A 57,671-nucleotide genomic window follows, 5' to 3' on the forward strand; every position below is an offset into this window, starting at 1 on the left:
GCACCGGCAACCCGATCGCCACGGGCACGTTCACCAACGAGACCGCGAGCGGCTGGCAGACGCTGGTCTTCGCGATGCCCGTGCCGGTGACCGCGGGCGCCACGTACGTCGTGTCGTACTTCGCCCCCAACGGCCACTACTCGTACGACCTGGAGTACTTCCTCCAGCAGAACCGCTACCTCGAACCGGTCACCGGCCTGAAGAACGGCGAGGACGGCACGAACGGCCTGTTCCGGTTCGGCGGACCCGGCTTCCCGACCCAGTCCCACTGGGGCAGCAACTACTGGGTGGACGTGGTGTGGGCGCCGGACCCCGGCCCCGACCAGCGCGCGCCGCTGCTCGCGTCCACCACGCCGGTCGGCGGCGAGGGCACGGTCGCGCTCAGCCCCGTCGTCTCCGCCACCTACGACGAGGCCGTCCTGCCCGGCTCCGCCCAGTTCACCGTGACCGGGCCGAGCGGCGCGGTGTCCGGGTCGCTGGCCCTGTCCAACGGGAACAAGACCGTCACCTTCACCCCGGGCCAGGCGCTCGCCCCGAACACCGGCTACGCGGTGGCGGTGCGGGTGTCGGACGTGGCGGGCAACCAGGCGTCGCAGTCGACGTGGTCGTTCACCACCGGCGCGGTCCGGCCCGCGACGTGCCCGTGCACGGTCTGGGACGACTTCGCCCGGCCGGCCGAGTACTCCTCGACGGACAGCGCGCCGATCGAGGTCGGCACCAAGGTCCGCTTCAACGGCAAGGGCGAGGTGCTCGGCGTCCGGTTCTTCAAGGGCACCGGCAACACCGGCACGCACACCGGCTCGCTGTGGTCGTCCACCGGTCTGCTCCTGGCCACCGGGACGTTCGCCAACGAGAGCGCGAGCGGCTGGCAGAAGCTGACGTTCTCCTCGCCGGTGATCGTGCAGGCGAACACCACCTACATCGTGTCCTACCACGCGCCCAACGGCCGTTACGCGGTCAGCGGCGGCTTCTTCAGCGGCAAGGGCGCGAGCTACGCGGGCCTGCGGGCGCTCGCCGACGGCGTCGACGGGCACAACGGCGTGTACCGCTACGGCACCGGCGGCTTCGCGCCGACGGCGTCGTACAACGCGACGAACTACTGGGTCGACGTCGTCTTCCGCAACGGCCTCAACGGCGACACCACGCCGCCGGTGCTGACCAACCGCTCGCCGGGCGTGAACGCCACGAACGTCGTCGCCACCACCCCGGTGACCGCGACGTTCAGCGAGGCCGTCGACCCGGCCAGCGCGCAGATCTGGCTGACCGACCCGCGCGGCACGCAGCTGTCCGGTTCGGTGTCGCTGTCCGGCGACCAGCGGACGGCCACCTGGACGCCGACCGGCAAGCTCATGCCCGACACCCGCTACACCGCCAGCGTGCTGATCGCCGACGCCAACGGCAACCCGATGCCGGACCCGGTGACGTGGTCGTTCACCACCTCCGCGACCGTCATCTGCCCGTGCACGCTGTTCAGCTCGGCGACCCTGCCCACGATCACCGCCAGCGACGACGGCGGCGCCTACGAGCTGGGCGTCCGGTTCACCCCCACGGCGGGCGGGCGGATCGCCGCGGTGAAGTTCTACAAGGGCGAGGGCAACACCGGCACGCACACCGGCTCGCTGTGGTCGCCGAGCGGCCAGCGGTTGGCCACCGGCACGTTCACCGGTGAGAGCGCGATCGGCTGGCAGACGTTGACCTTCACCACGCCGGTGTTCGTCACGGCGGGCCAGACCTACACCGCGTCCTACAGCACGACCACCGGCCACTACGCCGTCGACGCCGGGTACTTCGACGGCTACTCGGTGACCAGCGGCCCGCTGAGCGCGCCGTCGGGCCTGGACGGCGGCAACGGCGTCTACCGCGCCGGCGCGGGCCACCCGACGAACTCCTACGCGGGCGGCAACTACTGGGTCGACGTCGTCTTCGTGCCCAACGACGACAACACGCCGCCGGTCGTCAACGGGCGCACGCCGCTCAACGGGGCCGGCGAGGTGTCCCGCACCTCGCCGCTGACCACGACGTTCGACGAGCCGGTCGACCTCACCACGGCCCAGTTCACGCTCGCTGACTCCGGCGGCGCGAAGATCGCGGGCACGTTGTCGCTGTCGGCCAACCAGCAGCAGGTGACCTGGACGCCGGCCGCGCCGCTGGGCGGCGGCATGACCTACACCGCGAGCCTGCGGATCGCCGACGTCTACGGCAACGTGATGGCCGCGCCGACGACGTGGTCGTTCACCACGACCACGGCCGGGAACTGCCCGTGCTCGCTGTTCAGCGCGGCGACCGTGCCCACCGTGGCGGCGGCCGACGACACCGGCCCCTACGAGCTCGGCGTCCGGTTCGTGCCGTCGGTGACCGGCTCGGTCACCGGGGTGCGGTTCTACAAGGGGCCGGGCAACACCGGCACGCACACCGGCACGCTGTGGGACGCGGCGGGCAACCCGCTGGCCACCGGCACGTTCTCGAACGAGACGGCCGGCGGCTGGCAGACGCTCACGTTCGCCGCTCCGGTGACCGTCATCGCGGGCACGAGCTACGTGGCGTCCTACAGCGCGCCGAACGGCCGCTACTCCGTGGACGCCGGGTACTTCGTCGGCAACGCCGTGACCAGCCCGCCGCTGAGCGCGCCCGCCACGGCCGAAGGCGCCCGCAACGGCGTCTACCGGTCCGGTCCCGGCTTCCCGGAGTCGTCCTACGCGGGCAGCAACTACTGGGTCGACGTCGTCTTCACCACCGGCTGACCCCCGTCGGGGCGGACGGCCACCCCTCCCGTCCGCCCCACCCCCGCGCGAGTCCTACGCTCGGAACCACCGTGTCCTACGTTCGGAACCACCGTGTCCTACGCTCAGGACACCCGAGTTGAACGCTCAGAACACGCGACCTGCGGGTCCGAGCCTTTGCGCCGTCAAGATCCCCACGTGAGGCAAGCAGTGGACCCGTGGTCGACGGAGGCCGAGCAAGCTCTGCGCGCGGACGTCAGCGGCCTGGAGGAGTTGCTCCTCGGCGTCATGGGCCAACGCCTCGACCACTGACCAGCGCGGTCACGCTTCCCGACCCACGCGGTCACGCGTCCTGGGGTACGGGCTCCGCCGTCGCACGCCGCCGTTGCGCCTTGGCCACCCGCAGCAACGCGCCCGACGCGCCGAGCATGGTGAACACCAGCCCGGTCGCCACGCCGAAGCCCAGCAGGTCGAACGTCACCGACGCGATCCCACCCGACACCACGGCCGCCACCAGCGCGCTCGCCAGGCTCCGCAGCTGCTCGTCCTCGCTGATCATCCGCACTCGGATCGCCGCGAACGCCGCCGCCAGGAACATCCCGATCAACGCGAACAGCCCCAGGTAGCCGTTCTCGATCAACGTCAGCAGGAACTGGTTGTCCAGGATCGTGTACTTCGTCGGCAGGTACGTGCCGAACCCGCGCCCCAGCAACGGGTTCAGGTCGATCTGCTCCCACGCCGCCTCGTAGTCCGCCGTGCGGGCCTTGACGCTCGGGTCGTCCTCGATGTTGGAGAACATCCCGCGCAACGTCCCGAACAGCCCCGGGACCACCAGCGTCGCGCCCAGGAACGACCCGCCGCCCACCACCGCCGTGGCGATCTTGCGCGGCCGCGGCAACGCGATGATCATGATCACCGCGCCGACCGCCATGCACAGCAGCGCCGTCCGCGACAACGACAGCAACGCGCCCAGCCCCACCAGCGCCAGGCACGCGAACCAGCGCAGCTGCGGCGTGCCGTCGTCCTGTGCCTTGAACACGTAGTGCACGCCCAGCGGCACGGCCATCGCGCACACCAGGCCGAACTCGATCGGGTGGTTCGTGGTGCCCGTCGGCCGGCGGAAGATCGACCGGGCCTCCATCGCCGAGTACCCGTTGTCCTGCACGCGCAGCCCGGGCAGCGACACGTACGACGCCAGGTCCACCCCGAGCCCGAACTGCACCAGCCCCACGAACGCGATCACCGCCGAGCACCCCAGCAGCAGCTTGAGCACCCGGTCCAGCCGCTCCTTGGTGCGCACGGCGTCGCACACGAACACCGCGACCGCGATCATCGACGTGATCCGGATGATGCTGCTGTCGGCCACGGTCAGCTCGTCGGTCGGCAGCCAGCGCCGGGTGGCCACGCCGTAGGTCGCCAGCTGCGACGCCAGGTACAGCGCCACGGCCGTGCGCACGACGTTGCGCCCCTTGCCCATGCCGACGTTGTCGACCATCTGCCCGGACACCCAGAACACGCCCAGCAGCAACGCCACCACCAACGCGGGCGGCAACGTCATCGGCACGAACGACAGCACCAGCCGGGCCGGGATGATCAGCAGCGCCAGCAGGAACAGGCTCACGAGCGTGGCGCCGTCCGCCCGCTGCCGCACGGGCTGGTCCGGCAGGAACCGCTCGGCCACGGTCAGGGTTTGTCGTCGTTGGTCGGCCACGCCGGAGCCCCCGGGTTGCCGGGGTTGCGCGGACCCGGCGCGGCGATCTTCACCGTCTGCTCGCTGGCGGTCGGCGGTCGGCGGACCGGCGGGCCGGGTGGGCGGCGCGGGCCGCTGTTGGGAGGCGGCACGGCCTGCTTCGCCACCGGAGCCGCCGGAACCCCTGGAGCGCCCGCAGCCGCCTGGGCGGGCTGGGGCTGGGGCGGCTGAGCGGCCTGCGGCGCATTGCGGGCGGGAGCGGCCGGCGGCACGGCGTCGTCCTCTTCCGTCGCCTCGCCCTCACGCGCCTCGCGGCGGCGTCGCAGGTGGTTCAGCACGCTGTCCCCACCGAACGTGGCCGCCGTCGTCAGCAGCATCAGCAGCACGAACGCCGCGCCCGCGTACCGGACCTTGCCGCCGATCTGCGCCTCCGCCTCGGTCGGGTTCACGATCACCTGCGAGGTGATGAACGTCGACTCCGGCGCCTTCAACGTGGTCTGCTGCTTGTCCAGCTCCTTGGTCGCGAACTCCATCACCGTGGTGACCAGCTGCTCGGCGGCCTCCGGGGTGCTGCCGTCCGCCGTCACGAACAGGAACGGGCCACCCATGCCGCCACCGGCCGCGGTGAAGTTCTCCGTCGAGTCCTTGCCGAGGCCGAGCGACTCCTTGCGGGTCTTCGGGTCGGCCAGGATCTGCGAGATGATCTGCGCGGTGGTCGTCAGGCTGCCGTCGAACGACAGCAGCGGGTTGACCCGCACCGCGTCCTCGGGGGAGATCTTCTCCTTGAACGTGCCACCGGCCGCCGGCGACGTCAGCACCATTACCCCGGACGACTGGTAGCGCGTCGGGATGGACAGGAACACACCGGCGGCCACGGCGACAGCCGTGATCGCCGCAGGCAGGGCGATGTACCACCGCCTGCGCAGCGTTCGCACGGCGCCCCAGAAGTCCATCCGCTCCCCGATCCACGTTTACCCCGCGTGCGTGCGCGCACGGTGTTGTTACTCTGAAATCGGCCGACTCGCGCCCAGTCGTTACAGGTGGTGATGGACATGACCCACCGGCGCGTGGTTTTCGCCGTCGCGGCCATCGTACTGGTCATCGGAGCCGGGGTGGTTTACGTGACATCCGTGGTGCGCGAGACCTCACCCGCACCGGTGGCCGCGGTCGACGGCGACCTGATGTTCGTGGCGCTGGCCGACGGGCGCGGCCGGGTCGAGCAGGCGCGCCTGGCCGATCCCGCCGCCCGCAGCGCGACGCCGCTGACGTGCCGGCGGGTGTACCGGGCCGGTGGGACGACGGTGTGCCTGAAGCTGGCCGGGCCGGGCCCGACGTACGCGGCCGAGGTGACGCGGGACGGTGGCGTGGCGCGGACCGTGCTGCTGCCCGGGGCGCCGAGCCGGGCGAAGGTGTCGGCGTCGGGCCAGGTGGTCACGTGGACGTCGTTCGTGACCGGTGACTCCTACGCGGTGCCCGGCGGGTTCTCCACCCGGACCGGGTACCTGGACCTGCGCTCCGGCGAGGCGGTGGAGTCGCTGGAGGGGTTCACCGCCGTGGTCGAGGGTCAGCCGCACGGCGCGCAGGACGTGAACTACTGGGGCCTGACGGTCGCCGCCGACGACCGGACGTTCTACGCGACCCTGGCCTCGGGCGGGTACACGTGGCTGGTGAAGGGCGACCTGGTGGAGCGTCGCCTGGAGTCGCTGCGGCGTGACGCGGAGTGCCCGTCGCTGTCGCCGGACGGCACGAAGGTCGCCTACAAGAAGCGGATCGGCCGGCTGGGGCCGTGGGAGCTGGCCGTGCTGGACCTGAAGACCGGTGAGGAGCGCAGGCTGCCGGGCACCGCCGGGGTCGACGACCAGGCCACCTGGCTGGACGACGAGCGGATCGCGTTCGCCGCCGTGCCGAAGGACGCCAAGCTCGCGTCGATCCACGTGGTGCCCGCCGACGGCTCCGCCGCCGCCGTGCTCGTGATCTCCGACGCCACCTCGCCGTCCCCTTTCTGATCTTCGGCTAACGCCGCTCCGGAGTGCCGCGATCCCCTTGTGTTCAAGGGAAAATCGCGCCTTCCGGAGGCTGAAGTTGTTATTCCTGGCGAGAAGTGAATACCGCGCCGCAAGAATCGTGTTACCCGAGAGGGAGAACGCGCAGGTCGATCATCGGCGGTGCGCTGCCCGCGCCACCCCGGTAGACCACCCGGCCGCGCCGTCCCACCCCCGCACGCCACGCGCCCACCGCCCTGCCGACACCGCACCGAGCCGGTGACCCCGCCGCCCTCGCCGTCCTCGCCGATGACCCCGACCCCGCCGACCCGGATTCCGACCCCGACCGCCTCGACCCCGCCGACCCCGACCCCGACGCCGACCGCTGCGCCGGCCTCGCCGCCCGTGACCTTGCCGACCGCGACCGCGACCGCGACCGCGACCGTGCCGACTCCGACCGCGTCGGCCCCGGCCGCGCCGCCGGCCCGATTACCGTCCCTCACCGGGCTGCGCTTCCTGGCCGCGTTCGTCGTCTTCGGCTTCCACCTGCACGCCGGCGGGTTGTTCGCGGGCACCGGTGCGGAAGGTGTGCTGGAGGCGGTGTTCGGACAGGGCGCGACCGGTGTGGGGTTCTTCTTCCTGCTGTCCGGTTTCGTGCTCACCTGGTCGGCGCGGGGAGGTGTGCCGGCGGGCGTCGGCCTGCGGCGGCGGGCGGCCAGGGTGCTGCCCAACCACGTGGTGGTCTGGGTCGTCGTGTTCGCCGGCCTCGCCTGGTTGGGCGGCGTGTCCGTCCTCGCCGGCGTGCTGGGGCTGTTCCTGCTCCAAGCCTGGGTGCCGGTCCAGTCGATCTACTTCGGCGTCAACACACCGGCGTGGTCGCTGTCGTGCGAGGCGGCGTTCTACACGGCGTTCGCCTGGCTCCTGGCCCTGGTGGACCGCGTGCCGCGAACGAGGCTCTGGGCGTTGGCGATCGGCCTCATGGCCGCGGTGGTCCTGGTCCCGGTCATCGCGCTGCCCCTGCCCGCGGACCTGGAGTACTGGTTCGTCTACGTCTTCCCGGTGACCCGCGCGCTGGAGTTCGTGCTCGGCATGGCCCTGGCCCGGATCGTGCGCGCGGGCCTCTGGATCCGGCTGCCCCTGTGGGGGGCGGGCGCGCTGGCCGTCGCCGGTTACGTCGTCTCCGGCCACCTGCCCGGCACGTTCGGCTTCGTGGCCGGCACGGTCGTCCCGCTGGCGCTGCTCATCCCGGCCGCCGCGACCGCCGACCTCACCGGCTCGCGGTCACCGTGGCGAGGCCGCACGGCGGTGTTCCTCGGCGAGATCTCCTTCGCCTTCTACCTGGTGCACCAGGTGGTGATGCGGCTCGCGGAGGCGTTCGGCCCGCACGACGTCGGCCTGGGCGGGGCGACCGGGGTCGCGGTCGCCCTCCTGGCCTGCTCGCTGGTCCTGGCGTGGCTGCTGCACCGGCTCGTCGAACGGCCGGCGCAGCGACGCCTGCTCAGAGTGACAGCTCCCGCCTGAGCACCTTCTCCAACTCGTGCCCGGCCGCGTCCCACGACCGGCCGGACACGCTGGCGGACGCGGCCCGCGCCACGGCGTCGAAATCGGGCGTCGTGACCACCTCCGACAGCGCGCGGGCCAGGTCGTGCGGTGTCGCGGGCGCGTACCGGACGTGGTCGTTGTCCAGCACGACGCGGTTGTGCACGGCCTCGTTGACGACTGGCAGGCACCCCGCGGCCAACATCTCGTGCGGCACCAGCGAGACGTTCGTCATCGACAGCGTGAGGCCCGCGTAGCACCGGTTGTAGATCTCGTTGAGCCGGTCCGGCGTGACCAGCCCGTGGTCGACGTGCCGGTGACCCAGCGACCCGATCTTCTCGCCGTACGTGTGGATCACGACGTCCGGGTGCCGCTCGGCGAAGACCTCCAGCGCCAGCAACCCGATCTCGATCGCCCGCCGGGGCGCCAGCCGACGCGCGTAGAACACCACGCCGTCCCGCCGCGCGCCCTCGTCCAGGCGGTAGCGGTCCGCGTCGCAGCCGAAGTCGAAGAAGTCCGCCGCCATCCCCATCTCGGCGTGCACCTTCTCGGCCAGGAACCGGCCGGCGGTGAAGCCGTGGAACCCCATCCGGTAGGTGTTCTCCGCCAACGCCGACAGCCCGCCGACCGGGAAGAACCACGGCTCGTAGTCCTGCACGAGGTAGAACCGCTTGCCCGCGCACGGGTCGTTGAACACCGGGTAGGCCGTCATCCACGCGGTCGCGAACACGGCGTGCGCGTCGGCCATCCCGTCCGCCACGTCGTGCACCGACCCCCGGAAACCCGGGAACGCCGACCTGATCACCGGCTCGTGGTCCGCCGCACGGCTGCCGTACACGTCGTACAGGTAAAGCCGGCACGTGTGCCCCACCGACTCCAGGTGCTCGATCAGCCGGAACATCGTGGTGTGCCCGCCGGAGCCGGGTGACGGCGGCGTGCTGACCCAGTTGATCGTCAGCCGCCCGTCCGCCGGGAGGTCCGGCACGACCACCGGCCGCCGCACGCCGATGTCCGCCGCGCGCACGTCCTCCAGGCGCACCGGGAACACCTCGGCGTCCGCGCCGAACCTCCGCGCCGCGCGGCCGAGCGCACGGGCGCCGACCTGGCGCACACCCTGTTCACGCATGATCCGCGTGACCTGGTGCGCCCGACGCCGCAACTGCTGGACGACCTTCACGCGCCGCTCCTCCGCAACAGACCCAGCACCTCGTGGCGCAGGGGGAACACCACGGCCGCGTACGCCAGCGACGCCAGCGCGCCGCCGACCAGCAGCCGCCACAGGGCGCCGTCGACCAGCCACTGCACGCCCGTCGCCACCACGACCATCACCAGACCGCCGAGCACCGGCCGTGCGACCGCCGCGCCCAGGGCACGCGCCCGCAGCCCGTAGGGCCGGAACGCGATCAGGTAGGCGGGCACGATCACCACGAGCACGACCACGCTCTGCGCCAGCGCCACGCCCCGGATGCCGTCCAGGTGCGCGCCCAGCGCCAGCAGCGGCACGAGCGCGACCAGCCACACCAGGTGGATGACCAGGATCGCGCGCGACCGCCCGGCGCTGGCCAGGTAGTCGTACCCCAGCTCCAACGCCACCCGCAGCGCGCCCAGCAGCACCAGCAGCGCCAACGCCTGCGCGGCCGGCGCCCACCGCTCGCCGTACACGGTGCGCACGAGCGGATCGGCCAGCACCGCCAGCAGCACGCACGCGGGCACCGTCACCAGCGCGAGCAGCCGCAAGGCACGCGAGAACGTCCGCGCGAACAGCTCCGGATCGTCCCTCACCTGCGAGAACGCCGCCAGCGACACGCTGCGCACCGGCTGCGAGAACGCGCCGACCGGCCAGTTCGCCAGGTTGAACGCGAGCAGGTAGAACCCCAGCGGCACCGTGCCCAGCACGCTGCCGACGATGATGTAGTCGACGTTGAGCACCCCGAACACCAGCAGGCTCGCCCCCGCCAGCGGCAGCCCGAACGCCAGCAGCCCGCGTGCCTGGACCCTGTCGAACCCCGGCCGGTAGCGCTTCGGCGTGTAGGCGAACATCACCACCGCGGCGACGAGGTTCGTGGCGATCCGCGACCACGCCAGGCTCCACGCGCCGAAGCCCAGCAGCGCCATCACGACCACCACGGCCGTGCCGACGACGAACGCCGAGGTGTCCGCGACGAACTTGTGGTCCTGCCGGAACTCGCGCTGCAACAACGCGCCCGGCACCGCCGACGCGCCCGCGATCACCAGCGACAGCGACATGAGCTGGATCACACCGGTCGCCTGCGGCGTGTCCATCGCCCCGGCGAACCACGGCGCGCCGAGCACGCACAGCAGCGCCAGCAGCGCGCCGGACGCGATGGACAGCGTCGTCACCGTGGGCGCGAGCTCCTCGACCGGCCGCTCGGTCCGCACCAGGGCGACGCTCACGCCCATCTCGCTGACGCTCATCACGATGTTGAGCACCACCAGCGCGACCGCGAACACGCCGAACTGCTCGGGCGCGATGAGCCGGGCCAGCAGGACGCCCACACCGACCTGGCTGAACCGCTGCACCAGGCTGTTGATCGCGCTCCACCGGATCGCCGAACCGACCTTGCGCCGCAGCTCGGGGCGTTCGGTCCCGGTCGGCTCCACGCCGGTGGTCACTGCCCCCGCCACTTCCGGACCTGACCGCCGACGACGCCGGCGCCGCGCTTGGCCAGGTGGCTGCCGACGAACAGCTGCGTGCGGCTGCACACCTTCGGCCCCAGCGCCCGCCGCCGTCGCAGCGCCCGGTACTCGGGCAGCCGCGCCGCGTCGGGGTACACCCGTCGGGCGAACGCCACCAGCTCGTCCACCGGCACCTCGGCCAGCTTGTCCCGGTCGTAGGCGCGCACCGCCCGCCACAACGCGTCCTTGGCGATCGACCGGTCGGCCAGCGACCGCAGCCGCGCCGGCAGGTCGGGGTGCTCGGCGAAGAACCGCTCGAACACCGCCTGCCGCTGCTCCAGGTCGGTGAACGGCGACGAGAACCGCGTGCGCATCATGCTCTGCTGGTGCACCCGGTAGTACGCGGCGGGCTCGCCGCGCACGTAGCCGATGTCGGACACCGCGGCGATGCGCATCCACATCTCCAGGTCGCCCGCGTGCGGCAGGTCCGGCCGGTAGCCGCCCACCTCCTGCTGCACCGACGTGCGCACCACGGCCTCGGGGGAGGCCAGCACGTTCTGCCCGGTGCGGCAGCGCGCCTCGATCCAGTCCACACCGGACCAGACCGTGCGACCCGCCGGGGCGGTGACCACGGACGGCAGGTCGTCCTGGTCGGTGTAATCAACGACACGTCCGTACACCATGCCGACGTTCGGGTGCGCCTCGAAGACCTCGGCGGCACGGGCCAGCGCACCCGGCGCGAGCAGGTCGTCGGCGGACAGCAGCACGGTGTAGTCGGCCTTGGCCCACTCCAGCAGGCCCTCGTTGTAGGTCGCGATGTGGCCCTGGTTGACCTCGTGCCTGCGGGCCTCGACCCGGGGGTCGCGGGTCAGCTCGGCCACGACCTGGGGCGTCTCGTCGCTCGACGTGTCGTCGATGATCAGCACCCGCACGTCGACACCGGGCTGGTCGAGCACGCTCGTCACGCAAGCGCGCAGGAACCGGGCGTAGTTGTAGCAGGGGATGACGACGTCGACCGTTGGTCGTGCCGGGGGCTCAGTCACGCCCTACTCATCGTGTTCGAACGCGGATCGTTAACGGCGCGGCCCCGATCCCGATGTACGGGACATACGGGAAGGGGTTTCATGGACCACGTCGTGCTGACGCGTTTCAACCTGCCGTCCGTGGGCGCGGAGAGCGTCGTGCGGGCGCGGGAGGGGTGGTTGACCGAACGCGTCGGGTTGTTCGAGCGGTACTGCCTGCCCTCGGTGGCGGCGCAGACGTCCTCGGACTTCCGGTGGCTCATCTACTTCGACCCGGAGAGCCCGCGGTGGCTCAAGGACCGCATCGAGGCGCACGGCGACGCGTACACGCCGGTGTTCCGCACGCAGGTCGGCCGGGAGGAGCTGGTCGAGGACATCTCGGCGCTCTTCCCGGTCAAGGGCGACGAGCTGATCACCACCAACCTCGACAACGACGACGGCCTCGCCGCGGACTTCGTCGCCCGGCTCCAGGCCGAGCGGTCCACCGGCCGCCGCACCGCGCTCTACCTGGCGAACGGGCTGGTCAAGAGCCCGACCGGGCTGTTCGCGCACCACGACCGCGACAACGCGTTCGCGTCGATGCGGGAGAGCTGGGACGCGCCGGTGACGTGCTGGGCCGACTGGCACAACCGGCTGCACCGGCACGCCGAGGTGGTGTCGCTGGGCGGACCGCCCGGCTGGCTCCAGGTCGTGCACGGCGGGAACGTGAGCAATCGCACCCGGGGCAGGCTGGTCGCGCCCGCGCCGTACCGGCCGCTGTTCGGCGACGCGCTGGACGACGTGCCGCAACCCGCCGGCGGCGTGCTGGCCCGCGACCGGTTCGTCGGCCACCCGCTGCGGTCGGCGCGTGACGGGGCCAGGTACCTGGCCAAGACCACGGCGTTGCGGCTGCTCGGCCCCGGTGGCTTCGAGAAGGCGAAGCAAGTGCTGGCCGCGCGGGCGCCGAGGTGAGGCTGACCCGCGTGGTGCTGGTCGCGGCCTTGGCGGTGAGCGCTTGCACGGCGCAGGCGCGGCGGCCGGCCGACCCGGCACCCGCGCCCGTGCCCGCCGGCCCGTCCGTCGACTACTACGAGAAGTGGGTCAACGGGCCCAACCCGACCGGCGACCCGGCCGTGTTCCCGATCAACGTCTGGATGCAGGACCCGTCCGGCGTCGAGAACGGCGAGAAGCTCGGCCGGGCGTTCCCGGCGATCGGCGTCGACTTCGGCATCGGGCTCTGGGAGGACGAGTGGTGGTACCTCCGCCAGGAGGGGCTCCACGAGACCGACTGGCGCGTCTACGTGGACGGCACGCGCGTCGACGCGGTCCTGGCCGACACCGCGCACGCCCGCAACTACGTCGGCTACCTGATCGCGGACGAGCCGGACATGACCAAGGTCTACGGCGACGTGTTCCACCCCGACATGCAGCCGTCGGCGATCGTGGCGGCGGCCGACGCGGTGCGCGCCAAGGACCCGTCCCGGCCGACGTACCTCAACTTCAGCCCGTGGATGGGCACGCCGACCGGCGAGATCGGCTACGGCTACATCGAGGAGTCCTACGAAGAGGACATGCGGACCTACTGCTCGGCCGCGGACATCGCCTCGGCCGACTACTACGGCTGGACGCACCCGGACCGCAACCACACCGTCGGCGCGTACAGCTACGGGCAGGTCGTCGACACCATGCGCAAGTGGTGCGGCCCGGACAAGCCGCTCTACGGGTTCGTGGAGACCGGGCACCCGCACGACCGGGGCGAGACCATCGAACCCGACCAGCTCGAATCGGCGGTGTGGAACACGGTCCTGCACGGCGCCACCGGCATCAACTACTTCGCGCACAGCTTCCACACCGACGGGACCGGCGAGTACTCCAGCATCCTGACCCGCCCGGCGATCACCGCCCGCGTCGCCGCCGTGAACGCGCGGCTGAAGTCGTTGGCGCCGGTGCTCAACGCGCCGAACCTGCCGGGCGCGACCGCGTCGAGCGACAACGGCATCCCGGTCCCCGTGCTGCACAAGCAGATCGGGGACACCCGGTGGGTCCTGGCCCAGACCGACGGCACCAAGGACCACCCGCGCAGCCGCGCCGCCCGCGTCACGCTCACCGTGCCGGTGTCGTCGGGCACCGCCACCGTGGTGGACGAGGACCGGACCGTGCCGATCGTGGACGGCCGGATCGTGGACGACTTCGGTCCGTACCAAGTCCACGTGTACCGGTTCTGACCGGCTAACGGCGCAGACCCGGCCGGCGATTGGGGCAGTGCGGGACCGAACCCACGGAGGCCGATCGTGCTGCTCAGGAAGATCCGCAAGACGCCGGTGGTGTGCGGCGCGGTCGCGTTGGGCGCGGCGTTGCTGCTCGCGCCGCCCGGGACGGCCGCCGCGGACCCCGTGCGCGTGCTCGGCTACGTCGCGAACAACGGCGGCGGCGTCTCGGTGCTGGACACGGCCACGAACGCGGTGACCACCACGCTCATCGACTCGACCGGCGACTCGCCCTACGGCGTCGGCGTCGCGTTCGACGGCACGCGCGGTTACGTGACGAACGTCCGTGACGACACGCTCACGGTCATCGACACGCCGACCAACACCGTGGACGCGTCCGTGCCGGTCGGCGACGGACCCGCCGGCGTCGTGGTGTCGCCGTCCGGTGGGCACGTGTACGTGTCGAACTACCTGGCGGGCACGGTGTCCGTCGTGGACGCGGCCACGCTGGCGACCACCGAGACGATCCCGGTCGGCCCGAACGCGGACGGCATCGCGATCACCCCGGACGGCAAGCGGCTCTACGTCGCCCACGACGTCGCCGGCCCGGGCACGGTGTCCGTGGTCGACACCACGACGAACACCGAGATCACCGAGATCCCGACCGGCCACACCCCGACCGCCGTGGCCGTGACCCCGGACGGCGCGAAGCTCGTCGTGGTCAACAAGCTGTCCAACAACGTCTCCGTGGTCGACACCGCGTCCAACGCCGTGCTCGGCGCGGTCCCGGTCAGCTTCATCCCGCACGGTGTCGCCATCTCCCCGGACGGCGCGCGCGCCTACGTGACCAACAGCGAAGGCCACAGCCTGTCGGTGGTCGACCTGGGCACGCTCGCGCCGGTGGCCCAGATCCCGGTGGGCAGCAGGCCGATCAGCGTTTCCCTGACCCCCGACGGCGCCAGGGCCTACGTGACGAACTTCACCAGCGGCACGGTGTCCATCGTCGACACCACCACCCTGTCCGTGGTCACCACCGTCCCCGTCGGGGTCAACCCGGTGGGCATCGCGATCCACGCCGTCCCGCCGGCCGCCACCAAGCTGGCCGCCGGCTACGCCCAGCTGCAACTGCGCCTCCTGGGCTTCACCGCGCGGAGCCTGGACGCCACCCTCACCGAGACCCACACGGGCAAGCCGGTGGCGGGCAAGCTGATCTCGTTCCGCACGGTCAAGGGCCACCCCCTCTGCACCGCCACCACGAACGCGTACGGCAAGGCGCAGTGCGACGCCAACGTCCCCCTGTTGGTGGGCCTGGCCACCCTGCTCCAGGGCTACACCGCGAGCCACGCGGGCGACCTGACCCACGGCCGTTCCGCGTCCCACGGCTCGATCGGTCTGCTCTAGGACACCCGGTCGTCACACACCCTCATCAGCGCGATGCGGGAGTGACGGGCCGCGTCAAGGGGCGACGTACGCGTACACGCACACTTCGGGATGTGCCACGTTGACGAACGTCCTCGCGCCGACGTTGTCGGTGACATCCCGCCACAGCTGAGGCGTAGTACTGCTCCTGCACGGTGCCCGGAAAAGATCGTCGCCGTTCGTCGTCAGGCAGTCATTGGTGCCTTTCCGCTTCAGCAGGTACACCCCGTCGTGGACCTCGACGAATTCCCAGTCGAAGACGCTGCCGATGTTGGTGCAGTCGTCGGCGGCACGTGTGCTGATGCCTGCTCCGCTGCTCTCCGAGCAGGTCGCGGAGGTGGCGGCTGGTGACGATGGTTGGTCGGTCGCCGCCGACGCGGTGACGGGAGCGGTGAAGAACAAGGCGGCGGCGAGGGCGATCATGCCGACTGCTGAACCCTTGAGTCGCACGAGGCAACTCCTTCCTGAGAAGAACGGTGAATCCTGATCTCGGTCAAGCGCGCCTCGGGCCAGCCTGCTCCGGTGGACAGGGGCGAGCAATTCCCTGGCAGGGTGACGCGCGGGCCTGATCCCGATCACGGCCGACGCCGCGGAAATCACCTGCGGTGTCAGCGGAAACCATCGAAAGATGAGTTTGCCGGCACCGATCCCCACCGACGGGAGTCACCGCCACCACCGGTGGTGGACGGTGCGGCGTCGTGGCGAACCGATCGGGCGGGTGTCCACGTCGGAAACGTCAGGTCGCTCGCCCGTCGGTGTGCGCCGCCCGCACCGTGACGCGGTTGAGCCGCCACGCCACCACCACGGCGACGAGGAGTGAGCCGACGGCCGCGTGGACGGCGGTGCCGAAGGCGGCGAACTGGAGCAGGAAGCCGAACGCCACGGACGACACCAGCCGCGCCAGCGCCTGGCCCGTCTGCACCACCGCCAAGCCCGACGCGCGCAACGACTCCGGCACGAGCGCGCTCACCCGGGCCGACAGGACGCCGTCCGTCGCGGCGTAGAAGAGCCCGTGCAGCAACAGGGCCGCGCCGACCCCGGCGTAACCGGTGCCGGCGACCAGCAGCAGCACGTACACGCCCAGCAGCAGCACGTGCCCGCCCAGGAACACCGGCCACCGCCCGACCCGGTCCGCCAGGCGTCCCACCGGGGCGGCGGCCACGAGGAACACCAACGCCGTGCCCAACGGCAACAAGGGCAGCAGGTGCAGCGGCGCGCCGGTGGCCTTCTGCACCAGGATGAACACGAACGCGTCCGACAACGTCGCCAGGCCCAGCACCGCCGACGCGACCGCCAGGCGCCGGTACCCCGCCTCCCGCAGCAACGCCACGCCGGCCCGCACCGACGGGCGCGGCCCGGTCAGCGCGGGGCGCGGGCTCTCCCGCACGAACGCCACCAGCACGATCAGCCCGATCACCGCGAAGCACGCGCTCACCACGAACACGGGGCCCGCCACCGTGCCGACCCAGTACATCAGCAGGAACGTCACCAACGGCCCGAGCAGCGCGCCCACCGTGTCCATGCTGCGGTGCAGCCCGAACGCCGCGCCCAACCGGTCCGGCGGCGTGGCCAACGAGATCAGCGCGTCACGCGGCGCGGTGCGCAGGCCCTTGCCCGCGCGGTCCGCCGCCATGGTCGCGCCGATCCCGAACGCCGACGCGCCCACGAGCGGGAAGATGAGCTTCGTCACCGCCGACAGCCCGTAGCCGGCCGCGGCGACGGCCTTGTGCCGGTGCGTCCGGTCCGAGAGGTGGCCGCCGACGAGCCTCAGCACCGCCGTCGCGCCGGTGTACAGGCCGTCCAGCACACCGAACTGCGCGTAGCCCATGTTGAGCGTGAACAGCAGGTACACCGGCATGAACGCGGTGACCATCTCGGCCGAGACGTCGGTCAGCAGGCTCACCGCGCCCAGTGCGACCACGGTGCCGGGGACCCTGCCCTTGACCCGCGCGCTGGGCCGGACGGACGCAACGTACATGTTCCCGTTATCGGTCACGTGCGGTAGCCGTTACCCGGCCGGGCCACGTCGTAACGGGGACCGCCCGGAACCCGATGACGCGGGTATGCCGGACATAGCGCAGCCCCGCGTCCGCGTGGGCGCCATCGACGTGTGGTCCGTCCGGGAGTCCGGTGTCGCCGATCACGTCGCCGAAGCCTGGCGACGGGCCGAGGGCGGCGCGATCGTCACGGCCAACGTGGACATCGTGCGCGCCGCGACCCGCCGTCCCGAGCTCGCGGCGCTGATCGCCGAGTCGGAGCTCGTCGTCGCCGACGGGATGCCGGTGGTGTGGGCGGGCAGGCTCGCGGGCGTCCCGGTGCCCGAACGGGTCACCGGGTCGTCGCTGGTGTTCACCCTCGCCGAAGCCGCCGCCCGCGAAGGCCGTTCCCTCTACCTGCTCGGCGGTGAGCCGGGCGTGCCGGAGAAGGCCGCCGAAGCCCTGTGCGCCCGGTACCCGGGGCTGCGCGTCGTGGGCACGGACTCGCCGCCGTTCGGGTTCGAGAACTCCGCCGACACCACCGCCGACACCGTCGCCAGGGTGGTGCGGGCCGCGCCGGACCTGGTGTTCGTCGGCCTCGGCTTCCCCAAGCAGGAACGTCTGATCCGACTGCTGCGCGCGGAGTTGCCGACGACCTGGTTCCTCGGCTGCGGCGCGGGCATCCCGATGGCCGCGGGGGAGTTCCGCCGCGCCTCGGGCGTGGTGCAGAAGCTGGGCGCGGAGTGGCTGCACCGCCTCGCGCTCGAACCGCGCCGCCTGGCCAAGCGCTACCTGCGCGACGACCTGCCGTTCGCGTTCCGCCTGCTCGGGGGCGCGCTGCGCACCCGGTTCCGCCCGACCTCCGGCCGCGCCGGCGATCAGCCGACCGCCGAGGTCGTCGGCAACCAGTCCGGGGAGTAGAAGTGCCGCTTGCCGTCGTCGTCGTGACCTACCACAGCGCCGAGGTCGTCGAAGACTGCCTGAAGTCCGTCGCCGTCGCACTGGAGTCCATTCCGGACAGCCGGGTCGTGGTGGTGGACAACGCGTCCGCCGACGACACCCTGGCGATCGTCGCACGGGTCGCGCCGCACGCCCAGGTCGTCGCCCGCGCGTCCAACGACGGCTTCGCGGCGGGCGTCAACGCCGGGTTCGCCGCCGCGCCGGACTGCGACGTGCTGGTGCTCAACCCGGATGTCCGGTTGCACCGCGACGCCGTCGCGCTGCTGCGCGCCGCGCTCGCGCTGCCCGGCACCGGCATCGCGGTGCCCCGGCTGGCCGGTCCGGACGGCGCGCCGCAGCTGTCGTTGCGCCGCACGCCGAACCCGGTGCGCGCTCTCGGCGAGGCGATCCTCGGCGGCACGCGGGCCGGCCGTTCCGAGGCGCTCGGCGAGCTGGTGGTCGACCCCCTCCGGTACGAGACGGCGGGGGCCGCGGACTGGGCGACCGGCGCGGCGTGGCTGATCTCCCGCGAGGCGCGCGAGGCGACCGGCGTGCTGGAGGAGCGGTACTTCCTGTACTCGGAGGAGACCGAGTACATGCTGCGCGCGGGCAAGCGCGGGTACGCCATCCGCTACGAACCCCGGGCACGTGCCGTGCACCTGGGCGGCGAGCAGTCGACGTCGCCGGTGCTGTGGTCGATGGCCACCACGAACCGGGTCCGGATGGTCCGCGAGCGCCACGGCCGGGCGGTCGCGTTCGCGATGTGGTGCGCCGTGCTGCTGAACGAGCTGCTGCGTGCGCCGCGTGGCGTCAAGCACCGCACGGCCGTCAGGGACCTGCTGCGCTGGCGGCGGTGGCCGGCCCGACCAGGCGCCGGCGGTTCCGGCGGCGGTGCCGAACCCGGCTGGGTGTGCTTCTCCGCTCAGGACTGGTGGTACCACAACCGGGCGCACTCGGACTTCCAGCTGATGCGGTCGATGGCCGCGCACCGCAGGGTGCTCGTGGTCAACAGCATCGGCATGCGGATGCCGACCCGCGGCAACAGCACGCACGTGTCCCGGCGCATCCTGCGCAAGCTGCGCAGCGTGGCCAAGTTCGTGCGCCGGCCCATGCCGGACTTCTACGTGATGTCCCCGTTGCCGCTGCCGTTCTACGGCTCGCCGTTCCTGCGCAAGGTCAACGCCGTCCTGGTCCGCTCCCAGGTGCGCCTGGTCGCCCTCGCGCTGGGCCTGCGCACACCGGTGATCATGGTGACGATCCCCACCGCCTGGGACGTGGTCGCCCCGATGCGCCGGCGCAGCCTGGTGTTCAACCGCTCGGACCGGCACTCGGACTTCCCCGAGGCCGACCGCGCGTCCATCGAGGCGTTGGAGAACCAGCTCCTGGCCAACGCCGACCACGTCGTCTACGTCAGCCACGCGTTGATGGACGAGGAGTTGCCGCGCACCGGTTCCCGCGCCCACTTCCTCGACCACGGCGTGGACGTCGACCACTTCACCGCGCGGCCGGAGCACGAGTGGCCGGACGACGTCCGCGCGATCCCCGGTCCGCGCATCGGCTTCTTCGGGGCGCTGGACGACTTCGTGGTCGACTTCGACCTGCTGGAGCGCGTCGCCGTCGAGCTGCCGCACGCGTCCCTGGTGCTGATCGGCGACGCCACCCACCCGATGGAGCGCTTCGACAAGCACCCCAACGTGCACTGGCTCGGCTTCCGGCCCTACACCACCATCCCGGCCTACGGCTCGGCGTTCGACGTGGCGATCATGCCGTGGCAGGACAACGACTGGATCAAGCGGTCCAACCCGATCAAGCTGAAGGAGTACCTGGCCCTGGGCCTCCCGGTGGTCAGCACCGACTTCGCCGAACTGGCCGGCTACACCGACCGCGTCCGCGCCGCCCGCTCCCACGGCGAGTTCGTCGACGCCCTCCGCGCCACCCTGGCCACCGGCCCCCTCCTGCCCTCCCACCTCCTCCGGGCCTCCGTCGAACCCCACTCCTGGCACGCCCGCACCCTGACCCTCCTCACCCTCACCACCCCGTGAGTCCTACCTCCAGAACGACCGTGTCCTACGTTCGCGTACCCCGAGTTGAACGCTCAGCACACGTCGACCGGGTCCTGAGACACCCTCGACTACGCGACCGGGCGCGAGGTTGCGTCACTGTGTGTTGCGCCGCGAACCTGCCCGTCTTGCGCGGGAGAGGGGGCCGGCGCATCTAGGGTGGGTGTCGTGGAGCCACTGCCCCCGAACGCCCCGTCGCGGATCGGCGACTACACGCTGCTCGCCGCCCTCGGCCGCGGTGCGATGGGGTCGGTCTACCTGGCGCGGTCACGCGGCGGTCGGCCGATCGCGGTCAAGGTCTCGCGCCCCGAACTGGCCGACAACCCGGAGTTCCGCGAGCGCTTCCGCCGCGAGGTCGAGATGGCCCGCGCGGTCGGCGGTTTCTGGACCGCCACCGTCGTGGACGCCGACCCCGACGCCGACCGGCCGTGGATGGCCACCGAGTACATCCCCGGCCCGAGCCTCCACCAGGCCGTCCAGGACCACGGCCCGCTGCCCGAGCGCGCCGTGCGCCGCCTCGCCGGCGGCCTGGCCGAGGCGCTGGTCGCGATCCACGGCGCGGGCCTGGTGCACCGCGACTTCAAGCCGTCCAACGTGCTGCTGGCCGACGACGGCCCCCGCGTGATCGACTTCGGCATCGCCCGCGCCCTGGAGCACTCCACGCTCACCGAAGCCGGCATCGTGTTCGGCACCCCCGGCTACCTGTCGCCCGAGCAGGTCATCGGCCAGAAGATCACCACCCAGAGCGACGTGTTCGCGCTCGGTTCGGTGCTGGTCTTCGCCGCGACCGGCGGCGGGCCGTTCGGCGAGGGGGCCACGTCCGCGCTGGTCTACCGCGTGGTCCACCAGGAGCCGGACCTCTCCCGCGTGCCGCCGGGCCTGGTGCCGCTGATCGTGCCGTGCCTGGTCCGCGAACCGGCGAACCGCCCGACGCCCGCACGCCTGCTGGAGGCGATCGGCCCGCCGTCCGCCGAACCGTCCTGGCTGCCCGCGCGCGTCCGCACCATGGTCGAGCAGCGGCACACCGAGCTGGGCAAGCTGCCCGCCAAGCCGCCGACCCGCGTGATGGTGGACGAACCACCGCCCAAACCGCCGACCGTCGCCACCGCCGCGCCGCCGCGGCAGGCGCCCACCCGCGTCGAGCACAAGCCCGAGTCCGAGCACAAGGCCGAGCCGGAGCGCAAGGCCGAGCCCGAGCGCAAGGAGGTCCGCCCCACCGGCGTCCGCTTCAAGACCTCCCGCGCCGTCGGCCTGAGCTGGGCGGGCGCGCACGTGCTGGCCTCCGTCGTGACCCTCTCCATCGCCGACGAGGGCAACGGCGCGCCAGGCGCCGTCCGGCTGGCCGCGACCATCGCGTTCTTGGCGTTCGCGCTGGCCGGCGTCCGCCTCCTGGTCGGCGTCGTGCGCTCGCCGCTCACCCTCGACGTCGGCCCGGACGGCATCACGCTGTCCAACGGCGAGGAGTCCCACCGCCTCCCGTGGTACGCCATCGCCCGTGTCAAGGTGGACGCGCACCACGCCCGCCCGTGGCTCGTGGTCTGGCTGGTCGCCGCCGCCAGGACACCGGACTCGCTGGGGGGCGGCAGCTTCACCCAGCACAAGGGCGGCCTGCGCGTCTACCCGATCTCGCACGAGCGCTACCGCAAGCGCCGCGACCGCGACGTGGTCGAGCTGCGCTCCGCCCTGGCCTGGTACGGCTCCGCCGCCTACGACCCCCGGTAGGGTGCCGCATCGCCCACGCCCACGACCACGCGGTGGGGCGGATCAGCGACCGCTGAACGTCGCCTTGCCCGGGCCGTCGGCCAGGAACGACCGCACCGCGCCGCGTAGGTCCTCGCTGTCGAACAGCTCGGCCGCGATCGTGGTGACGTGCTCGTCGGCCTCGGCCACCCCGCCGTTCTCGAAGTGCGCCAGCACCCGCTTGGTCGCGGCGTGCGCCAACGTGGGACCGGCCGCCAGCGCCGCGGTGAACTCCAGCGCCGCGTCGTCGAAGCCCTCGTCCGGCAGCACCCGGTTGACCACGCCCCACCGTTCCAGCGTGGTCGCGTCGTAGCGCTCGCCGGTCATCACGAACTCCTTGGCCCGCCCGACGCCCGCCCGCGCGGCCAGCCGCTGCGTGCCGCCCATGGTCGGGGTCAGCCCGACGACCTTCTCCACCAACCCGAACGTCGCCCGCCGCGCGGCCAGGACGATGTCGCACGCCACCGCGACCTCGAACGCCCAGGTCAGGCACAGGCCGTGGGCGGCGAACACGGTCGGGAACGGCAGCGCGGCCAGCCGTTCGGGCAGCTCCAGCATCCGGTCGAGCAGGACCTTGGCCCGCGCGGACGTCTGCTGCGCGGCGAACAGCGCCACGTCGACGCCGCCGCTGACGACCTTGCCCTCGAAGCGGATCAGCAACGCCCGCGCGGGGCGCGCCTCCAGGTCCTCGACCGCCGCCTCCAGCAGGTCCTGCAACTCGGCGGTGTAGAGGTTCAGCGGGGGAGCGTCGACGGTGAGCACGGCGAGCCCCACGGCGTCCCGCTCCAGCCGGACCTGTTGCGCTGCCACGGCCGTGGATTTTACACGCGTCCGGAATGGCGAAAACCAGGTGTCCGAATGGACCAGCGCGGGTGAAAATCTGTCAATGAGTTCTTGGACCGTTCAGCCCGAACCGGTTGACAGCCCGACCGCCGTGGCGGTGATCCGCACGTACTTGACGGACATCATCACGCGCTACTACGGACGGCCGGCCACGCCCGCGGAGGTCGACCGGGCGATCGCCGACGACCCGACCGACGACCTGGCGCGGTTCTTCGTCGGCCGACGCGACGGCGCGGTGCGAGGATGCGTCGGGTTCCGCCTGGTAGACCGCGAAACGGCGGAGATGAAGCGGATGTTCGTCGATCCGGCGGCTAGGGGCTCCGGCGGCGGCGCGGCGCTGCTCGCGGCAGTCGAGGAAGCGGCTGTCTCATTTGGTGCCGCGGCCATTCGCCTCGACACCCGTACTGACCTGGTCGAAGCGCGGGCGTTGTACGCGCGGCACGGCTACCGTGAGGTATCGGCGTTCAACGACGACCGCTATGCGGAGCACTGGTTCGAAAAGCGGCTATAGGGGCCATCGGGTTCCCATATCACCGTTGTGACGTGTCTCACTTGACAGTGAATAAACGCCCCAGTTGAGTATGTGGCGAAAGTCGGCCGCGGAATGAAATGGGGATCAGTCCAGTGGCTTTCGCCGTTGAGTTGACATTTCGTGATGCGCGCCAGGTGCGGAGATCCATTCATCTCGCACACCGGGAATATTGGCGTCCGCTCGCCGAGCAGGGTGTGCTCGTCGGAACCGGCCCTTGGGCCGACGGTTCCGGCGTGCTGCTCATCGTTCAGGTGCCCGACGACGCCGCGGCCCGGGACCTGGTGCGCGGTGACCCGTACGTGCGATCGCAGTCGATCGCAGAGGTGCGCATACGGCAGTGGCACGTGCTGCTGGGTGTGCCGGAAGGTGAGCGCGTGCCGGGCATCGTCCGGCCGCGCGATGGGCAGAGCGCCGAGGCGCGCTCGCGCGAGCCGTTGACGCCGCACGAGCACCGGATCGCGCTGATGATGTTGGAGGGGATGACGAACCGGCAGATCGCCGAGCACTTCTCGGTGTCGACCCGGGCCGTCGAGCTCCACATCACCCGCATCTACCGCAAGCTCGACATCGGCCGGCGGGCGCAGCTCGCCGCGGCGATGCCGTGGGGCCAGCGCTCGTACCTCTAGGCGCACGTACCGGTCATGGACAAGGGCCGTGAGGATCGACGGGCGACCCCCCGGCGGTCCTCACGGCGCTCACCGCTCTCACTGCTCTCCGACCCCGCCGGCAGCTCTCGGACCGGCGGCTCTCCCGGACCGGCCTGGTCGTTCTCAGGTCAGCAGCTCCGCCCGCGACGCCACGCCGAGCTTGCGCAGCACCCGCGCCACGTGCTGCTCCACCGTGCGCGGCGACAGGAACAGCACGTCGGCGATCTCGCGGTTCGTGCGTCCCCCGGCCAGGAGCCGCGCCACGTCCTGCTCACGCGGCGACAACGCGTTGCCGTACCCGCGCCTGCCGCGCCGTGACGGTGTCGCCACGCCCGCGCCCCGCACCAGGTGCCGGCACCGCGCCGCGTCACGGCTCGCGCCCAACGCGTCGAACCGCGCCGCCACCTCGCCCAGCGCGGCCACCGCGTCGTCGTCACCGCGCTCCAGCGCCACCAGTGCGATCCGCTCCGACAGCATCGCCGAGTGGTACCGCAGCCCCAGGTCGTCGGCGGCCCGGCGGGCGTCCTCCAGCAGCCACGGCTCGTCCCGCCGCGCCAGCAACGCCCGGCACGCCTTCAACGCCGCGTGCGCCAACGGCGCGTCCCGGTCGACCAGCCCCGCGTCCAGCTCCTCCACCAGCTTGACCGCGTCCTCGACCCGTCCGGCGGCCCGGTAGGCGTCCACCGCGGCCGGCGCCAGCTCGCCCAGCCACGCCCACACGCCCTTGCGCCGGGCCAGCGCCAGCCCCCGGTCCGCCTCCGCGCACGCCCGCGCCAGGTCGCCCCGGTCGAACCACAGCCTGGTCAACGCGGCGAAACCGCCCAGGGCCACCGGCGTGATCGAGTTCTCCACCGACCGCACGCCGCTGTCCGCCAGGTGCCGCTCGGCCGCGTCCCAGTCGCCGCGCGCCACCGCCAGGCACCCCAGCACCAGGTTGAGCTCCCCGGCGACCGGCAGCAGCTCGCGGTACTCCTCCAGCAGCCGCGTCGCCCGGTCCTGGAGCGTGCCCCAGTCGCCGCGGTACCAGTCGAGGTGGACGCGGGTGGACTGGCCGGTGCCCTCGGTGAACGGCACGCCGGCGCCGACGGTGAGCCGCAGGCCGCGGTCGAGGAAGTCGCGGGCCAGGTCGAAGTGCCCGACCAGGGCGAACGCGTCGGCCAGGTTGCAGTGCGCCCGCGCCAGGTGCCTCCGGACCGCCACGTCCGCCGCCGTGTCCGGCAACCGGTCCAGCCGCGACATCGCGGTCTGGTCGCCGGTGCACATCCGCGAGCCGAGCTGGTTGGCCAGCAGCGCGAACCGCACCTCGTCGTCCTCGCACGAGTCGATGAACGCGTCCACCTCGCGCATCCAGCGCAGGTGCTCGGCCAGCGGCGTGGCGCCGACGAACGGCTGGGCGAGCACGGCCCGCGCGCCCATCGCCAGGTCGGGGCGCGCGGCCAGCTCCCCGATGGCTTGTTCGAAGACGGCGCGACCGTGCCGCGGCCCGTCGAACTGGCGGATCAGCAGGAAGCCCAGGTTCAGCCGCACCTCGCCGCGCGCGGCCGTGGACAGCCGGTGGTCGTCGAGGAGCCGTTCCAGCGTGGCGCGGGGGTCGCGCTGGTCCAGGCCGCCCCGGGCGACCTGGCCGAGCTTGACGGCGAGCCGGTCCACGTCGGCGGGGGACAGCGACGCTTCGTCCAGCAGCCGCTGGTAGAGGTGGGTGGCGGTGGCCGGGTCGCCGACCTCCAGCGCCCGGTCCGCCGCGGCCTCGCCGTGCCGCAGCCAGTCGTGGAGCAGCCCGGCGCGTCGGCTGTGCTCGGCCAGCTGCATGAACGGGCGCGGCGTGGCGTTGTCGAGGGCGCGCAGCGCGCGCAGGTGCAGGCGTTGGCGCTCGGGGCCGGTGAGCGTGTCGTAGACGGCCTGCTGGGCGAGGGCGTGGCGGAAGCCGTAGCGGACGTCGGCGGTCTCGTGCAGCACGCCGCTGTGCAGGGCGTGGGTGAGCGCGGCGCCGGACCGGCCGGGCGCGACGGCGCCGACCTCGGCGAGGAGCTGCTCGGTGGCGGGCACGCCCAGCACGGCGGCGGCCTCGGCGATGCGCCGGCCCGTGATCGGCAACCGGGCCAGGCGCTCGGCCATCGCGTCGCGCAGCAGCGCGGGCACCTCGACCGCGTCCAGCAGGCGCCAGTCCGGGTCGCGCAGGGCCCGCAGCATCTCCTCCACCACGAACGGGATGCCGGCCGTCCGCTCGTGCAGCCGTGCGGCGAACTCGGCGGGCACGGCGTCCACGTCGAGGATCGCGGCGGTGAGGTCGTGCACCTGCCCGACGTCCAGCGGGCCCAGCTCCACCAGCGCGGACGTCACCCCGGTTGGCGGGCGGTAGGCGCTGCCCAGCGGCATCCCGCCGGGCGCGTCCTCGCGGCGGTAGGTGACCAGGGTGGTGAGGTTCGGCGGTGGGTCGGCCATCAGGAACCGCAGCAGGTGGCGGCACCCGTCGTCGGCCCAGTGCAGGTCCTCGACCACCAGCAGGACGGGGCCGAGGGCGGCGAGCAGCTCGCGCACCGCGCGGAACAGGTGGTGCCGCTCGTGCCGGGGGTCCTCGGGGCGTTCGGGCGGCTCGGGCAGGTGGGCGGCGAGCTCCGGCAGCAGGGGGCGCAACACCCCGGTCACCGGGCTCAGCGCCACCCGGCCCAGGTAGCCGCCCACGGTGCGCACCGCGTCGAGCACCGCCCCGTACGGGAACGGCTCGCGCAGCGGCTGGCAGAACCCGGTCAGCACGCGCAGCGGCCGCAACTCGGGCCGGCCGAGCAGTTCCCGCACCAGCCTGCTCTTGCCGACACCGGCCTCGCCCGCCACCAGCACCACCGACGGCTGGGACGTCACGGCGCCCACCAGCGCGGCCAGCTCGTCGCCCCGGCCCACGAGGACGGGAGAACTGGTTCGCGGTGGCGTCATGCGCACTCCAGGCACTGCCGGGGAGACCGACCGGACCCCTGTATTAGAACCCGAATCGTTCGGCCGGAGCACCCCCTCGCGCTTCGGTGACGTTAAGGGGCTGTTCGGGTGGCATATGCGGCGAACGGGTGCGGAATCGATGCGGAAAAGCTCACCGACCGTGCGGTATGTCACATGATTAGGCGAACCGGGTGAGGTCTGTCAATACTCCTTACCCGTCGGTAACGTGAGTGGTGGGAGTCCCGTTGGTGCGCAACCTGGTTGTCGGATCGACCGTGCTCGCGGTGCTGGCCGCCGGGTGCGGCGCGGCGGAGGAAACGCCGGTCAGGACGGGACCGGGCGTCACCGACGACACCATCTCGCTCGGCGTGCTCACCGACATGACGGGACCGTTCTCGGCCACGTCGCTCATCCGGATCAAGGGCTACGAGCTGTTCCTGAACGAGCTGAACGGGCGCGGCGGCATCTGCGGGCGCAAGGTCGAGCTCAAGCAGGCCGACCACGGCTACGACGTCGACAGGGCGTTGCAGGCGTACTTCGAGCTGGAGCCGCAGGTGCTCGGGTTCATGGACGTCACCGGCACGCCGATGACCGAGGCCATCGAGCCGGACCTGATGCAGACCCGCGCCATCGCCGCGCCCGCGTCGTGGTCGGCGAGCCTGCTCGGCAACCCGCACATGGTCATCGTCGGCACGACCTACGACCTCGACGTGATCAACGGGCTGGACCACGTCAAGCGGGCGGGCCTGATCGCCGCCGGCGACACCATCGGGCACATCCACGTCGACAGCGACTACGGGCTCAACGCGCTGGAGGGCAGCGCGTTCGCCGCCGAGCAGTGGGGCATGGAGCTGGTCGCGAAGGGCGTGCCGGAGACCGCGGACGTGGCCGCGCAGGTCGGCGAGCTGCGCGCGGCGGGGGCGAAGGCGGTGTTCCTGAGCACGTCCCCGCAGCAGACCGCGACCGCCGTCGCCACCGCCGAGCGGCTGGGCTGGGACGTGCCGTTCCTGGTCAACGCGGTGGGGTACGACCCGTTGATCCTGGAGACGCCCGCGGCGGCGGCCGTGGTGAAGCGGGTGCAGGTGGTGTCGCCGATCGCGCCGTTCGCCACCGACCTGCCGGGGCCGCGCGCGGTGGCGGAGGCGTTCACGCGCGAGTTCCCGGACCTGGAGCCGACCGGGTCGGTGGACCACGGGTACGTGATCGGGGTGGCGTTCGCGGCGATCCTGGAGAAGGCGTGCGGCGAGCGCGACCTGACGCGTGACGGTGTGCTGCGGGCGTTCCAGGACACCAACAAGGTGGACACCCGGAGCCTGACCGGGCAGCTGCGGTTCTCGCTGGTGGGCCGGCCGTCGGCGACGCAGTCCTACATCGCGCGGCCCGACCCGGCGACGCCCGGCGGGCTGGCCGTCGTCGCCAACCTGTTCGAGTCGGACCTGGTGAAGCTCAAGGGCACGCGCGCCAAGTAGCCGTCGGGAGTAGTTTCCGCCGGTCCGCGCGGGGAATCCGAGGCGCATGATCGAGGTGCGCTTGGTGGTGCCCACGTCCGTGGAGCAGGTGTTCGCGGTGCTGGCCGACGGCTGGTCCTACGCGGGGTGGGTGGTGGGCGCCGCGCACATCCGCGAGGTGGAGGCGGGGTGGCCGGGCACCGGCACGCGGATCCACCACAGCGTCGGCGCGTGGCCGGTGGCGGTGCAGGACGTGACCACGGTGCTGGACGTCGACCCGCCCCGGATGCTGGAGCTGGAGGCGCGCCTGTGGCCGCTGGGCGCGGCCCGCATCCGCTTCGACCTGAAGTCCACCCCGGACGGCTGCGAGGTCACCATGAGCGAAGAGGCGGTCAAGGGCCCGCTCTCCCTCCTCCCCGCCCCGGCCCAGTCCCTCTTCCTCGTCCCCCGCAACCGCGAGACCCTGACCCGCCTCTCCGCCCAAGCCACCCGCAAACCCAACTGACCCCGCGCGAGTCCTACCTCCACGCCCCGAGAGTCCTACGTTCAGGAGCCCTGAATTCAACGCTCACGCAGCCGGCGGCACGGAGCCAGGGCGCTGAGCGTTGAACTCGGGGTCCGTGAACGTAGGACTCTCGGGCTCTGGACGTAGGACTCGCGGGTTAGTAGAGGTGGTGGTGGAGGGTGCGGAGGAGGAGGCGGTAGAAGTCGCCGGCCAGGCCGTCGCGGGTCAGGGCGGCACGGGCGGCGTTGGCGCCGGCGGCCCCGTGGACGCCGCCGCCCGGGTGGGCGGACGCCGAGGTCAGGTACAGGCGGTCGACGGGGGTGTCGGCACGGGCCAGACCCGGCACGGGGCGGAAGACCAGCTGCTGGTGGATCGCCGCCGTGCCCGAGTTGATCGAACCGCCGACCAGGCTGGGGTTGCGGCCCTCCAGGTCGGACGGCCCGTGCACCACGCGCGCGCGGATCAGGTCGCGGAACCCCGGCGCGTGCTGCTCGATCAGCTGCTCGACCCGGTCGGCACGACGCCGCAGCCGGTCGGCGGACCACCGCTCACCCCGCGGCACGTGCGTGTACGCCCAAGCGGTCTCCGTGCCGGCCGGTGAACGGGTCGGGTCCGTCGTCGTCATCTGCCCCATGATCACGAACGGCGTCCGCGGCACCCGCCCGCACGCGATCTCCGCGTTGAACATGGCCAACCCGTTGAAGTCCCCTCCCAAGTGGACGGTCCCCGCGCCACGGACCCCCGCCGCCGTCCACGGCACCGGCCCGTCCAACGCCCAGTCCACCTTGATCGTCGCGTCGTCCCACTCGAACGCCCCCAGGTCCGACACCAACCGCGCCGGCAGGTGCTCCGCCCCCACCAACCCCAGGTACAGCGCCGGCGCCGGCACGTCCGCCAGCACCGCCTTGCGGGCCCGCACGTACCCGCCGGCGGCGTCACGCACCCCCAGCGCACGCCCGCCGGACACGACCACCCGGTCCACCGCCCGACCGCACTGCACCACCCCGCCCAGCCGCCGCACCAACGCCTTCGTCAACTCACCGGCCCCACCCTCCGGCACCGGGTACCCGACGTCCTGCGCCAACATCGACAGCAACCACCCGAACGCCGCGCCGCCCGCCTGGTCCGGCCCCAGGTCGGTGTGCATCGCGTTGCCCGCCATCAACAACGGCGCGCCCTCGCCCGAGAACCGCTCGTCCCCGAACGCCCGCACCGACTGCAGGAACGACCGCGCGAACCGCAACGTCCCGCCCGCGCCCAACGCCCCGGCCAACCCGGCGCCCGCCCGCACCGGCGGGAACGGCCGCATCAACGCCTCGACCAGGTCCGACCGGACCCGCTGCCACAGCGCGAACTCCGCCCGCCAGGCGTCACCGTCACCCGCCGCGAACGCGTCCACCGACGCCGCCGTCCGGTCCACGTCCTGCGACAGCACCACGGCCCGGTCGTCCGGCAGCACGTGCGCCAGCACCTCCGGCGCGCGCCGCCACCGCAACCCGTGCCGCTCCAGGCCCAACCCGGAGATCACCGGCGACGCCGCGCCCAACGGGTAGAACGCGCTGAACAGGTCGTGCCGGAACCCCGGCTCGGTCAACTCCGCCGTCCGCACCGCCCCACCGGGCTCGTCGGCGGCCTCCAGCACCAGCACGTCCCACCCGGCGTCGGCCAACAAGTTCGCCGCCACCAGCCCGTTCGGGCCGGAACCGATGACCACCGCGTCCACGACATCGCTCAACGCACGTCTCCCTGACTCTGCTGCACCGGCCGACCGAACCCCAACCCCCGCCACCGCCCCACCCGGCGCGGCGCGAGCGGACCCCAAGTGCCACGCCCTTCCGCGATCGCCGCCACGGCCTCCGCCAACGCCTCGCGCGGCTCGTGCCCGGGCGCCCACCCCAGCGCCCCGATCCGCGTGCAGTCCACAAGGGACGCCTGGTCCGCCAACCGCAGCCAGCCCGGGTGCACCGGCTGCGCGCCCACCCGCCAGGTCGCCCACGCCGCCGCCCGCAACACCGCCAACGGCACCGGGACGAGGAACCCGCCGAACACCGCCGCCAGCTCACGCGCACCCAGCGGCGGGTCGGCCGCGACGTTGAACGCGCCCACCGCCCGGTGCGCCAGGACCACCCGGATCGCCCGCGCCACGTCCTGCGCGTGCACGACCTGCGCCCGCAGCCCGCGCCACAACGGCACCGGCAGCCACCGCCGGCCGAGCACCCGAGCCGGGAGCAACGGGCTCAGCACCCACCGGGCGAGCTCACCGCCCGCGTCCGGCTGCACGATCGCGCAAGGGCGCACCACCACCACCCCGGCCCGGCCGGCGACCAGCCGTTCCAACTCGGCCTTCTGCCTGCTGTACGCACTGCCGGGGACGCCGCCGCACGGCCACGTCTCGTCGACGGGCGTCGAAGAGGGCGTGTAGGCCGCCACCGACGACACCACCACGACATGGGGCACACCGGCACGTTCCGCCGCGCGCAGCACGTGCGCGCTCCCGGTGATGTTGGTGCGCCGCATGTCGGGCTCACCCGTCGTGGGCTGCACCGCCCACGCCAGGTGCACCACCGCGTCCGCGCCGGCGAACGCCCTGCTCAACACCGCTTCGGCGGCCGGCGCGCCGACGTCGCAGCTCACCCACCCGGGTGTACCGACGGGTATCCGCCGCGCGATGCCGACCACCTGGTCGCCCGCGTCGGCGAGCACCCGGCGCAGGGCCGTCCCCACGTTGCCGCTGGCACCCGTGACGACGACCCTCATGGCCGCCGGGTACCCCTACTTCGCGCCGCCAAGCCCCGCGCGCCGCAGCGCCTCGGCCATCGCGCCGTTCGCCGGCGGGCGCTCCTCCTGACGGGGCTTGCCGCCACCGCGCTGAGCACCACCGCGCTGCCCGCCGCCGCGCTGACCGTCACCACCGCGCTGACCGTCACGCCGGTCGTCGCGCTGCTCGCGCGGCGGCTTGCGGCCCGGCTCGTCCTCCAGCCGCAGCGTCAACCCGATCCGCTTGCGCGGGATGTCGACCTCCAGCACCTTCACCCGCACCACGTCACCGGACTTCACGACGTCACGCGGGTCCTTGACGTAGGTGTTGGACAGCGCCGAGATGTGCACCAGGCCGTCCTGGTGCACGCCGACGTCCACGAACGCGCCGAACGCGGCCACGTTCGTCACCACGCCCTCCAGCACCATGCCGGGCCGCAGGTCGGAGATCTTCTCCACGCCCTCGGCGAAGGTCGCCGTCTTGAACGCGGGCCGCGGGTCGCGCCCCGGCTTCTCCAGCTCGCGCAGGATGTCGGTGACGGTCGGCAGGCCGAACGTGTCGTCCACGAACTCCTGCGGGCGCAGCGACTTCAGCACCGCCGTGTTGCCGATCAGCTGCTCGCCGCCCGCGCGCTCCTGCATCCGCCGCACCACCGGGTACGCCTCGGGGTGCACGGAGGACGCGTCGAGCGGGTCCTCGCCGTTCGGGATGCGCAGGAAGCCCGCGCACTGCTCGAACGCCTTCGGCCCCAGCCGCGCCACGTCCTTCAACGCGCGCCGCGAGCGGAACGGGCCGTTGCTGTCGCGGTGCAGCACGATGTTCTCGGCCAGCCCGGCGGTGATGCCGGAGACGCGGGTCAGCAGCGGCGCCGACGCGGTGTTCAGGTCGACGCCGACCGCGTTCACGCAGTCCTCGACCACCGCGTCCAACGACTTCGACAGCTTCGTCTCGGACAGGTCGTGCTGGTACTGGCCGACGCCGATCGACTTCGGGTCGATCTTCACCAGCTCGGCCAGCGGGTCCTGCAACCGGCGCGCGATCGACACCGCGCCGCGCAGCGACACGTCCATGCCCGGCAGCTCGGCCGACGCGAACGCCGACGCCGAGTACACCGACGCGCCCGCCTCCGACACCACGGCCTTGGTCAGCTTCAGCTCGGGGTGCCGCTTGAGCAGGTCGACGGCCAGCTTGTCGGTCTCGCGCGACGCGGTGCCGTTGCCGATGGAGATCAGCTCGACGTCGTGCTTGCGCGCCAGCACGGCCAGCTTGGCGATCGACTCGTCCCAGCGGTTCGCGGGCACGTGCGGGTAGATCACGTCCGTGTCCACGACCTTGCCGGTCGCGTCGACCACGGCCACCTTCACGCCGGTGCGGAACCCGGGGTCCAGGCCCATCGTGGCGCGGGTGCCCGCGGGCGCGGCCAGCAGCAGGTCGCGCAGGTTCGAGGCGAACACCTTCACGGCCTCGTCCTCGGCGAACGCCCGCAGCCGCGACCGCAGGTCGATGCCGAGGTGCACCAGGATCCGGGTGCGCCACGCCCAGCGCACGGTGTCGCCGAGCCAGCGGTCGGCCGGGCGGCCCCGGTCGTCCACGCCGAAGCGGGATGCGATGCGCGCCTCGTAGCCGGTGGGCTCGTCCTCGTCGGCCGGGTCGAACTGGAGGTCGAGCACCTCTTCCTTCTCCCCGCGCAGCAGCGCCAGGATGCGGTGCGAGGGCAGCTTGGCGAACGGCTCGGAGAAGTCGAAGTAGTCGGAGAACTTCGCCCCGTCCTCCTCCTTGCCCTCCCGGACCTTGGACGCGAGCCGCCCCTGCGTCCACATGCGCTCGCGCAGCTCGCCGATGAGGTCGCCGTCCTCGCCGAACCGCTCGACCAGGATCGCCCGCGCGCCCAGCAGCGCGGCGGCGACGTCGGCGACCTCCTCGGTCACGAACGCCTTCGCCACTTCCTGCGGGTCCTGCGCCGGGTCGCCCAGCAGGCCGTCGGCGAGCGGTTCGAGGCCCTGCTCGCGCGCGATCTGCGCCTTGGTCCGCCGCTTCGGCTTGTAGGGCAGGTAGAGGTCTTCCAGCCGGGCCTTGGAGTCGGCGGCCAGGATCGAGGCCTCCAGCGCCTCGTCCAGCTTGCCCTGCGACCGGATGGACTCGAGCACAGCCGCCCGGCGTTCCTCCAGCTCCCGCAGGTAGCCCAGCCGCTCTTCGAGCGTGCGCAGCTGGGTGTCGTCCAGCATGCCGGTGGCTTCCTTGCGGTACCGGGCGATGAAGGGAACGGTGGAACCACCGTCGAGCAGGTCGACGGCGGCGCTGACCTGCCCGGCCCGCACCCCGAGCTCGTCGGCGATCCTCTGGTGAATGGCTGTGGTCACAGCGAGCCATTGTGCCCTGCCCGCCGGGCCACGTTCGGGCACCCCGACCGTGCTCGTCCTCCCCGTGTGCCGCCGAAAGGTGGAATTCGCATCGCGCCGACACCCGGTGGAACGGCCGGCGCAATTTTGCGGATTAGCGCGGGGTGCGGGAACGGGCCACCGGTGCGCGAACGGCGGGTCGCTCCGATCCGCCATTCGAGCAAACAGGCTCGGTCCGATCCGCCACCCGAGTAAATGATGAAGGTAAATCTCCGCAGAGCGGTGTGCGTCCGCAAGACTTGCGTCCTCAAGTCTGCTCCAGTGGCGGCGAATCGGGTGAGCATCTGCGGTGACTGCCGACGACAAGGGCGCTACGGCGAACTCCGTCCCCGGTGAGGCGGGGTGGGTCGTCGGAACCCGTGTCCATCCACGACCCGCACCTGCGCGCCAGGTCGCTGCTGGAGGGCGTGGTGCGGATCGACATCGCGGAGCGGTTCAGCGCCGGCTCCATCGCGCGCCTGCTGGACGAACCGTCGACCGACCCGAGGCTGCGGGTGGCCGCGAGGACGGCGGGCCCGCGCGGGGCGGTGATCCAGACCCCGGTCGGTGCGGCGTCAGGTGACCCTTGGCGACCCGCACGCGGTCGGGGGCGGCTTGCAGCTCGTCCGGCGGCGCGTCGGTGGCCGGCACCGCGCGCCCGTCGGGCAGGTAGCGGACCGGCAGGATCGCGCCCGGCCGCACGGGTGAGCCCGAGCCAGGTGAGCACCTTCATGGTGGTTCGTCCTTTCCAGGTCAGCGGTGGGAGCCGAAGAAGTCCGACAGGCCGACGTCGAGCGACACGACCAAGCCGTCACCTCGGGCCGCGGCGAACACCTCGCCCGCGGTCAGCGCCGTGGTGCCGTCAGGCCCGACGAGCGCGCGGTCGACCCGGGAGTCGACCGCCAGCGTGGCGGTGACCTGCCCCGTGGCCAGGGAGACCAGGCTGAGCGCGACGCCCGCGTCGTTCACCGAGCGCTGGTGCTCGACCAGCACGTGGCCGGTGGCGGTGGCGACCGCGGTCACGCCGTCGACCACCAGCCGGGCGCCGTGGAACGTGGTCGCGCCCACCGGGACCTCCCGACCGTCGACCGTGACGCGGACCAGCACGCTGCCCGGCGCGGCGTCCGGCGCCTGCCTCAGCGCGACGCGCTCGGCCCCGGCGTCCAAGGAGGCTTCGACACCGGTCGCGGCGGTCGGGGCTCCCGGGCCGCGCTGCACGGAGAGCCGGCCGGACCACGTCGCGGCGGTCCGCGCGTCGACCGGCGTGGCCACCACCTCGTCCAGCCCGATCGCCAACACCCCTCCGGTGGCGTTCATGGCCATCAACCGGCTGTTCTCCCGGTCGTACGCGTAGGCGGTCCGCGCCGTGGCGAACGCGTCGCCGAGCCCTTCGACGCCCGCGCCCTCGGCGACGACCGACCCGTCCGCCAGCCCGACCACGACCAGCCCCGAGTCGGTGGCCAGGTAGGCGTAGCGCCGCCCGGCCGCCAGCACCGACGCCTCCCAGACCAGCCGGTCGGACAGCTGCGTGTCCCACAGCACCTCGCCGGTGGCCGGGTCCGTGGCCGCCAGTCGCACCTGGAACAGGTCCTGCGTCATCATCTGGAACAGGCCCCGCACGCCGTGCCGCGCGTACGGGGCCAGCACCACGTCCCGCCCGTCGACCTCGGCGAACGCGAAACCGGCCTGCATCTCGACGTCCGGCTCCGGCGAGACCGCGTAGGACCCGCCGAAGAGCAGCAGCGCGACCAGCGCCGGCGGCAGCAGGAACAGCGGCAGGCCGCGGCGACGTCGAGGTGGTGAGGTCTCGTAGGGCAGCACCGGCGAGTACTGCTGCGGTGTCTGGTACATCGGTTCCCCCGTTCGGTCGTTCAGCCGTTCGGTCGTGCTGGGGCCAGCTTCGGCCGGACACCTCGCCTACCGGTCCCAGGAACCGGGTTCGCGAGTCCGCCACCAGCGGTGATCCCGTTCGACTAGGCTCGGACCGGTGAGCACCGTCCGAGCCGCGACGCTCCCGCGCGGTGCGCTGGTCGCCCGGGCGTGGGCCGACCTGGGGGACGCGGTCGCGCCGCTGAGCAACGCGGCGGGCCGCCCGCTGACCCGCACGGTGAAGCTGATCCTCGACCCGCTCGTGCTGCGGCCCGTGCTCAACCCGGAGTTCGCGGCGGGCGCCGTCGCCGCCGAGCACGCCGACGCCCTGACCTCCCGGATCGCCGACGCGGGCCCCGTGCTGGCCGCGACCGCGAGCTGGTTCGCGGTGCTGAAGAAGGAACGCCGCCGCCGCTGGATCACCGACGGCAACCCGCAGGACCTCTACTTCCAGCGCTGCTTCGAGCTGGCCACCGCGCACGGCGAACCCGGGCCGGACGCCGCCGACGTCGCCGCGGCCGTGCTGGCGGAGGTCCACGAGCAGGACGGGCCGACCGTCGCCGCGCTGCGCGACTTCGTGACCGACCCGGACCACGCGGCCGAGCTGACCCGGCTGCTCGACACGGCGTGGTCCGCTCCCGGCTCTCCCGCTCTCGTGTCTCCCGCTCCTGCTCCGGTGCTGCCTCCGGTGCCGATGGCGACCTCCCCGTTCCTGGCCACCTGCGCCGTCGCGCCCGACCGGGTCCTGTTCGACGCGCTGGTCGCGGGCTCGGCGGGCAGCGCGGGCGCGGCGGACCTCGACCGGCCGGGGGTGGCGCTGGCCCACGGCCTGACCTCGCGCGAGCGGCCCGTGCGACCCGAGCTGGGGCGTGGCGCGTCGAAGGCGAACCTGCCCAAGCCGTTCGACCGGTCGATCGTGGAACGCCTGTTCGCGCCGCTCACCAACGCGTTCCAGCGCGCCGGGCTGGCGGACGTGCCGACGTTGGTGCGGCGCGAGATCACCCGGTCGGCCGGGCCGTGGCAGCTCGCCGAGGAGCGGAGCAGGCTCCTCGTGGTGCTGGGTCGGGACGCGTCCGCCGACCTCGCGGGCCCGCCGGTGGGCGGTCCGGGCTCGGCGGCGGCCAGGCTGCGGTCGAGGTGGGAGCGCGAGGCGTACGTGCACCGCGTGCTGCGGATGCCGTCGGCCGCGCCCGCGGAGGTCCGCGCGGACGTGCGCGGCGTGCGGGAGGCGTACCTGCGGCGGTTGTGGGTGCGCGTGCACGGCCGCGAGCTGCGGCACGAGACCGTGGCGTTCGACCAGGTGTGGGACGTGCTCGACGGCGTGCTGCGATCGGTGATCCTGGACCAGCGCGACCGGTTGCGCTCGGTGCTGGAGCGGGAGGCGGTGGCGTGAGGGTGACGCGCGCGTCCGACCTGGCCGTCGGCGACTGGCCCACGTCGCCCGAGGTCGTGGCGCTGCTCGAAGGCTCGGGCGCTTCGCTCGCGTGGGACGTCCTGGCCGACGCCGCCGTGCCCGCCGCGCGCGTGCACGACCCGGAGCGCGCGGCCGAGTGGCTGTGGGAGGTCTACGGCGACGCGGCCGAGGCGATCCTCGGTGGTGCGTCCGAGGTGGTGGTGCCCGAGGTCGGTGACTGGCGGGTCAGGGACGCCTGCCGTCGGGCGGCGCAGCTGGACTGGGCGCGTGCGTGGTGGCCCGCGTCGGTCACGGCCGGTGTGCCCGCGTTGGACTCCGCCGTGCTGCACGCGGAACGCGCGGTCGCCTTGTCCACTGTGGAGCACTTGTTGGACGACCCGGGAGCGGTGGAGCGGGCGTTGGCCTCGGTCGTGCCGCTCGCCGTGCCGACGTCCGATCCCGAGCTGGGCGCGTTGGCCGAGCGGGTCGCCGAGCTGGCCGAGGACTACGGCGTGGCGCCGAGACCGGCCGAGGCGCCGAGCCGGGCCGGGTTCGCGCTGGCCGCCGGGGGGTCGGCCGGCGCGACCGGCGTCACCGCGCTGTCTGGCTCGTCCACTGTGGACTGGACGTTGGTGCCGCACGGCGTGGTCGACGCCGCCGCGCCGGCCCGGTGGTCCGTCGTGCGGCGGCAGGGGAGCACGGTGCTGGAGGTGTCGGTCGTGCCCGGACCCACGCCGGGACCCCGGTTGGCGGCACGGTTCGGCGACGTGGAGGTGGCGGTGGACGGGGTCGACGCGGCGGGGTGGCTCACCGGGTCCGCGCCGGTGTCGGCGGCGGTGCTGCTGCTGCCGCCGGACCGGCGCGTGCTGACCGTCTACGCGCCGGACTTCGCCGAACCGACCGCGCCCGGATCGGCCACACCCGACCCGGACGCCTCCACCCGCCGTGCCGCGATCATCTCCTACGCCCGGTCCCGGATCGGCTCACCGACCGCGACCACCACCGAACGGACGGCGCGGTGACCGACCCGGACCTCGACGCCCCGGACCTCGACGCCTCGGACCTGAACGCCTCGGACCTGAACGACGAAGGCGTGCGGCTGGCCGGCGTCGGTGACCTGGTCGGCGCGCGGTCGGCGCTGGAGGCGGCGCTCACCGCGTCGCCACCGGAGGGTCGCGCGCAGGTCCTGGTGAACCTGGCGCATGTGGTGGACGCGCTCGAAGAGCGGGAACGCGCGGTGGACCTGCTGACCGAGGCCGTCGCGGCGGGGGAGGGGCTGGTCAGGCTGACGGCCATCGCGTCGCGCGCGGACCTGCTGCCCTGGCTCGGCCGGTGGGACGAGGCGTGGCGGGACGTCGAGGAGGCGCTCGTCGGCGTCGACCCGGCGCAGCAGGTGGTGCTGCGCAACACCCGGGTGGGGTTGCTGATGATGGCCGGCCACCTCGCGGAGGCCGAGGCGGAGGCCGTCGAGGCGGTCGAGCTGGCCGGGCGGCACGCGCCCGAGTACCTGGAGAACCTCTACGCGAACCTGGCGCTCCTCGCCGACGAGGCGGGGGACGGGGTTCGCGCGGCGATGTACCGGTTGCTGTCGGCCAACCCGGGCCGGGAGCCGCTCGGCCCCCGGTGGCAGCGGTTCGTGGAGCTGAACGCCGAGGGCGCGGCGCTGCTGTCGGCGGGCGACCGAGCCGCCGCCAGAACCGCCTTCCACGCCGCCTACCGCGAAACCCTCGAAGTCCCTCGGCGGGAGCCATCGGAGACCGACGACGCCCCGGAATTGTCAGACCCCTCCGGCACAATAAAACCAGGGGTCCCCTTGGCGGGGACCTCTGCGAAGCAATCACCGGCCGAGCCCACCGCGCGACCGCCGGCGGAGCCCGCCGAGCAGGCATCCGCCGAGCCCACCGCGCGGCCCGCCGAGCAGGCATCCGAGCAGCGGCCATCCACGCCGCAGCCGGTCGTGCCGCAGTCGCCCGCGTCGCAGCTGGTCGAGCCGCAGCCGGTCGAGCAGCCATCCGTGCCGCAGCCATCCGCGTCGCAGCCGGCCGTGACCGGTGGCGAAATCGGCCCGCCCGCTGTCGATGACGTCGAAGCCCTGGTCTGCCGTGCCGGAGTCGCGGGCAACCTGGCCGGAGTCGCCGATGACCCCGAAGAAGCCGTCCGCTGGAGCACCGAAGCCGTCGAAGCGGCCAGAACGGCGCTCGCGATCGTTGGCGACGCCTACGGTTCGGCCACCGTCCTGGTGAACGTCCTGATCTCCCGCGCCGCGGCCCGCCTCACGCAGACCCACCTCCCCGAAGCGCTGGCAGACCTCGACGACGCCCTCGACCTGGTGACCCGGGCCGACGACGCCGACTCCTTCGAAGCCACCGTCCGCGCCACCCGCGCCCGCGTCCTCGCCACCGGGGGCTGGTTCGCCGAAGCCGCCGACGAAGCCCGCACCGCCCTGGACCTCGCCTACACCGCCGCCCCCGCCCTGGCCGCGTCCGTCCACGCCACCTTGGCCGAGATCACGAGCGCCACCGGCGACCTCCCCGGCGCGACCGAGCACCTCGCCCTGGCCCGCGACCTCAGCGCCGCCACCGGTGACGTCGCCGGCGTCGCCACCGCCCTGCTCAGCTCCGCCCGACTGGCCTACCTCGCCGCGGACCCCGACCGGGCGGACGCGCTGTACGACGAGGCGGAAGCGCTCCTCGCCGACGACCCCCGCCGGTTGGCCGCGTGCCTGCACGGTCGGGCGGCCGTCGCGGTGCTGCGCGACCGGCCCCGGGAAGCCCTCGGGTTGACGGACCGGGCCCTCGCCCTCCTGGAGACGCCGTCCCCGCTGGAGTCGTTGGCGCTGCACCAGGTGCGCGGCTCGGCGTTCGAGGCGGCCCGGGACTTCGTCGAGGCCGAGTCCTGCTACGCCGAGGCGGCGGCGTTGTGCGAGGCGGCCGGCCTGTGGCACGTCGCGCTGGGCATGGCGTGGTGGCGCGCGGACGCCTTGATCCGCCGGGCCGCCACCACCACCGATGACGAACGGCGGCAGCTCGGCCGCCGGGCGCTGGACCTCGCCCTGCCCGCCGCGCTGGCCGCGGAAGCGGTCCGCCGGCGGTTCCCGCACGGACCCCTGCGCGAACGGTGGGTGGCACTGGCCTCCGCGCCCGCCACCCGATCGGCGTTCCTGGCCATCCGGGCGCTCGGTGACCTGACGTTGGCGGCGGAGTACGTCGACCACGTGGCGGGCGCGGTGTCCTTGCACGCCGAGGGCGTCACCGCACCCGTGGAACGCGGTGACCTGGTCAGGTTGCCCGCACCCCCGCCCCCGACCACCGGAACGCACCTGCCCCACGCGGCCTCCGGGCTCGACGCGGGCACGGATCCGGCCTTCCCCTCCGCCGGCTTCGAACTGCCGCCGAGGGTCCGGCTCGACCCGGCCGTGCCGACCGCGCTGGACGCCTGGATCGACCTGGCCGAGCAGCGCTACGGGTTCGCGGTGCGGTCGGCACGGGCGGTGGCGTCGTGGTGACCGCGCAGCTCAAGTTCGTGGACGCGGGCGACCTGTACGTGTCGTGGCGGTGGGAGCACGAACCGGCCGAACCCCACGTCATCGCCGTGCCGCGCGACCTCGTGCAGGGCACGTTGGACGAGTGGGCGGCGGCGGTGCCCTCGCCGTTGCCGGGCGAGACCGCCGACCAGGCCCTGCGGCGCGCGCTCACGAACGGCCCGCTGGTCGACCACGCGCGCGAACTCGACCTGGCGACGCGGATGGCGCGCGCCCTGGTGCCGCACCGGCTGGCGGCCGAGCTGAACTCCTGGCTGACCCAGGGGATCCGGCCGCACCTGCGCGTCCAGCCGTCCCCCTCGACCGCCCTGGTCCCCTGGGAAGCGCTGCGGGTCGACGAGGGCCGACGGGCGGTGCACGACACCACCGTCTCCGCGCTCGCCCCGGCGACCGTCGGCAACGCCGAGGCACGCCGGGTGCGCGACTTCGACCCGCGAGGACCGGTCGTCAGCGTGCTGGACCCCGTCGTGCCCGGCTTCCCCGACGCGTCCGGCCTCGGTTCGGTGCTCGGCCACCCGACCCCGGAACTGGTCGCGCTCGCACCCGGCGACCTGCGCCGCGACGACATCGACCGCGACCACCTCGAACGGGCGCTGGCCACCGCCTCCCGCTTCCTCTACGTCGGGCACGTGACCACCGGCGGCCACGGCCTGGACGCACGCCTGCACCTGTCGTGCACGGCCGACACCACGGGCCGGGCCGCACCGCTCGGCGCGCACCGCCCCCTGGCCGCCGCCGACATCGTGCTGGGCCACCGCCCCGGCCCGGTGCGACCGTGGCGGATACCGGCCCGGGTTGCCCTGGTGGCGTGCGAGAGCGGCGGCGACGTCCGCTTCGCCGAACCGTCCGGCCTGGTCACGGCCATGGTGCACGGCGGCGCGGAGCACGTGACCGCGACCAGGTGGACGTTGCCGACCGACGAGGGGCTGCGCCGGTTGGTGCCCGGTTTCCCGCCGACCCCCGTGCTCGCACCCACCGTGGTCGCCGTCGACACCGCCCACCGCGCGCCCGACCCGGTGACCGCGCTCAACGACTGGCAACGCGCCGCGGCCACCCGGTGGGAGGAAACGGGCGACCCCACCTGCTCGCCGCTCGTGTGGGCCGCGTTCACCACCACCTGGGCGCCACCCCGTGGCCGACTTCGGGAACGGTAGGGCGTCGGCCGCGTCATAACGTCACCGACGGGGTTCCGGCGACGTGACGAGGGGTGAGGACGTGTTCGGGTCGAGGGACGAAGCGCTGCACGCGCGGATCCAGGAGCTGGAAGGCCGCGTCGATCAGCTGACCGGCCTGCTGGGCAACCTGGTCGAGGACGAGGAGCGGCACGCGCGGCTCATCGAGCTGGCCGAACGCGCGGAGGGCGCGCTGCGGTCGCTGGAGGGGCGTGCGGCTTCGGCGGGGATCGGCGAACCGCGCTTCCCGGCCGCCCTGGACACCATCTACCAGGCCAAGACCTTCGGGTACGTGTCCGTGTACTTCGTCAGCGGCCGGACGGCGCAGGTCCGGTTGCTGGTCGGGCCGCAGGACCCGCCCACCACGAGCGTCGGTTACGTCGCCAGCGGTTACCTGGGCGGCGTCGTGCGTCCCGGGGAGTTCTGGCTGGCCGCCACCCACAAGCCGGGGCTGAAGACCGGTTTCGAGTGCGTCTTCACGCCCGTGTTCTGACCTTGAAACCGGTACCGCGATACCGCGGCGCCGGGGTGAACCACCAGACGTTGCGCTACTACGAGCGCCGGGGCCTGCTGTCCGAGCCGGACCGGACGCCGGGCGGGCACCGCCTCCACCCGTGCGACGACCTGGTCACGTGCGCGCACGCGCCGTCCTGCCCGATCCCGTTCGCGGCTCCGGCCGAGGACGCCGGTTGCGGGTCCTGCCGACCTGCCCGCGCGGCTTCAAACATCGGGATGGGTGCTCCAAGGAGGCGTTTGAGTGCCTGAAGGAGTGGCAAATTCGGCTCGGAGAGTCAGCGGGCACGCGGTCGTCGTCCCGAACCGGTGGGAGAGCCGCGACAACCGGTGAACCCGCGTCCGGGCCGGGGCGTGGCGACGCGGCACCGTGTCTGATGGGAAGGATGAGTGTTCGACGCGAATCGCCGCAGACCGCCACCGAGGGGAACGTCGTCGTGAACGTCCAGACGCACGATCGGGAGGTCGTGCCGAACTGCCCCTTTCGTCACGACGAGGCCCTGGAACCCGATCCCTCGACCCGGCGGCGCCCCCTCACGTCGCCCGTCGCCCGGTGAGGTGGCGCCGTGGCCACCTTGTGCCGGCCCGCCATCGCGGTGCCCGACCACCTCATCACCCGGGAGCAGACGCTGGCGCTGGCCAGGGTCCTGCACCACGACCACCCGCAACTGGACCTGGCGTTGCGGCTCATCGACAACACCGGCGTCCAGACCAGGCACCTCCTCCAGCCGATCGGGGACACCCTCGAACACCCCGGCTTCGCCGTGCGCAACGCCCTCTACGAGAAGGAGGCCAAGTCCAGGGTGCCGGACGTGGTGCGCCGGGCGCTGGAGCACGCCGACCTGACGGCCGCCGACATCGACCTGATCGTGTACGTCTCGTGCACCGGCTTCATGATGCCGTCGTTGACGGCCTGGTTGATCAACAACATGGGGTTCCGGTCGTCGACCAGGCAGCTCCCGATCGCGCAGCTGGGCTGTGCCGCCGGCGGCGCGGCGATCAACCGCGCGCACGACTTCTGCACCGCCTACCCCCGGTCCAACGTGCTGATCGTGGCGTGCGAGTTCTGCTCGCTGCTGTACCAGCCGACCGACCTCGGCGTCGGCAACCTGCTGTCCAACGGCCTGTTCGGCGACGCGCTGGCCGCCGCCGTGATGCGGGGCGAGGGCGGCGAGGGCGTGTGGATCGAGCGGAACAGCTCGCGCCTGGTGCCCGACACCGAGAACTGGATCGCCTACGAGGTCCGGGAGACCGGGTTCCACTTCCTGCTCGACAAGCGGGTGCCGGGCACGATGTCCGTGCTCGCGCCCGCCATGCGGGACGTGGCCGAACCGCACGGCTGGGACATCGCCCGCCTCGACTTCTACATCGTGCACGCGGGCGGGCCCAGGATCCTGGACGACCTCGGCAAGTACCTGCGGCTGCCACCGGAGACCTTCCGGTACAGCCGGATGACGCTCACCGAGCGCGGCAACGTGGCCAGCGTCGTCATCTTCGACGCCCTGGAACGGCTCTTCGCCGAAGGCGGGGCCGCGCACGGCGCGCGAGGCGTCATCGCCGGTTTCGGCCCCGGCATCACCGCGGAGATCGCCCTGGGCACCTGGACCGCGTCCGAGGTGGCCGCGGTGACGTGACCGGCGGTGAGGCGTGTCGGTCGCCGTCGTCCTAGAGCGTGCCGAGGACCTGGTCGGCCAGCTCTTCGGGGGTGTGCCGGTCGCCTCGGAGGACGAGCGCGTCCGCGGGCAGGGCGTCCCGTGCGGCGACGCAGCGGTCGACGTTGCCGAGGCGGAAGTCGCGGATCCGGGCGTCGGCCTCCTCGTTGTGCGGGTCCATGACCTGGGCCTCGATGCGCCGTCGCAGCTCGTCGGCCGGCACGTCCAGGAAGACGTGCCGGAGCGGGACGGCCGCGGCGGCGAGGAGCTCGAAGATCTCCTCCCGGTAGGCCGGCTCGACCAGCGTCATGGGCGTGATCAGGTGCCGCCCGTACTCGCGGTGCAGGGTGATCGCGAACTCGGCGGTCAGCTTGCGCCACGCCGGCAGGTCCTGGAAGTCGCCGGTCTCCGCCGGGGGAGCCGACACCCGGAGCAGGAACCCGATGTGCTCCGGGTCGAACGAGAGGGCGTCCGGCAGGCGACGGCGCAGCTCCTCGGCCAGGGTCGTCTTGCCCGCGCCGAAGGCGCCGTTGATCCACACGATCATGTTCACCACAGTAGGTGACTTCGGATCGAGGGCCCCGGTCCGTGCGACCACCCGTCCGGGACATACTGACCGGTATGACGACACTCGACCACTGGGGCGGCACGAGCCGCCACGTCGACCTGGACGGCGCTCCGGTGCACTACGTCGACTTCGGCGGCGACGGGCCGCCGATGGTGCTCGTGCACGGCCTGGGCGGCTCGCACCTGAACTGGTGCCTGATCGCGCCCCACCTGGTCGACCGGTACCGCGTGCTGGCCGTCGACCTCGCCGGGTTCGGGCTCACCCACCCCGAGGGGCGTGCCACGACCGTGCCCGCCAACGCGCGGCTGCTGGAGCGCTTCCTGGCCGAGGTGGTCGGCGAACCGGCGGTGCTCGTCGGCAACTCGATGGGCGGGATGATCGCGATCCTGCACGCCGCCCGCCGTCCCGCGTCGGTGACCGCGCTGGCGCTGCTGGACCCCGCCGTGCCGCTGGCGCTGGGCGCGCGGCTGGACCCGCAGGTCGCGGCGGCGTTCGCGATGTACGCCGTGCCCGGGCTGGGGCAGTGGTTCCTGGCGAAGTCGCGGACCGGGGTGTCGACGCGGCGGCAGGTCAAGCGGGTGCTGAACCTGATCTGCGCGAACGCGAAGTCGGTGCCGGAGGAGATGGTCCTGGCGTCGATGTCGCTGCTGGAGCAGCGCGCCGAGATCCCGGGGCTGGACGAGGCGTTCCTGACGGCGGCGCGGTCGGTCGTGTGGACCGGCGCCACCAGGCGGCGGTACTACGCGGCGATGAGCCGGATCCGCGTCCCGGTCTACCTGATGTCCGGCGACCAGGACCGCCTGGTGCCGGTGGCGTCGGCCCGCGAGGCGGCGCGCCGCAACCCGTCGTGGCGCTTCGACGTGCTGGAAGGCGTCGGCCACGTGCCGCAGCTGGAGGTGCCGGAGCTGGTGGCGTCGCGGCTCAAGGACTGGCTGGCGACGCAGGGCTGACGAACTGCGCCCAAGCACCGCGCGGGAACGAGAGCGTCGGCCCGGTGGGGTTCTTGGAGTCGCGGACGTCGATCGCACCGGGCACGAACCGCACCTCGACGCAGGCCGGGTTGTCCGTGCTGAAGCTCGACTTGAACCACCCTGTGCGATCCGACTGGCGCGTCATGTGAACTCCTTGGCGGCCTGCTTGATCATCGCGAGCGACTCGGTCCGATCGAGCGCACAGCTCATCGCTTGGTTGTAGGCGAGATTGTACTCGCGCATGCGCATCGGTTGATCAATCAGGTCGGTGGAGGTGATGGTCTCCTGCCAGATCAGTTCGGGGAGTCGGCTGGTGAAGTCGAGCATGTGGAAGCTCGATCCGCCGAGGGCGTTGTAGTAGTCGGCCGAGAACGGGATGATCCGCACATCCAGGGTCTCCGGTAGCTCCTCGATGCGGTGCGCCAGGTCCTGGAGCTGCGCGGCCATCACCTCCCGCCCGCCGACGTGCTGCCGGAGCGCTGCCTCGGTGATGAGCGCCGTGAGTTGCAGCGGGTCGTCGCCGTGCAGCCGCTGCTGCCGCTTCATGCGCACTTCCACCCGGCGGTTGGCCTCGGCCAACCGGATGCTGGGCCCGCCTCCGCGCATGACCGCCATCGCGTACGCCTCGGTCTGGAGCAGGCCGTTGATCAGACCCGCGCAGTACGTCCGCATGCTCTCCGCGCCGGCCTCGAAGCCGAAGTACCGCAGCACTTCCGCGCTGAACATGGCCGAGTAGGGGTTCCACCAGGCGCGTTTGCCCGCTGCCTCGCGGAGTTCCTGCAGTTCCTCGACCTCTGCCCCATCGAACTCCAGCACGGCGGCGAGCTCGGCCAGCTTGCGTTCGTTGATCTTGAGCTTCCCGTTCTCGACGCCGGAGATGTACGACTGGCCGGTGTTGATCGCCTTCCCGGCCGACACGGCCGTTATGTCCATGAGTTCGCGGCGTTCTCGCAGGCGAAGGCCCAGTTCCCAGGCAGCCACGGACGGTGAAGTTGCCATGATCCATCACCCGATCAGGTTAAACTACTTGCTGATATCAGTAGAACTGGGCACGATCGTAGCAGAGGCGGAGATGGGAGAGGCATGGGTCGAGCTCAAGTGCACATGTGGGCGCAGGTGCCGGGTGATGTGTGGATCAACTACGAGGTGGAGCCGGGAGGAGGGGCGGTGGTGTTCAAGATCGGCCAGGACGTGGAGCTGTACATCGATCCGAAGGCCCTGACCAGGATCAGCGAGGCGGCGGCGGAGGCGGTCGAGTTGGCGGGCGCGGTGGCGGCCGATCGCCTCAGCTCGCCGTAGGGGCGGTCGAAGTGACCAGTTCGTCGAAGCCCGCGCGGATGCCGTCGGCGAGCACCTGGACGTCCGGCACGCCGTCGAAGTCCGCGTTGATGCCGAAGGTGATCTGGTCGAGGTAGGAGAAGATGCCGACACTGATGCGCATGGTGCTGGCGATCGGCACGTACGGGTAGATCTCGGACAGCCGCCTGCCCAGCATGAACAACGGGATGCGGGGGCCGGGGACGTTCGTCGTGACCGTCTGCAACAGCTGCTGCGGGAAGCGCATGGCGGTGCGCGAACCGAGGGCCAGCAGGGTGGGTGCGGCGAAGTTCGACAGGTTCGTGAGCACGTCCGCGCCGGCCGCTTGGCGGCTGCTCTTGAGGTCGTCCATCTGTTCCCGGATCGACGCCAGTCGTTCCAACGGGTCCGACTCACTGACGGGGAGGTTCACCAACACGGCACTGACCCGGTTGTTCAGCACGCCGCGTTCGGCGGACGACCGCATCGACACGGGCACCATGCTGCGCACCACCTGACCGTCGGCCAGGTCGTCGCGCTTGGCGAGCAGGTCGCGGAAACCACGCGTCACGGCCGCGAGGATGACGTCGTTCACCGTGCCACCGGTGACCCGGCGGACGGCCTTGATCTCGGCGAGGTCCGCCCGGGCCCACACCCATCGCCGGTGTGGTCCGATCGGCCCGTTCAAGGTCTTCGGGGTGCCGGCGGCGAGTCGTCGGGCGGTCGTCGGCAGGCTGCCCAGCACGGCCCGGCCGAAGTCCAGCACCTCCGAGCCGCTGCGCAACCGCTTGGCCAGCGCCGGGAACTTGGCCAGGTTCGTGACCGGCGTCAGCACGGCGTCGCGCACGCCGTCCACGACGAGGTCCAGGGTCGACGGGCTGTCGGCGGGCTGCCACCGCACCGGTTCGGGGAGCGGCGCGTCCTCGCGCCAGTCCAGCAGCACCTGCATGAGGTCGCTGCCCGCGATGCCGTCGATCAGGCAGTGGTGGACCTTGGAGATGATCGCCCACCGACCGTCTTCCAGGCCCTCGACCAACCAGACCTCCCACAACGGCTTGGCCAGGTCGAGGCGTTGGGCGAAGAGCCGTCCGGCGAGGTTGCGGAGCTGGTCGTCCGCGCCCGGCGACGGCACGGCGGTGTGCCGGACGTGGTACAGGATCTGGAAGTGCTCGTCGTCCACCCACACCGGGCGGCCGACGTGCAGCGGGAGAGCTTTCACCCGTTGTCGGTAGCGGGGCACGGTGCCCAACTTGGCCGCGAACAACCGCACCACGTCGCCGTACGACGGCGCCGGACCTTCGAACACCAGGACCGACCCGACGTGCATGGGCACGTTCTCGTCCTCGATGAAGAAGAAACTCGCGTCCATGGCGCTCATCCGGTCCATCGCCCGACCGTAGGCCCGTGGCAACCCGGTGGTCCAGGCAGGTGGTGCGCAAGAATCGAGACTTGCCGGTACTGGCGGAATCAACCGCCACGAAACATCATGGTCACCTGGGGTTCGCGCTCGACGCGGAGCGGGGAGAGGCCATGTCAGCACTGCCGCACAGCCCATCGGGCCACCCTGACCTGCACGAAGAACCAACCATCGCGCCAACCGCCCAGCTGCTCGCCGCGCCGACCGCCCAGCTGTCCACCGGGCCAACCGCCCAGCTGTCCACCGGGCCAACCGCCCAGCTGTCCGTCGGGCCGGCCACCGAATCGACCACTGCGCCGACCACTGGGCGGGACCCGGCGCCGGGATTGTTCTGGTACCTCACCGAACCGACCCGGACCGCCGTCGGCATCGGTCAGTTCGCGGCCACTCGTTCCCTGTTGAAGGGCGCTCCCAGCGGTGACGGCCACACCGTCCTGGTGCTGCCGGGCCTGGGCGCGACCGACGCCTCGACCGCGACCTTGCGCAAGTTCCTCACGGGTCTCGGCTACGAGGTCCACGGCTGGGGCCTCGGCCTGAACATCGGCCCCTCGGTCGGAGTCGTGCGAGGGATGCGCGACCTGCTGCGGGAGCTGGCGGTGAACGGCAAGGTCAGCATCGTGGGCTGGTCCCTGGGCGGCATCTTCGCCCGCGAACTGGCCCGCGACCACCCCGGCATGGTCCGCCAGGTGATCACCCTCGGCAGCCCCTACGCCATGACCGACCTGCGCCAGACCAGGGTCAACCCCGTCTACCGACTCCTGGCCAGGTTCTACGTCGCCGGCGCCGACATGCCACCACCCGAGCACACCCGCCCGCCCTTCCCGGTGCCGTCCACGTCGGTCTACTCGAAGTCCGACGGCATCGTCGCCTGGCAGACCTGCGTCTGCACCCCCCAAGCCCGGCAGGAGAACGTCGCCGTCACCTCCAGCCACCTGGGCTACGGCTACAACGCCACCGTCCTCTGGCTGATAGCCGACCGCCTCTCCCAGCGCCCCACCCGCTGGCGCCGCTTCACCCCACCGCCGGGCATGTCCCGGATGTTCCCCATCACCTGAACTCCAAGCCACTGGCAGCCCGCCCTTGCTCTACTTCCCCGCACCACCGGGAGATCACCAGTAGGTGATCTCGCATGCACTCTCATCTTGTCGGCGGAGCGTTATTCAGTCGAGAGCGGGTGTGCCCGGCGGCGACCCCAGGAGGTCGGCGACCTGTGGGGGCTTGATCGAGCCGCTGTTGCTCAGGGTCGAGTGGCGCTTCCAGCACCTAGAATAGGAGAATGGACGATCCGCAAGGCGTTGTGCAGCACCTTGCTTGCGCTCACGCCGACATCAGCGGGATCTCCGCCGTGGAGTCGGGCTATGGGTCGGCCATGGCCTACCGGCAGCGGCTGCGCTACTGAACGAAGCCGGAATCCAGCAGCGGCGTGAGGTTGACTTCCGCCATCCGAACAACGTCACCCAATTACTGCCACTGCTTGGCAAAACCTTGAAGGCCGCAGATCCGATGCGGGACCCCGGCGGTGGAGCATCACCGATTTCTGCGCGTGGTCTCGGTGTTGATCCCGACAGAGAACGCGATCAGCAGTTCCTGAGCCTCACTGCGGCATAGATCGCTCCACCGAGCCAGGTTCCGGGCGGCTCGCCGACGTACGTGGACCGGAGCAGAGTTGTCGTGTGCCACCGCGCGTACTGCCTTCGCTGCCTGCTCCCTCCAGTCGTGCCGGAGCTCGACAAATGCCTCCGCACACCGCACTCGAACGACAGGACTCGGTTCGTCGCACATCATGAGACCGAGGTCGAGCGCGGCGGCGGTGGGATCAGCTTCGCCGAGTGCCCGTAGAGCCTGCCTGCGATACAGCGGATTATCAGTGGCAGCGAGATCACGCAAGGTCTTCAACACGGCCGAGCGCTCGGCGGGAACTAGCGGGACGAGGGTCCAGGCCACAGCCGCCCTGGTCGAGGCCGAGGCCGTTACGTCCTGCATGATGCTCCACAACGCCGTTACAGCGAGTTCACCCCCTGCCTTGCCCAAAAGAGCCAGTTCTTCCGCCGCTTGTCGGCGTAGAGCAGGCCGGACGGTCAAATCAGTCGCGAGTGTGTTCAGCACCCGTGCGCCCACTGCCCGGTCCTCCACGTCGTAGCCCATCAGGAGTACCGCAGCCTTGACGCGGGCGATCGGTCGCGCCCCGGCGTCGTCACGTACTGCGCGCACGGGAGCGAGTCCGTCCAACCACCGCAGGGCAAACAGGGCATCGACACGGTTCCTGTCAGACGAGGATCGTCCGTCAGCGTCCGCTCGCAAGAGTGCGACCACGATGTCGGGCAGCGTGAACGTGAGATCCGAGATCAGATAGGCCGCCTTGCGCCGCTCGCCGGCATGCCGGCTCGCATCCCCCAGAATGGCCAGCGCCTCAGCCAGCGCTTCGTTGCAATGCTCCCGGCTCAAGCCAGCGAGTGCTCGACGTGCTCGCCGCCAGGCCGGATGGTCTTGAGAGAAGTTGCGCAACGCCCGTGCGGCGTCGGGCGCGCTGCGCAGAGACAGTCTTGCGAGTGCTGTTGCCGCGTCGATTCGCTCACTGGCGGGATACTCCGGCGCCGCCAAGACGTCGCGCACGGCTCTGTCGGCTTCGCCGGCTAGAGGGAACAGACTTCCGAAGTCGGCTCGCGGAATACGCTCGAGAACTGGCAGTGCTCGGTCCGTCAGCAGGTCACGCTCCATCAGTGTGCGTGCTTGACGTGGCAACAACTCCACGATGGTCTGACGGGTGATCGCGCTTACCGGGGACAGACGGAGGTTCGCCATTGCCAAATCCGCGAACTCGCTCGTTTCCATCTGTCTGGAAGTGAGCAGTTGATTGGTGGCGATGAGGCGTTCTCGAGGTGAAGCCCTATGGTCCCTGGCCAGGCGATGGAGCAAGGCGCATCCGGTCGCCATGAATCGGCGGTCAAGGTTCATGAGCTGCTCAATGGCTTCGACCCGTGCGGAGACAGCAGTCGAATCGTCGTCGAGCACGCTCATCAGGTAGAGCCTCGCAGATTCTATGATGTCGGGGATGCGCTCTGCGAGAGCATAGAAGGAAGAACCGCGCTGACTCGGGTTCAAGAACTTGTCATCGGCTTGTCGTCGTAGTTCTGTTACGGAATCGATATACTCTGTTGAGTCGAAGGCGGTCAAGCCGGATGCGGCTTCTCGTCGGACCGTGTGATGTACATCGGCGTTACTTGCCAGGGCGTTGAGTCGTTGTGCACCGGTCGATCGAAGTACGGGCAGTGGGGCGACGCTCATTGCCCAGTAAATTTCGTCCGGGTTGCCGTCGAATGGCGGGTCGCTGTCCGCTGTGGTCGCTGGATGGCCAAGGCCGATCGTCGTCGACATTATTGTGGCAAGTTGACGCAAGGTAGGCGCGGCGGAACCATCGGAGGTGATGTCCTCAAGGGCCTGTGAGATCTCCGGGCCGGTGCCGAAGCCGAGGGAGTCAAGCGCTCTGCAAATATTCCAATGACGCGCTGCGCTGCTATTGGGGCTGAGCAGTGCGTCATGCAAGGCGTGCGCCAGTTTCAAACGCAGACCCCTGCTCATGCTCGTGTAAAAAGTTGCGAGATGGACAAAGTCGAATCCGGGGAGGTCGGCGGTGCGAATTAAATTACACGTCCAGTTCACTACCGGCTTGTGGAAGCGCCTGCCTAGGCGAGCAGTTGTGACGGCGGCCGATAGCCTGCCGTGCAGGCTCTGTGCTTCGTCATTCATCAGGCCCAGTAGCATCGAGGCGATTCGTTCGGTGTCTGCGTCTGAAGTAGCGAGTGCGCTGACATTCGAAAGAAGCATGATCAAGTTCGTGTTGTCGGGCATCATATCGTCGAGAAACCTCGAGATGATGTCGGCCTGCATGTCGATCGATAACCTGAAGTAATTGCGCCACGCGTAGGAGGCTGTACGCACATCGTCGCAAGTTGTCGCAATGCGTAGCAATGTTTCTCTAGCTTCAGGGTGGAAATCTGGACCGGCCTGTGTGAGTGCTTCCGCTGCGTGTGCTCGTGTTCCGGTGTCCTGTGCGGGATCGTGGATGATTTTCTGTAATTGTTGGAGGGCGTTGTGGCGATGCGGTTCACCGAGTTCGACCATTGCCTTCAGGGATTCGACTCGGTGAGTTTTACTGACCTCGGATTCTACGATCTTCCGCAGTTCGTCTGCTGCCTCGTCCGCAAGTTCGGGTGCGACCTCGGCGAGCGCCTTGGCGTACAACGTGGCATAAGTTGCTGCAGTCCTGGAGTCGGCCAGTGCGGCGCGCAGCCGTGGAACTGCAATATTGCGATAGTCCGGCGCGAGTCCAGCTATTGCACGTGCTCCTTCCCATCGTCCGAATTTTATTACATCTGGTTCCCTGAAAATCGATTCGATTCGATCCACTGCTGCTGTGCGGTGTTGGGGCCCTAGCTCGGCGAGGATCTGGGCGGCATAGGCTCGATCATTCCAGTTCAGTCGACGGTCACTGATGAGAGTGTTCACCAGTGCCACTGCCTGGGTGCTGTGCTTGAGTCCGAGTGACATCAACCCGAGGGCTGAGTCACGCCACCCCACACTGCTGGTGACTGGGTCCCGCAGCACTCGTCTGAACACCTCTGCGCCGACTTCATAATGGTCGGGACCGATCTCCACCAGGCCGGTTGCCGCGTTCACCAAGTCCTGAGTGGGTGTCTCAGCACTGTCGATCATCGCTGACAGTGCGGAGACTGCGAGGCGTCGCGCTTCCGTCCCGAAACCCGCCAGTATTACTGCCGCAGTGCGGCACTGCAGACCGGATGCCAAAGAGTTGACAAGCACTTCGCGCAATCCACGTTGGGCTGCGGCACGGTCTTCGGGGCTGGAGTCTGCCAATGCCTCTGCGGCGGCAAGACGGTGAGTCACCGAGGCGTTCGGATCATCGACCAAGTCGGACAGCAGAGTGACAGCTTCTCGTGCATGGGTGCCGCGCAGCCTGGTTGCCAACGCTGTTGCGGCCTCGGTACGCGACGGCCATGGAATGTGCTGGTCTCGCATCAGGTCAGCCAGCCAGGAAGCCAGGCCGGGGTGGTGGGTAGCGCGACTTGCCTGAGCCAGAATTTCTTCACCCGGATATTGCGTGGTCATCGCCCATTTTCGGACGGTGTCGAGGAATGAATCAACGACGGATCGGCTCGCCGGAACTCTGCGAGCCAGAAGACGTGCCGCCAGCAGGTGCTGCTCACCGTTGCTCGCGTGTAACCGGCGGATGAGAGGGTCTGCTTGGGCGGGGTGCAGACGGGTGTAATGGAGCAGCACGGCGCGGGCATACTCGCCGCGTTCGGCCGGGCGGGCAGCGTAGAGGAGTTGAGTAAACTCGTCGTTTTCTGCAGCAAACGGCGAAGGTACTACGCGTGCCTGCGCGGTAGCAGCAAGGTGCTCGGCGAAGCTGTGGTGCAGAAAGCCGAGATCATCGTTGCGCATGACGAGGGGGCCAATGGAGACAAGGAAGTCGATGAGGTCTTCACGCATCTGCGCCAGAGCATGATCGGCTGTCTGTCGGAGCCATTCTTGAGCCGCATCGATAAGGGGAATATCAGTCTCGACGCGAATGTGACCTAAATGCTCCAACAGGGCGGTGCGATGTTTCTCGAAAGGGCTTGTGGCTTTGCGTGCCGATCCCAAGAAGGTGAGGTAGGTCTCGAACAACTCGTACTGGTTGTCCGGCAGAGAGCGGTCATGCTGCTGTTGAAAAATGATTGCCGCAATGGTGGCGAGCAGGGGCACGCGGACCAACTCGTCGAGGTGCGCCGCGCGAACTTGACGAACGAACCGCTGGGCATGTTCAGTCCCTTCCTCGGCGAACCAGTTCTCGGCGAACCGACGCAGTGCTTGCTCGTCGAACGGCTGGAGTTCGTAGCGAGCAGCTTTGATGCGTTGAAGCGGCGCGAGGGCAGCGCCGTCGATGGGCCTTGTGGTGACGATCACCCGGTAGGGAGAACCACTACGCGAGGCCCATGCGGCGAGTACGTCGACCAGGCGGTTGCGGTCCGCGGCATCGGCCACCTCGTCGAGTGCGTCGACCAGCAGCAGCCAGCGGCAACCCGCCGCCCGCTCGGTCATCAACTGCGCACGCAACTTGATGCTCAGCAGGGCCCCGTACTCGGCGTGTGCGCTGTCCACGAGGGCTTGCGCGAACGGCAGGTCGAGGCGGCTCGCCAGCTCGCGCGCGGTCAAGCGGAGCGGGATCACGGGTTCGGCGAGTACCTCGTCCGCTTGCTCGCCACACCAGCGGGCGGCGACGTCAGCGGCGAGGCGCAGCAACAGCGTCGACTTGCCCTGCCCGGCGCTGCCGGCGATGACCAAGTTTTCGTCACGGTTAAGAACCTCTCGCACGGTCAGCGTCGGCGGGCGCACGGCAACGCGCAGAGCCGGGGCACGCGAAACTTCGACCAGATGCCCATTGCCATCGAGAATGGGAGTGGGACGAGGGGCCTCCAAACGAGGTTCTTCCACACCGCTGCTCAAATCCTGACGCACGTATACGGCGGCAAGCGATGGCCGGCGCGCGCCCGGTAGCCGGTAGGGGAGCTGGTGCGCTGCATGTACCTGCGCTTGCACCAGGGAACGCAGTTCCGCGGCGAGTTCGGGCAGCGCTTCCCAGGACGCGACGGATGTCACTGATGGGGGAGCGACAGGCGACGAAGAGCCGTGGAAATGCACGCCGCCCTGAATGATGCCGGCCTGTATGCTGTGGCCGGCGATTTCTCCGTCAATCTGGTTGGTGGTCGTCGACCGGGTCTCGCGCTCCACCGCCACCCCCTCGTGTCGTCCCTCGGACGCATGGTCCCATGAGAGCTGCTACCGGCGCTGTGCTGCGTAGCGGTGTGAAGCGGTGCTGTCATGCACGACTGTGCAATTCACCTGTCGACGCCTCCCTCTCCCGGGAGGGTTGGACCGAACAACGGTTGCGGCAGCGGCTATCTGGCTCGCGCCGATCCGAACGCACAACCATGCGATTCCTCCGTCCACGCCGTCCGATTGGCCGAGATCACCGGGCAGGCTGAGTGCGTGACGCGCCGAGGGATGCCCAAACCCACAGCGGCACGACGCCCGATCCGTCGGACCACGACATTCCTCAGTGGACTGGAACGTCGGGTCCCGCATTGGTCGATTCGGGTGACGCGGTCGATTTGTCAACCACCTGACCACATGGTTCAGCACGTGGGCGTCCTTGTTCGCGCGCCGGCGAAGTGGCTACGTTTCGGCCACCCGGGCGGCGGCCCCACCGCAGTGGCCCCCAGCGGCCCTTCGCACCCGCGGCGCCCACCCCATTCCCGGAAGGACTCCGCCATGAGCGTGTCCGCGCGACCACGCCCGCGTGCCCTCGACTCGCCGGCGCCGAAGGTCGTCGCCGCCCGCCACCCCTGGCGGTGGGTGGGGATCGCGGTCGTGCTGGTCCTGTTGGCCCAGTTCGTCCACGGACTGGCGACCAACCCCGCTTGGGACTGGGCCACGTTCGCCCGCTTCATCACCGCCCGATCCATCCTGGACGCGGTCGTGGTCACCCTGGAGCTGACGCTCTACGGCACCGTCATCGGCTTCGCCCTCGGCATCGTGCTGGCCCTGATGCGGTTGTCGCGCAGCCGGTTCCTGGAAGCGGTGAGCTGGACCTACGTCTGGGCCTTCCGCTCGATCCCGCTGATCGTGCAACTGCTGTTCTGGTTCAACATCTCCTACCTCTACGAAGAGCTGAACTTCGGCATCCCCTTCGGCCCGACGTTCTTCGGCTTCGAGACCAAGGACGTGATCAGCCCGATGGGCGCGGCCGTCCTGGGGCTCGCGCTGCACCAAGCGGCGTACGCGGCCGAGATCGTGCGGTCCGGTGTCATCTCCGTCGACCACGGCCAGCTCGAAGCCGCCGCCGCGCTCGGCATCCCCAGGTCGCGCCAGCTGCGCCGGATCGTGCTGCCGCAAGCCATGCGCTCCATCCTGCCGAACGCCACCAACGAGGTGATCAGCCTCTTCAAAGGCACGTCCGTGGTGTCCGTCGTGGCCATCGGCGAGCTGTTCTACCAGGTCCAGGTGATCTACGGCCGCAACGCGCGGGTGGTCGCGCTGCTCATGGTGGCCACCGCGTGGTACATCGCGCTGACCACCCTGCTGTCGATCGCGCAGCACTACGTCGAGAAGCACTACGCCAAGGGCGCGACCAGGAACGAGGACGGGTGGAAATGGGCGAGGTGATGGTGGACGTCCGCGGCGTCCACAAGAGTTTCGGCGACAACGAGGTGCTGCGCGGCGTCGACCTCCAGGTCGGCGCGGGCGAGGTGGTGGTCGTGCTGGGGCCGTCGGGCTCCGGCAAGTCCACGCTGCTGCGCACGATCAACCACCTGGAGAAGACCGACCGCGGCCTGGTCGGCATCGACGGCGACCTGATCGGTTACCGCCGTCGCGGCGGGAAGCTCTACGAGCTGCGGGAGCGCGACGTGCTCCGGCAACGCGCGCACGTCGGCTTCGTGTTCCAGAACTTCAACCTGTTCCCGCACCTCACGGTGCTGGAGAACATCGTGGAGGCCCCGGTGTCGACGCGCCGGAAGTCACCGGTTGAGGCCCGCGCGCACGCCCGTCGGCTCCTGGAACGCGTCGGCCTGTCCGACAAGGAGTCCGCCTACCCGCGACACCTGTCCGGCGGCCAGCAGCAGCGCGTCGCCATCGCCCGCGCCCTGGCGCTGGAGCCGAAGGTGCTGCTGTTCGACGAGCCGACCTCCGCGCTGGACCCGGAGCTGGTCGGCGAGGTGCTCGACGTGATCAGGGACCTCGCCCGCAGCGGCACCACGATGATCATCGTCACGCACGAGATCGGGTTCGCCCGCGACGTGGCCGACACCGTGGTCTTCATGGACGCCGGCCTCGTGGTCGAGCAGGGGCCGCCGGCGCAGGTCCTGGACGACCCGCAACACCCGCGCACCCGCGCGTTCCTGTCCAAAGTGCTCTGATCACACCCGGGAGAACCGTTGTCCTTCGTGAAGATAGCCGTCGCCATCACCGCCGCCGTCTCGCTGGTCGCCTGCGGCGCCGCGGGCGGGACGACCGAGGACCAGGTGGTCGCCGGCGGCAAGACCGTGAACCTCGGTCCGAACCAGGAGCGCGTGACGGCCGACAAGGTGGACGCCATCGCGGCGAAGGTGCCCGAGGAGATCCGCCGGACCGGCAAGCTCGTCGTCGGCGGATCGGTCAGCACCGCGCCGCCGCTGCGCTTCTTCGCCACCGACGACAAGACGCCCATCGGCGTCGAGACCGACATCGCGGTGCTGATCGCGGGCGTGCTGGGGTTGGAGCCGCAGT

Annotated in this window: 45 protein-coding genes (2 of these 45 running past the window's edge); 27 read left to right on the forward strand and 18 right to left on the reverse strand. The window is 71.3% G+C overall.

Annotation, left to right across the window (positions count from 1 at the left end; translation table 11 throughout):
- On the forward strand, positions 1-2,741 hold the 3' portion of the coding sequence (locus ACQPYE_RS12005) for a DUF4082 domain-containing protein (protein ID WP_498721183.1). The gene continues 2,104 nt to the left of window position 1, outside the view; the window shows 2,741 of its 4,845 coding nt (coding positions 2,105-4,845); its start codon lies beyond the left edge, outside the window; its stop codon occupies positions 2,739-2,741.
- 322 nt (positions 2,742-3,063) lie between these two features.
- On the opposite strand, the gene ACQPYE_RS12010 is transcribed toward ACQPYE_RS12005, so the two are convergent.
- Both ACQPYE_RS12010 and ACQPYE_RS12015 read right to left on the reverse strand, forming a co-directional pair.
- A complete protein-coding gene (locus ACQPYE_RS12010; protein ID WP_498721184.1) occupies positions 3,064-4,431 on the reverse strand; it encodes an O-antigen ligase family protein in 1,368 nt (455 codons plus the stop codon).
- Positions 4,404-5,363 (reverse strand): hypothetical protein, encoded by a 960-nt coding sequence (locus tag ACQPYE_RS12015; RefSeq protein WP_498721185.1) that lies wholly within the window; start codon positions 5,361-5,363, stop codon positions 4,404-4,406. Before ACQPYE_RS12015 ends, ACQPYE_RS12010 begins: the two co-directional genes overlap by 28 nt.
- A 168-nt stretch (positions 5,364-5,531) precedes the next feature.
- Between ACQPYE_RS12015 and ACQPYE_RS12020 the strand changes: the two genes are divergently transcribed.
- Positions 5,532-6,416 carry a TolB family protein gene (locus ACQPYE_RS12020; RefSeq protein WP_498721186.1) on the forward strand — a complete coding sequence of 295 codons (885 nt, stop codon included), beginning with the start codon at positions 5,532-5,534 and terminating at the stop codon, positions 6,414-6,416.
- Positions 6,417-6,797: 381 nt separating this feature from the next.
- Positions 6,798-7,913, forward strand: coding sequence for an acyltransferase family protein (locus tag ACQPYE_RS12025; RefSeq protein WP_498721187.1), 1,116 nt, complete (start codon positions 6,798-6,800; stop codon positions 7,911-7,913).
- Here the strand turns inward: ACQPYE_RS12025 and ACQPYE_RS12030 are convergent.
- Genes ACQPYE_RS12030 through ACQPYE_RS12040 form a run of 3 tightly spaced genes read right to left on the reverse strand, consistent with a single transcriptional unit; the run spans position 7,891 to position 11,611 of the window.
- Positions 7,891-9,108: a rhamnosyltransferase WsaF family glycosyltransferase gene (locus ACQPYE_RS12030; RefSeq protein WP_498721188.1), complete on the reverse strand. Its 1,218-nt coding sequence runs from the start codon at positions 9,106-9,108 to the stop codon at positions 7,891-7,893. The genes ACQPYE_RS12025 and ACQPYE_RS12030 overlap by 23 nt on opposite strands.
- Positions 9,105-10,577 (reverse strand): lipopolysaccharide biosynthesis protein, encoded by a 1,473-nt coding sequence (locus tag ACQPYE_RS12035; protein WP_498721189.1) that lies wholly within the window; start codon positions 10,575-10,577, stop codon positions 9,105-9,107. Before ACQPYE_RS12035 ends, ACQPYE_RS12030 begins: the two co-directional genes overlap by 4 nt.
- A complete protein-coding gene (locus tag ACQPYE_RS12040) occupies positions 10,562-11,611 on the reverse strand; it encodes a glycosyltransferase family 2 protein (protein WP_498721190.1) in 1,050 nt (349 codons plus the stop codon). Before ACQPYE_RS12040 ends, ACQPYE_RS12035 begins: the two co-directional genes overlap by 16 nt.
- 93 nt (positions 11,612-11,704) lie before the next feature.
- On the opposite strand from ACQPYE_RS12040, the gene ACQPYE_RS12045 reads away from it, so the two are divergent.
- From ACQPYE_RS12045 to ACQPYE_RS12055, 3 genes are all read left to right on the forward strand, one after another.
- The gene (locus ACQPYE_RS12045; RefSeq protein ID WP_498721191.1) at positions 11,705-12,541 is read left to right on the forward strand and encodes a glycosyltransferase; all 837 of its coding nucleotides are present in this window, start codon (positions 11,705-11,707) and stop codon (positions 12,539-12,541) included.
- Positions 12,538-13,794, forward strand: a complete 1,257-nt coding sequence (locus ACQPYE_RS12050; RefSeq protein WP_498721192.1) for a hypothetical protein — start codon at positions 12,538-12,540, stop codon at positions 13,792-13,794. Before ACQPYE_RS12045 ends, ACQPYE_RS12050 begins: the two co-directional genes overlap by 4 nt.
- Before the next feature lie 66 nt (positions 13,795-13,860).
- Positions 13,861-15,177, forward strand: a complete 1,317-nt coding sequence (locus ACQPYE_RS12055; protein WP_498721193.1) for a cytochrome D1 domain-containing protein — start codon at positions 13,861-13,863, stop codon at positions 15,175-15,177.
- A 54-nt stretch (positions 15,178-15,231) separates the two neighbouring features.
- Here ACQPYE_RS12055 and ACQPYE_RS12060 read toward each other — a convergent pair whose 3' ends face one another.
- Positions 15,232-15,645, reverse strand: a complete 414-nt coding sequence (locus tag ACQPYE_RS12060) for a ricin-type beta-trefoil lectin domain protein (protein WP_498721194.1) — start codon at positions 15,643-15,645, stop codon at positions 15,232-15,234.
- Positions 15,646-15,931: 286 nt separating this feature from the next.
- Positions 15,932-17,173: an MFS transporter gene (locus ACQPYE_RS12065; RefSeq protein WP_498721195.1), complete on the reverse strand. Its 1,242-nt coding sequence runs from the start codon at positions 17,171-17,173 to the stop codon at positions 15,932-15,934.
- A gap of 85 nt (positions 17,174-17,258) precedes the next feature.
- Between ACQPYE_RS12065 and ACQPYE_RS12070 the strand changes: the two genes are divergently transcribed.
- The 3 genes from ACQPYE_RS12070 (at position 17,259) to ACQPYE_RS12080 (ending at position 21,892) form a co-directional block, all read left to right on the forward strand.
- Positions 17,259-18,092: a WecB/TagA/CpsF family glycosyltransferase gene (locus tag ACQPYE_RS12070; RefSeq protein WP_498721196.1), complete on the forward strand. Its 834-nt coding sequence runs from the start codon at positions 17,259-17,261 to the stop codon at positions 18,090-18,092.
- Positions 18,093-18,094: 2 nt separating this feature from the next.
- On the forward strand, positions 18,095-20,152 hold the full coding sequence (locus ACQPYE_RS12075) for a glycosyltransferase (RefSeq protein WP_498721197.1): 2,058 nt from the start codon (positions 18,095-18,097) through the stop codon (positions 20,150-20,152).
- A 186-nt stretch (positions 20,153-20,338) separates the two neighbouring features.
- Positions 20,339-21,892 carry a serine/threonine-protein kinase gene (locus tag ACQPYE_RS12080; protein WP_498721198.1) on the forward strand — a complete coding sequence of 518 codons (1,554 nt, stop codon included), beginning with the start codon at positions 20,339-20,341 and terminating at the stop codon, positions 21,890-21,892.
- A gap of 42 nt (positions 21,893-21,934) precedes the next feature.
- Here the strand turns inward: ACQPYE_RS12080 and ACQPYE_RS12085 are convergent, their stop codons facing one another.
- Positions 21,935-22,720: an enoyl-CoA hydratase/isomerase family protein gene (locus tag ACQPYE_RS12085; RefSeq protein ID WP_498721199.1), complete on the reverse strand. Its 786-nt coding sequence runs from the start codon at positions 22,718-22,720 to the stop codon at positions 21,935-21,937.
- Positions 22,721-22,844: 124 nt separating this feature from the next.
- Here ACQPYE_RS12085 and ACQPYE_RS12090 point away from each other — a divergent pair, with 124 nt between their 5' ends.
- Both ACQPYE_RS12090 and ACQPYE_RS12095 read left to right on the forward strand, forming a co-directional pair.
- Positions 22,845-23,264: a GNAT family N-acetyltransferase gene (locus tag ACQPYE_RS12090; RefSeq protein ID WP_498721200.1), complete on the forward strand. Its 420-nt coding sequence runs from the start codon at positions 22,845-22,847 to the stop codon at positions 23,262-23,264.
- A 113-nt stretch (positions 23,265-23,377) separates the two neighbouring features.
- A complete protein-coding gene (locus tag ACQPYE_RS12095; RefSeq protein WP_236594835.1) occupies positions 23,378-23,911 on the forward strand; it encodes a LuxR C-terminal-related transcriptional regulator in 534 nt (177 codons plus the stop codon).
- Between the two features lie 144 nt (positions 23,912-24,055).
- On the opposite strand, the gene ACQPYE_RS12100 is transcribed toward ACQPYE_RS12095, so the two are convergent.
- Entirely contained in the window at positions 24,056-26,863 is a 2,808-nt protein-coding gene (locus ACQPYE_RS12100; protein WP_498721201.1) for a helix-turn-helix transcriptional regulator, read from the reverse strand.
- 248 nt (positions 26,864-27,111) lie between these two features.
- Here ACQPYE_RS12100 and ACQPYE_RS12105 point away from each other — a divergent pair, with 248 nt between their 5' ends.
- Positions 27,112-28,332, forward strand: a complete 1,221-nt coding sequence (locus ACQPYE_RS12105; RefSeq protein ID WP_498721202.1) for an ABC transporter substrate-binding protein — start codon at positions 27,112-27,114, stop codon at positions 28,330-28,332.
- A gap of 46 nt (positions 28,333-28,378) precedes the next feature.
- Positions 28,379-28,816, forward strand: a complete 438-nt coding sequence (locus ACQPYE_RS12110) for an SRPBCC family protein (RefSeq protein ID WP_498721203.1) — start codon at positions 28,379-28,381, stop codon at positions 28,814-28,816.
- A gap of 157 nt (positions 28,817-28,973) precedes the next feature.
- Here the strand turns inward: ACQPYE_RS12110 and ACQPYE_RS12115 are convergent, their stop codons facing one another.
- The 4 genes from ACQPYE_RS12115 to ACQPYE_RS12130 all read right to left on the reverse strand — a co-directional run bounded on the left by ACQPYE_RS12115 (position 28,974) and on the right by ACQPYE_RS12130 (position 35,803).
- Complete coding sequence (locus tag ACQPYE_RS12115) at positions 28,974-30,551, reverse strand: phytoene desaturase family protein (protein ID WP_498721204.1); 1,578 nt, start codon at positions 30,549-30,551, stop codon at positions 28,974-28,976.
- Positions 30,548-31,573 carry an NAD-dependent epimerase/dehydratase family protein gene (locus ACQPYE_RS12120; protein ID WP_498721205.1) on the reverse strand — a complete coding sequence of 342 codons (1,026 nt, stop codon included), beginning with the start codon at positions 31,571-31,573 and terminating at the stop codon, positions 30,548-30,550. The genes ACQPYE_RS12115 and ACQPYE_RS12120 overlap by 4 nt, the downstream gene beginning before the upstream one ends.
- Positions 31,574-31,588: 15 nt before the next feature.
- Positions 31,589-33,934 (reverse strand): Tex family protein, encoded by a 2,346-nt coding sequence (locus ACQPYE_RS12125; RefSeq protein ID WP_498721206.1) that lies wholly within the window; start codon positions 33,932-33,934, stop codon positions 31,589-31,591.
- A gap of 771 nt (positions 33,935-34,705) precedes the next feature.
- Positions 34,706-35,803, reverse strand: coding sequence for a PA2928 family protein (locus ACQPYE_RS12130; protein ID WP_498721207.1), 1,098 nt, complete (start codon positions 35,801-35,803; stop codon positions 34,706-34,708).
- 136 nt (positions 35,804-35,939) lie between these two features.
- Between ACQPYE_RS12130 and ACQPYE_RS12135 the strand changes: the two genes are divergently transcribed.
- The 7 genes from ACQPYE_RS12135 to ACQPYE_RS12165 all read left to right on the forward strand — a co-directional run bounded on the left by ACQPYE_RS12135 (position 35,940) and on the right by ACQPYE_RS12165 (position 44,074).
- A complete protein-coding gene (locus tag ACQPYE_RS12135) occupies positions 35,940-37,214 on the forward strand; it encodes a hypothetical protein (protein ID WP_498721208.1) in 1,275 nt (424 codons plus the stop codon).
- Positions 37,211-38,236, forward strand: a complete 1,026-nt coding sequence (locus ACQPYE_RS12140) for a hypothetical protein (RefSeq protein ID WP_498721209.1) — start codon at positions 37,211-37,213, stop codon at positions 38,234-38,236. Before ACQPYE_RS12135 ends, ACQPYE_RS12140 begins: the two co-directional genes overlap by 4 nt.
- Positions 38,233-40,719: an ATP-binding protein gene (locus ACQPYE_RS12145; RefSeq protein ID WP_498721210.1), complete on the forward strand. Its 2,487-nt coding sequence runs from the start codon at positions 38,233-38,235 to the stop codon at positions 40,717-40,719. Before ACQPYE_RS12140 ends, ACQPYE_RS12145 begins: the two co-directional genes overlap by 4 nt.
- Complete coding sequence (locus ACQPYE_RS12150) at positions 40,716-41,909, forward strand: CHAT domain-containing protein (RefSeq protein WP_498721211.1); 1,194 nt, start codon at positions 40,716-40,718, stop codon at positions 41,907-41,909. Before ACQPYE_RS12145 ends, ACQPYE_RS12150 begins: the two co-directional genes overlap by 4 nt.
- A gap of 43 nt (positions 41,910-41,952) precedes the next feature.
- On the forward strand, positions 41,953-42,420 hold the full coding sequence (locus ACQPYE_RS12155; RefSeq protein ID WP_498721212.1) for a hypothetical protein: 468 nt from the start codon (positions 41,953-41,955) through the stop codon (positions 42,418-42,420).
- A gap of 35 nt (positions 42,421-42,455) precedes the next feature.
- Complete coding sequence (locus ACQPYE_RS12160) at positions 42,456-42,692, forward strand: MerR family DNA-binding transcriptional regulator (protein WP_498721213.1); 237 nt, start codon at positions 42,456-42,458, stop codon at positions 42,690-42,692.
- Positions 42,693-43,006: 314 nt separating this feature from the next.
- Positions 43,007-44,074, forward strand: a complete 1,068-nt coding sequence (locus ACQPYE_RS12165; protein ID WP_498721214.1) for a type III polyketide synthase — start codon at positions 43,007-43,009, stop codon at positions 44,072-44,074.
- Positions 44,075-44,105: 31 nt separating this feature from the next.
- Here ACQPYE_RS12165 and ACQPYE_RS12170 read toward each other — a convergent pair whose 3' ends face one another.
- The gene (locus ACQPYE_RS12170; RefSeq protein ID WP_498721215.1) at positions 44,106-44,639 is read right to left on the reverse strand and encodes a P-loop nucleotide/nucleoside kinase family protein; all 534 of its coding nucleotides are present in this window, start codon (positions 44,637-44,639) and stop codon (positions 44,106-44,108) included.
- Positions 44,640-44,713: 74 nt separating this feature from the next.
- Between ACQPYE_RS12170 and ACQPYE_RS12175 the strand changes: the two genes are divergently transcribed.
- The gene (locus ACQPYE_RS12175) at positions 44,714-45,610 is read left to right on the forward strand and encodes an alpha/beta fold hydrolase (RefSeq protein ID WP_498721216.1); all 897 of its coding nucleotides are present in this window, start codon (positions 44,714-44,716) and stop codon (positions 45,608-45,610) included.
- On the opposite strand, the gene ACQPYE_RS12180 is transcribed toward ACQPYE_RS12175, so the two are convergent.
- Together ACQPYE_RS12180 and ACQPYE_RS12185 are read right to left on the reverse strand one after the other, a co-directional pair.
- Positions 45,582-45,776, reverse strand: coding sequence for a DUF397 domain-containing protein (locus ACQPYE_RS12180; RefSeq protein ID WP_498721217.1), 195 nt, complete (start codon positions 45,774-45,776; stop codon positions 45,582-45,584). The genes ACQPYE_RS12175 and ACQPYE_RS12180 overlap by 29 nt on opposite strands.
- Complete coding sequence (locus tag ACQPYE_RS12185) at positions 45,773-46,612, reverse strand: helix-turn-helix domain-containing protein (protein ID WP_498721218.1); 840 nt, start codon at positions 46,610-46,612, stop codon at positions 45,773-45,775. The genes ACQPYE_RS12180 and ACQPYE_RS12185 overlap by 4 nt, the downstream gene beginning before the upstream one ends.
- 102 nt (positions 46,613-46,714) lie before the next feature.
- On the opposite strand from ACQPYE_RS12185, the gene ACQPYE_RS12190 reads away from it, so the two are divergent.
- The gene (locus tag ACQPYE_RS12190) at positions 46,715-46,930 is read left to right on the forward strand and encodes a hypothetical protein (RefSeq protein WP_498721219.1); all 216 of its coding nucleotides are present in this window, start codon (positions 46,715-46,717) and stop codon (positions 46,928-46,930) included.
- On the opposite strand, the gene ACQPYE_RS12195 is transcribed toward ACQPYE_RS12190, so the two are convergent.
- Positions 46,917-48,314 carry a WS/DGAT/MGAT family O-acyltransferase gene (locus ACQPYE_RS12195; protein WP_498721220.1) on the reverse strand — a complete coding sequence of 466 codons (1,398 nt, stop codon included), beginning with the start codon at positions 48,312-48,314 and terminating at the stop codon, positions 46,917-46,919. The two genes, ACQPYE_RS12190 and ACQPYE_RS12195, sit on opposite strands and share 14 nt — an antisense overlap.
- 143 nt (positions 48,315-48,457) lie before the next feature.
- On the opposite strand from ACQPYE_RS12195, the gene ACQPYE_RS12200 reads away from it, so the two are divergent.
- Both ACQPYE_RS12200 and ACQPYE_RS12205 read left to right on the forward strand, forming a co-directional pair.
- Positions 48,458-49,399, forward strand: coding sequence for an esterase/lipase family protein (locus ACQPYE_RS12200; RefSeq protein WP_498721221.1), 942 nt, complete (start codon positions 48,458-48,460; stop codon positions 49,397-49,399).
- A 221-nt stretch (positions 49,400-49,620) separates the two neighbouring features.
- A complete protein-coding gene (locus tag ACQPYE_RS12205; RefSeq protein WP_498721222.1) occupies positions 49,621-49,743 on the forward strand; it encodes a hypothetical protein in 123 nt (40 codons plus the stop codon).
- Positions 49,744-49,871: 128 nt separating this feature from the next.
- On the opposite strand, the gene ACQPYE_RS12210 is transcribed toward ACQPYE_RS12205, so the two are convergent.
- The gene (locus ACQPYE_RS12210; RefSeq protein ID WP_498721223.1) at positions 49,872-55,136 is read right to left on the reverse strand and encodes an NACHT domain-containing protein; all 5,265 of its coding nucleotides are present in this window, start codon (positions 55,134-55,136) and stop codon (positions 49,872-49,874) included.
- A 540-nt stretch (positions 55,137-55,676) separates the two neighbouring features.
- On the opposite strand from ACQPYE_RS12210, the gene ACQPYE_RS12215 reads away from it, so the two are divergent.
- The 3 genes in view from ACQPYE_RS12215 to ACQPYE_RS12225 are tightly spaced (at most 27 nt apart) and all read left to right on the forward strand, a layout consistent with a single transcriptional unit that may run on beyond the window.
- Positions 55,677-56,570 carry an amino acid ABC transporter permease gene (locus ACQPYE_RS12215; RefSeq protein WP_498721224.1) on the forward strand — a complete coding sequence of 298 codons (894 nt, stop codon included), beginning with the start codon at positions 55,677-55,679 and terminating at the stop codon, positions 56,568-56,570.
- A complete protein-coding gene (locus tag ACQPYE_RS12220; protein ID WP_498721225.1) occupies positions 56,558-57,322 on the forward strand; it encodes an amino acid ABC transporter ATP-binding protein in 765 nt (254 codons plus the stop codon). Before ACQPYE_RS12215 ends, ACQPYE_RS12220 begins: the two co-directional genes overlap by 13 nt.
- A gap of 27 nt (positions 57,323-57,349) precedes the next feature.
- On the forward strand, positions 57,350-57,671 hold the 5' portion of the coding sequence (locus tag ACQPYE_RS12225; RefSeq protein WP_498722887.1) for an ABC transporter substrate-binding protein. Its footprint extends 620 nt past the window's final position; 322 of the gene's 942 nt are visible here — the first part of the coding sequence; the start codon lies at positions 57,350-57,352; its stop codon lies beyond the right edge, outside the window.

This window comes from Actinosynnema sp. CA-299493 (assembly GCF_050946825.1).
Classification (GTDB): Bacteria; Actinomycetota; Actinomycetes; order Mycobacteriales; family Pseudonocardiaceae; genus Actinosynnema.

Coding starts and splice junctions, on each gene's coding strand:
- ACQPYE_RS12015 (WP_498721185.1), bottom strand. CDS start 5,363: ATGGACTTCTGGGGCGCCGTGCGAACGCTGCGCAGGCGGTGGTACATC.
- ACQPYE_RS12070 (WP_498721196.1), top strand. CDS start 17,259: ATGCCGGACATAGCGCAGCCCCGCGTCCGCGTGGGCGCCATCGACGTG.
- ACQPYE_RS12195 (WP_498721220.1), bottom strand. CDS start 48,314: ATGGACCGGATGAGCGCCATGGACGCGAGTTTCTTCTTCATCGAGGAC.
- ACQPYE_RS12200 (WP_498721221.1), top strand. CDS start 48,458: ATGTCAGCACTGCCGCACAGCCCATCGGGCCACCCTGACCTGCACGAA.
- ACQPYE_RS12065 (WP_498721195.1), bottom strand. CDS start 17,173: ATGTACGTTGCGTCCGTCCGGCCCAGCGCGCGGGTCAAGGGCAGGGTC.
- ACQPYE_RS12120 (WP_498721205.1), bottom strand. CDS start 31,573: ATGAGGGTCGTCGTCACGGGTGCCAGCGGCAACGTGGGGACGGCCCTG.
- ACQPYE_RS12100 (WP_498721201.1), bottom strand. CDS start 26,863: ATGACGCCACCGCGAACCAGTTCTCCCGTCCTCGTGGGCCGGGGCGAC.
- ACQPYE_RS12215 (WP_498721224.1), top strand. CDS start 55,677: ATGAGCGTGTCCGCGCGACCACGCCCGCGTGCCCTCGACTCGCCGGCG.
- ACQPYE_RS12220 (WP_498721225.1), top strand. CDS start 56,558: ATGGGCGAGGTGATGGTGGACGTCCGCGGCGTCCACAAGAGTTTCGGC.
- ACQPYE_RS12205 (WP_498721222.1), top strand. CDS start 49,621: ATGGACGATCCGCAAGGCGTTGTGCAGCACCTTGCTTGCGCTCACGCC.
- ACQPYE_RS12190 (WP_498721219.1), top strand. CDS start 46,715: ATGGGTCGAGCTCAAGTGCACATGTGGGCGCAGGTGCCGGGTGATGTG.
- ACQPYE_RS12175 (WP_498721216.1), top strand. CDS start 44,714: ATGACGACACTCGACCACTGGGGCGGCACGAGCCGCCACGTCGACCTG.
- ACQPYE_RS12110 (WP_498721203.1), top strand. CDS start 28,379: ATGATCGAGGTGCGCTTGGTGGTGCCCACGTCCGTGGAGCAGGTGTTC.
- ACQPYE_RS12170 (WP_498721215.1), bottom strand. CDS start 44,639: ATGATCGTGTGGATCAACGGCGCCTTCGGCGCGGGCAAGACGACCCTG.
- ACQPYE_RS12180 (WP_498721217.1), bottom strand. CDS start 45,776: ATGACGCGCCAGTCGGATCGCACAGGGTGGTTCAAGTCGAGCTTCAGC.
- ACQPYE_RS12130 (WP_498721207.1), bottom strand. CDS start 35,803: ATGTACCAGACACCGCAGCAGTACTCGCCGGTGCTGCCCTACGAGACC.